We start from the raw sequence: 57383 nt of genomic DNA on the forward strand, positions 1-57383 counted from the left end.
AGAGGAGCAGTAAGCTTTTGCTAGCTGCTCTTTTATTTTTTCAAAAAGTCACATAAATATCTTTAATTCCAAACATTCAAAAGATAAAATGTGATAAGATTGTTATGAAGATATTTACCAACTAATAAATGCGCCCTAGACTTACGTACTAGGGCGCATTTATTTTTTAGTATGTAATTCCTTCACTCATCTATTATCCACAAAATAAGTATCATACGCTTTATCAAAAACATATCCTAACTTTTCTGCTAGGTTAGCAGATGTAGTATTCGCTGCGTCCCAGTTTGGATACTTTCCATTTTCTAAGCAATCCAATATAAGAGCTGCACTAACTACAGTTGCCAAACCTTTTCTTCTATGATTGTGATCAGTCGCAACTTCAATTTCAATTCCATCATTATAAATACTATACGAGGATGCACCGCATACAACTTCTCCGTTATATAAAATGCTATAACCTATACCACGGTTTATATAATCTTCTACCGACTGAAATTGACTTGTAAAATCTTCGGAGATCTTATGTAATGTAGGGCTATTTGCGATATGCTCATCTATTCTTTTTAACTCATATCCTTTTGGAAGTGTTGATATAAAAGATTGTAATTTTGAACGATTAAAAACTTCTGGATTTCGTTTGAATTTATAACGTAAAAACTTATCTATTTTTCTTTCATGGAATGTTTCTAGGCGTTGTTTCCACTCTTCACTATTTACGATAGCTAAAATTCTTTCTGGAATATTACGTAATAACTCTTCTGTTTCTTGCACATTTGGGTCTCCAGCGTAAAATGTGAAAATTCCTACCGTAACTTGTGCTACTGTTGGATTTTCAAGATCATTTACCCAAGCAGTACCCATATGTCCTTGTAAATAAGAAAGTAAAACAACGTTATTGAAATCATCAAACATAGAAACTAGTTTTTTTCTTGTACGTATATTCGCTTCATATATCATTTACATTCCCGCCTTCTTTAAAATCAATCGTATTCTAAATATTTAAGATTCAATATATATAATTTTTAAATAAACCACTTACCATATAAGCAAACACCTATTAAACTAAAATTTTATATAATTATAAATTATTCACAAATATAAAATTATTATAACATCTAATAAAAAAAGAGTATCTCACTTTTTAAACTTTAGAATATACATCGTGTATGTATAAACCCTCAACATAATGTATGAGGATTTATCAAAAAATGCGTTATAACTCCTTCTTAGAAATAAAAGATTCCGTCTCACCATTCTTATATACCTTAGTCAATTTAACAACCGATTTGTACGTGTTATCGTCATCCTTTATCATTTTTTTCAGCTCTTCTATTTCGATATTACCAGTTCCACTCTCTACTTTTAAACAATTTGAAATGTTTAAGTATCCACTAGATGCGAAAAGAATAATGAATGTAATATCAGGAAAATTAATGAATAGTATTCCAAACTTCAAAGGGTTCGCAGCAGTATCCGATAAAACTAATCGAAAATCTAACAGTTCAGGTACTTGAACAAAATCCTTAGAAACAATTGCTTCACCTACGATTGCAACTTGCTTTACTATATTCCCAAGTTCATCTGTAAATTCAGTACATATAGGTGCATCAATTGTTTTCGCTTGTAAAGATAAATTTAATTCTGGATCATGAAAATCGAAAAAGATTGTGCTCCCCTCTGTTAAACATTGCGGGCACACATTTCCTAGCAAGCTAAAGTCCTCTTCAATATATTTAACTTTCGATTTGCAACTACAAACTTTTCCTATTCGGATTGCATCAATTTTTGAGCAATCTACAAATATAACCTCACTGTCTTCTTGTACAAATGATACAATCCCTTTCATCACATTAAACGAAAGAAAATAGGATACAACGATTTCGTTTCCTGCTATTACAATACTTTCAACTTTAGTATACGGTTCTAGACTTTGTAAAAATTCACATATACTATTTTGGCAACATCCACAATCACGTTTCGGCTCACAATCCACTTACACTCCATCCCTTCTTTAGATAGAATAGCTAATACATATATATGAAAGGAAAACAAAAAAGCTTGGACAATATAACTTTAACGTAGGAATATCGTTACCTATTCATAATATTAGTAAGGGAATTACACCAATAATGAGTAATAACACATAATTTTTACTATAAATACATATAACAATTTCATCTTTCATGAAAAAAACGTTATAATGAAGTGTAGCCTCTACGATTACGTTATAAAGGAGATTAAAACAATGGCTAAAATTAAAGTATACCAAGTAAAAGAAGAAAATATGGAAGCAGTAAAAAACATCATTGATGTTGAGGAACAAAACCCAACTGCTGAAAACTTACAAAATCTATACGCATGTGTATTAGAAACTGAAGATATGGCATTGCCTGAATCATACATTGAAGAAGATATCTTAATTGATTCTATGGAAGTTATGGTTAACGCTTCTCAAAGCAAAGTAAGAGACTTAGGTGCATACGATGTAATCGAAGTTCAAAACAAAGGTAAGAAAACACAAATTTTATTACTTGCAGACGAAGAATACGAAATTATCGAAGGCTAATCTAACACCATACATATGAAAAAGCTCCTTTCCAATTGGAAAGGAGCTTTTTCATTACGCTTTTGATGTTTCGCTCTTTTTATTCTTTTGTTGTTTCTTAATTACCATGCGCTCATTTCCCATAAAGAAAATGAATATGAATGCTAATCCAGCTGGTACCAATGCCCACATGAATGTTTGAACAATTGAACTAGAAAGAGCATCAATAATCTTATCTAATATTTGCGGAGGGATTTGAGATCTTGCCGATTCTGATAAAATGGCTCTTGAATCCCCTAATGTGTTTGTATTCATTCCCCCACTCATACCTTTAAATGCTTCTTCTAATTGATCTTGGAAACCTGTTCTTTGAATCATTCCGAAGATTGTAATACCAAGTGTCATACCTAATGAACGAATGAAATTACTCGTCGAAGTCGCAGATCCGCGCTGTTCCATACCGAAGTTGTGAATAGCTGCCATACTTAGTACAGAGAATGAGAAACCGACTCCAAATCCGATAATGATCATATACACTGTTAATAATGCACGACTTGTTTCTGGCGTTAATGTGCTTAATAAAAATAGTCCAATTAGCATAATAACCGCAGAAATGATCATAATGTTTCGGTAGCTAAGCTTTGTCGTTAAAAAACCACCTAACTGCGCTGTTACGACTGAGCCTAACATCATTGGTAAAAGTAATAATCCTGAGTTTGTTGCAGTGCCACCGTATACACCTTGAATAAATAATGGAATGTATACAGTTGCTGACATAAATGCAGCTCCGTAACATAAAGCAATAATTGTACTCATTCCGAACAAACGTTGTTTAAACATCTCAAATGAAATGATCGGTTCTTCTACTTTACGTTCAATAAAAATGAATGCAATAATTAAAATAACGAATCCACCAAATAAACTTAAAATAAAGTTAGAATCCCAATCATACTTTTGTCCGCCAAGTTCAAGCGCAAACATTAAAGAAACTACTGCACCAACTAAAGTAATTGCGCCAAACCAATCAATTTTTTGCTTTCTATGAACTCGTGACTCTTTATAAAAGAATGTAATAAAAATAAGTGCTAAAACGCCAAGCGGTAAGTTAATATAAAATACCCAGTGCCAGCTTATGTAATCTGTAATATACGCACCAAGCAACGGACCAAAAATACTTGATAAACCAAATACTGCTCCGAATAAACCACCCATTTTCCCGCGCTTTTCAGGAGGGAAAATATCAAAAACGATAGTAAACGCGATCGGCACTAATGCCCCGCCGCCAATACCTTGAATGGCACGATAAATCCCTAACTGTGTAATATTTTCAGCAGTACCACAAAGCGCCGAACCAATCATAAAGACGATTAAACCGAAAATAAAGAACCTCTTTCTACCATACATATCTGATAGTTTTCCGAATATCGGCATACCTGCCATTTCTGCGACCATATAGGCAGAAACGACCCATACAAAGTTTTCAAGGCCTCCTAAATCACCAACGATTGTTCCCATCGCTGTTACGACAATGGTATTATCCATTGATGCCATTAAAATACCTAGCAATAAGCCCGCTACAACAAAGCCGAGCTTATTATTCTTTTCAACCATAACCTTGCTCTCCCTCGTACTACTTATATTTGTTTATGTTCCTTTACGACTGCATTACCTTTTTGATTAAAACTAGTATGATATTCTACAACACTAATTTCACATCCGGGACCAATTGTAACATTATTTCCTCTTACTACTTCAGCAATCGTATGCTCTAAATAAATCTCATCTCCTTCAATGATAGACGTTTGGAGGCTTCCAGCATGATTTGTAAATGGAATAAATCTCGCTTTTTTACGAACGGTAATCTTCTTACCGCCAATTTCTCTTACTTTGCTACCTTCATAACGAAGTGAAATTTCAATATTTTCAGCATTAAGTAATCCATCACTTTCAAGGCCACCAGTTAGTGACAGTTCTTCAACTTCAATATCTCCTTTTACATTTAAAGCGCCTTTCACATCTACGAAATCACCAGTTAATTTCCCCTTAACTTCTATCATACCTCTTACTTTTATTTTTTCAATATGAGCATCACTATGCATTTGTGTATTTCCGTATACTTTTACATATTCCGCATCTACATTTCCTTGTACTTCACTATCTCCATACACGACATAACTTTTGACTTTCATATTACCGCACACTTCACTCGTTCCGTACGTTTTAAATTCATTACAGCTCATGTCATTAGAAATCGTTCCTTCACCGCGAATCTTCACTTTATTATAATCTCCGCCTGCTGAACTACCAGAACCATTAACAGTAAGACTATGTTGATGTTCCATATCATTTTCTCCCTTCCATTAAATCTGCTTCATTTCTTTTACATTTGCGCTTTTATCAACAGTAAGAACACCCGTATATTCGATCAGTTCAATCTCACAGTTCGGTCCTACCGTAACATTATTTCCTCTTACCGTTCTTATGTGAGCATAATCAATATCGATATTGTCACCTTCTAATAGTTCAGCCTCTAATTGCATACCAAATACTGATTTAAACAGCCTACTAAAAGTACTTAGTCTATGTTTTACTTTAATCGTTTGACCACCAATTTCTTTCGCTCGACATGTACCGTGAATATTAATATTTATTTCATCAGCGCTTAGTAATCCACCAATTGTAAATTGTCCTTCTGAAGAAAACGTATCCACTTCACAATTACCATCAATTGTCGCTTGACCATTGACTTTAAATTCTTCACCAGTGACATTTCCACCTACCGTACCTTTTCCTGCAATTTTCAAACTGTTTGCCTTCACATCTTGCGTAATTGTTGCTTTTCCATCAATTCGCATCGTTTCAGCATGAACTGTACCGTCGATTTTACCTGATCCACTAATTCTTGCATTGCTACTTTTCAAATTTCCAGTAACGGCACCGTAACCGTTACATTCAAATTGGTCACATTCAACATTTCCATTCACAGTACCTTTTCCGTTTAGTTGCACTTTATGAAACTCGCCACCATTCGATGAACCGTAACCATTTATAATCAAATTATCTGTACGCATACTTTCTCCTCCACTACAACAATTTCGTTTTTAATGCTTCGGTATATTTCATAATCGCTTCGCGTAAAACGATTTTAGTGCCTTTTTCAAAAATTAAATCTTCCACGTTTGAAACTAATAAACATGTAGAAATCCCTAACTTTCGTACAATGATTAAATCACAATTTTTATGTTTAATTGCTTCATAATTTTCACGTAAAACTTGCAAGACCATTTTTCCTTCTTCTAAACTAATATCTCCCGATTGTAATAATTCTTCTAACATGTACACATAAAGAATATCTACAAATTGAAACTCTGCTGTTTTATTCGTTTGTTCTATGAAAAATTGTAAAACTGGTTCTGATGCAATCCCCTTACGTAAAATGTCTTCCTTTGTTAAAAGAATTTCTCTCACACTCGGTGAAAACATATTCGCTAGTTCATCAAGTGATAAATCCTCTTTCATCGTTTGGATTTTATCAATACGCTCTAATATCTTTTCTTTCGGAAAAAATGTCTCTTGACCCGTGAATGTTGACTTTCGTACAAACCAATCTTCCGGTATTAAATTTTTTCTTTTCCACCTATATAACTGTCCGTATGAAATGCCAGTTAGTTCTAATAAATCTTTTTTTGAAATCAAATCTGTACTCAACTGTATAACACTCCTTCCTGATAACAATGTAACATAACACTGTTACGCTGTAAATAGACTTTTATCACAAGTAGCGTAACAATGTGTAAAACAAACCTATTCTTACATACAAAAAAGACTCTTACACATCTTATGAAAATGCGCAAAAGCCCTTATATATCAAGATTTAAACCAAATATTATAAAAATCAATCCAACCTTGTGAATTAATCATTATATTTTGGACTTTTTCATGTGTACTTACCTCTTGTTTATTACGATACAAAGGAATAATATGAATTTGACGTAACAAAGTATCCTCAATATCGCGTAACAATGTAACTCTTTTCTCTAATTCTTCTTGTTTAAAATAAATAGACAACTTTTCATAAAAGTCCATGTTGCTTTGTCCATGAATAAAACTATTTTTTGTAAGAAACATATATAATAGACTATCTTCTATTCGTTCGCTTATTGTGGCACTATCATGCATCATATCAGCCTTTTGTATCGTACTTACTTCCAATAGCTCTTCTATATCAAGAAAATTATTTTCTACACGAATCCCGTACTTCGCACACTCTTTTTGTATCCATTGTGCATCTTCAACATGATCTCGTCCTGTAAATGTGTAGAGCTGTAGCACTTCATTATGATAAGTACTCCTTTTAATTAAACTTTCTACATCTTCCTCAATCTCTACAATGCTTTCACCTGCTAATATTAGTTTCTTTGCCACTTCTCCACGTTCTCCGCCGAGTTCTTGAACGATTGTATAACCATGAATGATTTTATATAACGCTTTCCGAAATAACTCATCTTGCATTGGTCCTTCTTTCGTAAGATTACATGTTATATATGTCACGTTCGACTCAAGCCGAGACAATTCTTTATTATGTTTTTCTTTATCTTTATACTGCGCCTTTACTAAAATATCGTATGTACTTACACCTTGTTCTACATTCCACAACTCAACACGATCTAAAAAAGGTCTTTCACGAAAATATAAAGGATGACCTTCTAAAATGAACAGATTTTCATTACTTTTATATAATTGAAAAGACCCTGTTCCAATTAGCTCTCCTGCTTCATCTTCACTCACGATAGAACACTGTTCTGCACTTATCATATGTAAAAACATTTTATTTTCCGTTTGTAATTGAATTTCGACAACGTAGTCATCCACTGAACGGATACTTTCAACGTGTTGTAACATCCATGCGTGTGCATTATTTTCCAGATTCATAAATCGATTCAATGAGTATATAACATCATGTGCAGTAAGTTGTTTTCCATTATGAAAGTGAACTCCTTTTCGTAAATAAAACGTCCATATTTTTTCAGCGTCATTATATTCCCAGTGAAATGCAAGTCTTGGCTCTATAATGTTTGTATTACCGTCTACATACACGAGTGTGTCGAATATATGTTTTACCATATGACATTCTGAACGCATTGTAGCGTATACAGGATCTAATGTGATATCTAAATTCATTTGTACTTGCAACCGGAGTACATCTCTTCTCCCTTCAGATGTCATTTCAATCTTATGACCAAATATTGAATCTACCCAGCAGTGATATTCTCCCTTTACTGACGGAAAATGTGAGCTATAGCGTTCCACAAATATGCTTCCGCTTTTCACATCCCCTTTTTTCGTTATTTCTTTTCCTCTATCTAAAATTAAAGACATCGGGTGCTTTTGAAATATTAACTTGGAACGATTTCCCCTGCCGCGACCTGGAAACCACTTGATCCAATTTAACTCATCTAATTTTTTTATAATTAATTTACTATTACGCTCTGTACAAAATAATGTTTCAGATATATTTTGCACTGTTACTTCCAATCGTTCTCCCTCTTTTTTCCCTTTTCCATAAGCAATCCATAGTTCAATATATTGATCTAAAATAAACATCATAATCCCCCTAAAAGGTGAAAAATACTCCCTATTGTTTCTACCCTTTTTCCAATTCTTCTTTCATCTTATCATTTCAATATAGAAAGGAGGAATTAATATTGAATTATCTCTTACTTCGTTACAATAAACCTATTTTTATTAGACTGTGTGGTGAATTATTAACCCGAACGACTGAATCTATGCTAGCTATCATTATGATTATTTACGTTAATAAAATGTTAAACGGCAATGTAATAATAACTATGCTGATTTTCGGATTACAGCCACTTTCAGACATTTTATTTACACTTATTGCTGGAGGAATTACTGATAAATATGGCCGGAAAAAGATTATGTTACTCGGCTTATTGCTACAAAGTGTTGCAATCGGTAGTTTCGTTTTCGCTCAATCCGTTTTTATATTTGCACTGTTATATGTCATTAATGGCATTGGCCGTTCCTTATATATTCCGGCTCAACGTGCACAAATTGCTGATTTAACAAAAAAAGAGCAGCAAGCAGAAATTTTTGCTCTCCTACAAACGATGGGAGCAATTGGATCCGTAATCGGCCCTTTAATCGGTGCAAGTTTTTATAATACTCACCCAGAATATTTATTTATCGTGCAAAGTGTAACCCTTACGATATATGCCGTTGTTGTTTGGACCCAGCTCCCAGAAACCGTTCCGACTATAAGTAAGACGAAACAAACAATTGAGGCAAGTTCACCAAAGCAATTTGTTTTTAAACATTACGCCATATTCGGTCTTATGTTTTCTACACTTCCTATTAGCTTTTTTTATGCACAAACTGAGACGAATTATCGTATTTTTGCAGAACATGTATTTCCTAATCTCGTATTCATACTCGCATTTATTTCAACATGCAAAGCCATTTTGGAAATCATTCTACAAATCTTCCTCGTAAAATGGTCTGAACGATTTTCTATGGCGAAAATCATCCTTATTTCTTACGCCTGCTATACGATAGCTGCAGTTGGCTTTAGTTATTCAACGACGATATTGTCGTTGTTCTTCACCTTACTCTTTTTAGTCATTGGAGAAAGTATTGCTTTAAACCATTTATTGCGATTCGTTTCAGAAATTGCACCTCATGATAAACGTGGTTTATATTTTTCAATTTACGGTATACACTGGGATATATCTCGAACGTGTGGACCTGTTATTGGTGCAGTTTTATTAAGTAAATTAAATGGAAGTATGCTGTTTTATATTTGTGCTAGTTTCTTATTAATTGGAGGTATTGTTCAAGCACTGTTTGTTCAAAATTTAGAACGTAAAAAAATCATGAACCAGCCTACACATAATTTATAGGTTACTACTTTTTCAGTAGATCAATATTTCTTATTGGATGAATATTAAAAAACAAAAGTGAAGTATTTCGCATATGAAAGTATGTTTTATATGGCAGGAGACGTTCCTTATTTACAACTAAAAACACCTCACTTCAATAAAGTGAGGTGTTTTTGAAATCACTTAATTTCTTATCCTGCCATTTTATTAATACTATCCTCTGGTGAAAATACAGAAATATGATCTACCTTACCATTCGATTTTGGAATGACAAATTTCAGCTCATACTGGTTATTTACTTTGTATACATATATTTTATCTTCACCATTCTCTTTAACTGAAGATGGTTTTCCTAATGCTTTTTCAATTTCTTGTAATGTAATCAATTTTAGTTCTGCATGATATGAGCGTACATCAAAAACTTGTGACCCTTTATTAAATCCGAAAACAACATTTTTATTTGTAAAAGTTGCGTACATTCCATTCCCTGCATATTCGGTTTTATTTGCTTGCCCCCACGCTTTTTCAATTTCTTCAATATCCCCTGTATGGGCTCCAAATGGCACATTAGGTACCTTTCCTTCTTTTGCTAGTTCAAACAAATCTTTAACGTGGTTAATTGATTTTTGATTAAGTGTTCTATTTTTCGAATCTGGCTCAGGTGATGGTTTTGTTGTTTTTTCATTACTTGGTTTTGCTTCAGGATTTTTCTGTTCTTCTGAAGAATTGCTTTGTTCATTTTTATTATTTTCCAAGGTTGGATTTGTTTCCTTTTTTTCGTCTGTCCCATTACATGCTGCTAGCGCAAACATACATGCTATAGCCAAAAACAACATAACTATTTTCAAATACCCTTTCATCATTTTACCCCCCTATTGCATCTTATTCATTTCGATAACCAACCCATTACACTACTTTTCAAATTATGTTTGTTCCAAAAAGTCAGTGCTTCATTCTCTCCAAAGGCTTGTACAAAATATGTTACAAAAGATGTTCCTAAAAAGTAACCAAGTCTGTTATATCCGAAGTAACTACCTCCTGATAAACGGAACCATTCTTTCTCTTTTTCATCTGTCCATCCTTCAACATAATCTTGTAAAAAACGTTTCTTTATTTTCTCTTCATTTTCTTTATAATATTGTAGCCATAGATCACCGTCACTATTATATGAGTAGTAAACAGACTCATTTAAATCTTTAACGATTTTTTTTGATAAATAAGTTGCAACACCTTCACGATACAAACTTACCGACGCATCGGTCCATTCAGCCCTAGTCCAATCCATTCCAGTATTTTGTAGCATAACATTATGATATATATGACCTATTTCGTGAGCAGCAATAACACGAAGATGATTCAAATCTGGAGATAATTTTTCTGCCGCAAAAAATATGTCTCCAATGATTTCCCTTTCTACAAATGCATTTGAACCAAATCCTCCAACGAATACATGGAATTTCATATTTACATCAAAGTTATATTTATTACGATATTCATTTGTTACCTCTTGAATAATGATTGGTAATGATTCTGCAATAATATGAATATCTTCTATTTTTGCGGGATATTGTTTAATGGCATTAGAAAGACGTTCTTTCGTTTTAGGACAATGATACTTAAAGTATTCTTCAAATATCTCTGAATGCGAAGTAAAGTAGCGATTAAGGAGTTCTAATTCTAAATCGTCACTTTCCCATAATTTCAAAAAACTTGGAATTATATTGTTAATCACTGTATTCATCTCCTTATTTAAACCTTCTCTTCTCAATGATAATATCCTCTATCTATAGCTGAAAATATGCCGTCACAACAGCTCCTTGAAACAGAAAAAAACCAGTAGGAAGTGATTACTCTTTTCCTACTGGTTGAAATGAAATTAAACGGTAAATCTTAGTTTCTTAAAAAATGTAGCGATAGTGCTTTTTACAGTTTCAAAATTATAAGCAAATGTATTATCTCCACTTAATGATGAAATACATGTTAAACCTGCAGCTTTAATAAAAGCTTTTACATCTACAAGCATAGAATTAGCCTCCATGAATTTAATTACAATCATTATAACAGGTGTTTTACGATACTAACATGAAAGTAATAAATAATCCTACTTAATAAATAAATTTCTATTATTAATTTATCCCGCTATTTGCCGGGCAGTAAGATCCCCACTTCGAAGCAAAGAAGTTAGATGGGGGTAAGGGCTGCCCGTAAAAGCCCGATTGGTAGGGCTAATAATCAGTGGGGACGAACCACCCACTGATTAAAGCTTCACTTTATTTAGCTCAAAGTACACCATTTCAATGTCATATAAAAAAGCTGCCCAAAAGGACAGCTTTAAATATGTATATTACACTTCGATTGACTTACCGTCTTCAACAATATGATAAAGTAAGTGAGCTAAATGATGAATTGGACCATATTCTTCCTCTTCCTCATCTGTTTCACCTTGGTATTCCAGATCATTTAAGTATAGTGCTAAAAATTGATAGTATAGTTTTAAATCAAATCCATAACACGCAGTTGGTTCTTCATGATCTCCTTCATATTGTAACATTAAGTATTGATCATTTCCTTCTGCATCTTCTGCATCAAAGAATACGAAGAAGCCAACGTTTGTATCTAAATCAAATAAATGACGAGTACCTTTTTCAGTTGCTTTATTGAAGTCCTCTTCACTTAATTTATGTACTGTTGTCGCTTTAGCATTATCTTCTTGATGGAAATTTACTGTGAATGTTTTCAATGCTGACACCTCCTGATTGTATAATACTAGCATAACATATAAAAAGGACTGCTTACAAATGTAAACAGTCCTTACATTCATTTTCGCATTGCTCGTAATAAGAAGCTTACGATGAAAATTAAAATGATCGCACCGATTAAAGCTGGAATAATTGCATATCCGCCAATGACTGGACCAAAACTACCAAGTAATTTCGAACCAACCCAAGAACCGATAATACCAGCAATAATATTACCAATTACACCACCTGGTACATCCCTTCCAGTAATTAAGCTTGCAAACCATCCTAATAAACCACCAACGATTAAAGACCAGATCATATAATAACCTCCTTTATATTTAACCAATCAAAATATAATTAGAAACAATTGCTTACCATTAGTTATGTGACATTTTTCATAAGTTATTCATGCTGCTCAACTATAAGATTTTTGAGAATAATACACACCGATAAACTATTTTTCGAACTAACGATTTATCCGACTTGTTATTACACACATTAAGGACAATCTGGCTTCAATATTGTTCGCATAAACTCTTCTTTAAAAGCAGGATAGTTAAAACCAACAGCAATTCTCTGAATCGGCCGATCATCAAACCTTGTTGGTTCAGCTATTTTTCTAAAGTCAGCTACACTTTGGCCCCTAGTCACATCATTTGTCGTACTAATCCACACTGCCGATTTTTTATATTCGAAAATACTATCGTTTATAAACGAGACAAACGGTAGTAAATCGTGTATGGGACTTCCACCAATACCTGGATATTCTTTTTTATAAAAATTCTCATAATAAAAATCAATCATTGGTTTAATGAGTTTCGCCTGTCCAGTTCCTTGTTTATCTATTATATTGGCCATTTCAGGCGTAATAAGCGCACCCTGTGTTACATTTAACGGGTATATAGTAGCGTTTTTCGCATATTTCATAACAATATTTGCTGCAATTGGATCACCATAAAAATTCGCTTCAGATACTGGTGTAACATTACCTGGAAATAGGAAAGCGCCGCCCATTATATAATACGAACAAATACGATCCATTATATTTGGATACAATAAAAATAACGTAGCAAGCGTCGTTAGTCTTCCTGTCGCCACAATTATAATATCTTCTGGACAAGGTTCGATTAATTTGATTAATTCACAAAAATTTTCTCGTTTACAAATTCTCATTTCAGGTGGAATAATAGGACCTAAACCATGATCCCCATGGATTTCAGGGAAAAACAAAGGTTCTTCAGCTGTCATCGGCCTACTCGCACCTTCAATAATTTTCACTTGTGTAGCATAGTACCTTTCTAAAAAATAAACATTTTCCGTAACGATATCTCGTGATACATTCCCGTACTCTGCAACAATACCTAGAATATCTAATTTACATGTTTTATTTGCATAAATTAACGCTACGGCGTCATCAATACCAAAGTCTCCAAAAAAGATGATTTTCTTATTAACTATTCTCACCCCTCTTCAGCATAATCTACTATTATTATTATGTGAAAAAGACAAGGCGGTGAAACAGTGCAAACTAAAAAAGCCGCCTATTTATTGGCGACTTCAATCTTTTTATAAAACAAATATGCTAGTACATTTTTACTTGAATCGTATTTCGGGTTATTTCCTTTTCTTGGCTCTCTCATATGTGTCTTTTCAAATCCAGGAATGTCTGGCATTTTCCCCATAAATTCAAGCATTTCTTCCTCAGTACCTTCAATGCGTACACGAATCATAATAACTATTCCTCAATTCACAGTTTCTCTGTACTAAGTATATCGTACTTCAGAAAGACTGCAACACATTTATCTTTTTAATGTTGTACTTTTTTTACATATAAACATAGCCATTTCAGTATAGAACGAATCTACTTTATTATTTTTAAGTTGAATATTAAAATATTCCTTCATTTCGTTTGGTGCTTTCATCATACATTCTGTTAATTTTTCACGCTTTTGTACAGGGACATCCATCATATTACACCACCAGTCAAAATCAAACTTCTTATCAAAAGTAAGACATGACTGCATTTGCAAACCGTTTTTTTCTAATAAAGTAACCCATTCTGTCTTTTTTAGAGCTCGTTCATGACTTGGGTCCCGCTTCTTTTCTATAAAATTATAAAATGTATCATATTCATTATTTTCTGGCGAAACATTATCTATTAAGATGAATAATCCATTATCCTCCAACGTACGATTTACTTCATAAATAAATTGAGCCGGATTCGTAAAATGATGGGCTGCAATCCGGCATGTAATTGTATCAAAAAAATGGTCTGCAAATGGTAAATTCTCTGCATTTCCTGCTACAAAAGATACATTTTCATGACCATTCTGCTTTATAAAAACTTTTGCTTTTTCTAACATCTGTTCTGTTAAATCAAGTGCAACTACTTCTTCAAACATAGGTGCTAACATATTTGCCACATGCCCGCCACCAGTAGCAACATCAAGAAGACGATTATTATGACGAGACTCAACTTGTTGAACTACATATTGTAAATCCAGTCCTTTAGCATGTATTTTACTATTTACATATTTATCTGCATTGCTGCCAAACTGTTTTTTCACAAGCTCTTCTTTACTCATATTATCATCTTCTTTCTATTGTTATTTACATATACGACTCATATAATTACTACAATTCTCTTAATGTATTTTCAAATCCTCTTTTCATCTCACTTCTTATCATATTTACCTTTCATTAAAATAATATAATTTTTCACTTTATTATTAAACAAAAAAAAGACTATGGGAACTTCCCCCCTAACCTGAATAAATATTTACTACATTTTTATTTATTCGTATATATATATATAATATAAATCCTCTTTCAACTTCATAATAACATCTACTTCGTTATAAGTAGCCTCACGAGCATGTAAACCAAATTGATCCATACCAATCCATATCCACCCAGGTGTAAGATATAAAACATCTATATTAAAATAATCTAACTTAGTAAGCTCCGCTATAATAAATTTATCTTTATTAGCGATTTGTTTATCTATTAAACCGTATTCTTTCCCATTTTCAAATAGCGATATAAATTTCCCTACAATCGGATGTTCACGAACAATAAAATGATATTCTTTTTCCTCTATATTTACCACAATCAAACGAGAAACAGATAAATCAGGCCCTGAATTCGACATATTTGTTTATTCACCTCCTTATATAGGCTTCTTAAATATGATAACAAATGAATATTCAAATTAAATTAATATAATGTAAAAAATAAAAAAGCTGATTTCCCTTTAGAAATCAGCCTTTATAATTTGATCAACTTTATTCTTTTACAAATTATTATAATGTTTCTTTTTCCTCATCATTTCCAGAAACTAAATTTCCTATAGCATCCGCTGTTACTTCCACTACAAATTCACAAATACCAGCTACAACTTCTCCAATTATTTCATCCATCTTTTTACCCCCTTATTTTATGTAACCTATTTGCATTATAGAAGAAACTGGTAAATACAAACTATCGAAAAAGGTGACATAAACCTTACAGAATTGTAAGCTCTTTCATCCCTTTACTTATCCCCTTTGAAACTCCAAGTATTTTTAGCAGACATATAGGCCATCATAATATGAAGCAAGTAATAATCTAGTGTCAGGAGGCGTTTAATATGTATTACGTAAAATTAATTAAAGGTCAATCTTTCTACGCTTTTGATCATCGTTTCTTAGTGTCTGAAGAAGAAGAGGTTTCAGAGAAAATTTATAATTACTTACGACGTAATGAATTTTTTGAAGTACGTAAAGAAGAATATTCTGCTTAATTACAAAAAGCATTAAGAAAAATATCATCTTATTGTGATATATTCTTAATGCTTTTATGTGAATTTCTTCTTTTCAATAATTATTGTTGACTCTATTAAATAATCTAGTATTTGTCCAAACTAATTATTCACTATTTTCATATTCTAGTATATGAGGAGGTGAAGAATATGACTCATATCATTGATTACCAAGCTACTCAGCCTATAAGTAAAACTGGTGAAACAACTTTTGCAATCCCAGCTTCTCCAAATAAAGCAATTTTAGCAAATTTGAAATTGCGAATTTCAAGTAGAGATTCACGTAATAATCGAGTAGAATTAATCGCTACAATTGGTGTAGAAGGTATAACTGAGACTTCACAAGTTTTATTCCGAATTTTCCGTGATAATATTGAAATTTTTAATGCACAAGTAGGTATTGAATCTACAGATTCTGAACAATTCTACGTACAAACATTTCAAGCTATAGATCAAAACGTTAGCAGTGGAACACACGAATATTCATTAACTGTAGAAAACCTTACTAGTGGTGCAAGCGCAGAAGTTGTTGGCCCACTATCTTTTAGCGCTTTAGCTATTGGACAAGAGCGTAAATGTTGCTAAGTGAATCTAATATTTAATTTTGTACTTGAGAAAAGCGAGGCGTAGTTATACGTTCTTGCTTTTTTATATGTACCCTTACTTTCTATTAGCTTTAATCATAAATTTTTTATGTTTTAATTCACTTATTTCATCAATTAACGCATCAAATTTTTGACAAATCAAAAAGATTGAAATCCAATTATGAAACACGTAATATAGACTCTGACTCTAAAAAAGTTCGTATAAAAATACTACATAAATAAGGAGGTTTTATATACGAGTTTTTCATTTTAAAAGACGGAGAGGTTTTATGTTATGTGGCGTAATAAAAACGTTTGGATTGTTTTAATTGGGGAGTTTATTGCAGGTCTAGGATTATGGCTTGGTATTCTTGGCAACCTTGAATTTATGCAAAAATATGTCCCTTCTGATTTCATGAAATCAGTTATATTATTTATCGGACTATTAGCCGGTGTTCTAGTTGGACCTATGGCTGGCCGTGTCATCGATCAGTATGAAAAGAAAAAAGTTCTTCTTTACGCTGGGTTTGGTCGAGTTTTAAGTGTTATTTTCATGTTTTTTGCTATTCAATTTGAAAGTATCGCATTTATGATTGCATTTATGGTTGCTCTTCAAATTTCAGCAGCATTTTATTTCCCTGCATTACAATCTGTAATTCCACTCATCGTACGTGAGCATGAGTTATTACAAATGAATGGTGTACATATGAATGTTGGTACAATCGCTCGTATTGCAGGTACTTCACTAGGTGGAATTCTTTTAGTTGTGATGAGTTTACAGTACATGTATGCCTTCTCAATGGCAGCATACGCCTTATTATTCCTCTCGACTTTCTTCCTACAATTCGAAGACAAGAAATCAACAACACCAAGTAAACAAGCTGCAAAAGATAATAGCTTTATGGAAGTATTTCGTATTTTAAAAGGAATTCCTATTGCTTTTACAGCACTTATATTAAGTATTATCCCTCTATTATTTATAGCTGGGTTTAATTTAATGGTTATTAACATTAGCGAAATGCAACATGATCCTACGATTAAAGGGTTCATATATACAATTGAAGGTGTCGCATTTATGTTAGGTGCCTTCGTAATTAAACGTCTATCTGATCATTTCAAACCTGAAAAATTACTATATTTCTTCGCAGTTTGTACTGCTTTTGCACACCTTTCATTGTTCTTTAGCGATATAAAATGGATGGCTCTTACATCATTTGGTTTGTTTGGGTTTAGCGTTGGCTGCTTCTTCCCTATTATGTCGACAATTTTCCAAACGAAAGTTGAAAAAAGTTATCACGGTCGCCTCTTCTCATTCCGTAATATGTTTGAGAGGGTTATGTTCCAAATCGTCTTACTTGGCACAGGGTTCTTCTTAGATACAATTGGGTTACAATATATGGTTCTCATCTTCGGAGTCGTTTCATTATTGATTATTTCTATTTCCCTTTCTAAGCAGAAACATTATGAAAAACAGCATTCGCAATCTGCGAATTTATAAAATAAACAAAGAAGTATGGATATAATATTGAATCCATACTTCTTTGTTTTATAATACGCCTATTTATTACGTTTATTGAAATTATCTAAAGGAGTAGCCCTCTTTTATTTCGAATAGATTATAAAGAGTACTCTTTATAAAAGGAGTGGTAACATGTCTGATGGCATCCAAGTATTTATTGTCCTGCTCTTTGCAATTGCTCTGTTTAGCATCCTAAACTTTTTAGCCATTTCCTTATCTGGACATAGTTTTAAAAAAAGAATCGTGGCAGGTTTCATATTTTTACTACTGACTCCCATTATCTTTTTGACTATCGCAACATTTGCTTCTATATTCGATAAAGCAGGATTTGGCGCAGGTACGTTAGCCTTTATGATCGCAAGCGTATATATAATAAATGGAATAGTGCTTCTGCTTTCCTCTTTATATATCCTCAAAAAAGACATAACATAGGCTATAGTACTAGCATGAATCTGACTTTACACTAGATTCATGCTTATTTAATTTCTCCTAAATTTTTATATGAAATTAAATAATTCTTTAAAAAAATTTAAACTTTATTTATTATAATATCCCTATCGTATTCGCACGTTTATTCAAATTTAAAAGAAAGGAGCACAAAATGAAAAAGGTTCTACTTACAATTCCTATACTAATCATCCTACTTAGTGGATGCAGCAATAACGATATATACGGTTCTTGGGAAGTCGTTGACAATAAAAATGGTGAATGCCCTGTATATTATAAATTTGAAACAGTTGTCAAAAAAGAAAATAAAGAGGAAATTGTGCAAAATTTAGTAGAAATGCAAACCACAAAGAATAAAGACGATTTATATAAAGGCTCATTTGTCAAAAATTCTAATGTATATCACATTGATTATGGTAATTCATTTACATCAGAGCAAACTTTAAAAGTTGCCGACGGTACATTAAATGTATACTTTTTGACAGCTGAAAAATTATGCACGTATAAAAAGAAATGATTACATTTCAGAGGAAACGCAGAAAATATTTTCTGCGTTATTTCACTTTAGAAATCTTCCACAAATACTTAATAAAAACTATAAAATAACTTAAGTTATATAAAATGAATCCTATAATAGACATTTCAATTAACACGTCTACGCTATTTACATCGATACTTTTCAAAATAGGCTAATCCTTCCTCTAAATTTGTCAATCGTTTTAATTTTCATAAAAAAATGATAAAATATAAACATGTGTTTTCAGAATAATTAAAAACGCAGAATGAAAGCACTGTTTTAGGAGGGGTTTTGATGACTTACACGTTAGCAACTAGAATGAAAGCATTCCAATCTTCTATATTTAGTGAATTAGGAGCCTATAAAAAAGAAAAAATTGCAGCAGGTCATAACATGATTGATTTGAGCATCGGAAATCCTGATATGCCGCCCGCTGATTTTGTAAGAGAAACAATGGTACATACAGCGAGTGAGAAAGAGAGCTACGGGTATACATTATCAGGTATTCAAGAATTTCACGAAGCTGTAACTGAATATTACAACAACACTCATAACGTTTTATTAAATGCGGATAAAGAAGTTTTATTATTAATGGGTTCACAAGACGGGCTCGTTCATTTACCTATGGTTTATGCAAATCCAGGTGATATTATATTAGTTCCTGATCCAGGATATACAGCTTATGAAACAGGTATTCAAATGGCTGGTGCAACATCTTACTACATGCCTTTAAAGAAAGAGAATGATTTCTTACCAGACTTAGGAGTCATCCCTGAAGAAATTGCCGATCAAGCGAAGATGATGATTTTAAACTTCCCAGGGAATCCCGTTCCAGCAATGGCTCATGAAGATTTCTTTAAAGAAGTAATCGCATTCGCGAAAAAGCATAATATTATCGTTGTCCATGATTTTGCTTATGCTGAATTTTATTTCGATGGTAATAAGCCAATTAGCTTCCTCTCTGTACATGGTGCTAAAGAAGTTGGTGTAGAAATCAATTCTTTGTCAAAAAGTTATAGTTTAGCAGGTAGCCGTATTGGATATATGATTGGAAACGAAGAAATTGTTCGTGCACTTACTCAATTTAAATCTAATACCGATTACGGTGTATTTTTACCAATTCAAAAAGCGGCATCTGCAGCACTAAGAAATGGCGCTGTATTTTGTGAGAAAAACCGCGATATTTATCAAGAACGGAGAGATACTTTAGTCGATGGATTCCGAACATTTGGCTGGAATGTCGATAAGCCAGCTGGTAGTATGTTTGTCTGGGCTGAAATTCCACAAGGATGGACTTCTCTAGACTTCGCTTATGCATTAATGGATCGTGCGAATGTCGTTGTTACACCTGGTCATGCATTTGGACCTCACGGAGAAGGCTTCGTACGTATTGCACTCGTTCAAGATAAAGAAGTGTTGCAACAAGTTGTTGAAAACATTAGAAATAGCGGCATTTTCACTCTTGAAAAAGTAAATGAATTAGTTAAAAATTAGTTCCCACTCCCCTGCTTAAATTTAGCAGGGGTATTATTAATTGGAGGTACTTTCATATGCATATTAAAGACACTCTTCCCCATCGTTATCCATTTTTAATGACTGATAAAGTAACAAATGTAAAACAAGGTGAATCCGTTACAGGATATAAACTCATTACAAATAACGAATGGTTTATAAATGATAATCAAAAACATATGCCTCATATGTTAATTGTAGAAGCACTTGCTCAGCTTAGTGCATTTGTACATACAAGTGATTCTGAAGGACTAGGATTCCTCTCCTCTTTAGATGGAGTTGAATTCCAAGGAAAAGCATATCCCGGTGATAAACTTGATTTACATTATGAACTAACGCGCAATCGCCGAGGTTTTGTTCTTGGTAAAGGTACTGCAACTGTAAACGACCAGCCTATTGTAACTATAGAAAAACTATTAATATATCAAGCAGATTAAATTGTTCCTTATATCAGTTGGGAATATCTATTCTCAACCAATTAAAAATAAATAGGAAAACATATTACGTAGTTAGGAGCAGGAAAATGGAACGTACTATCGGTATCGATGCTGGAGGCACATTAACGAAAATAGCTTATTTTAACGAAAAAAGGCTATTAACTTTTGAAAAATTTTATTCACATGAACAACATAAAATAATAGATTGGATTAAAAACAACAATGGCATAAAATAAATATGTATTACGGGTGGTAAATCGAAACTATTACAGCAACTGCTTACAGGTTCATATAAAATAATAGAGCTAAACGAATTTGAAGCTACTCTTGCAGGTGTCCAATACATATTAAAAGAAGAAAAACATGCTATACGCAATTTTATTTTAACCAATATCGGTACAGGTACTTCTATCCATTACGTTTATAATGAACAATATATTCGCGCTGGTGGAACCGGAGTTGGCGGTGGGACTATTATGGGACTTTCAAAATTGTTAACAAATATAGATCATTTTGAAGATGTAATCCCTCTAACAAAAGTAGGATCTAGAAAAGAACTAGATATTACGGTTGGAGATATTTATGGTGGTATTCTTTCCCCTATCGATAATAACTTAACTGCTAGTAACTTCGGAAAAGCAGCCATTACAGAATCAAATAATAGTAGCTCCGATATACTAGCTACTGTACAAGGACTTGTCGGTGAAGTCGTTACTGCATTAAGCCTTCAATTCGCTGAAACAAAAAACATTGAACATATTATTTATATTGGTTCGACTTTATGTAATAACGTACAACTTCAACATATTATTAGTAGCTACACCGAATATCAAAATAAAACACCAATCTTTTTACAAGATGGTGGTAATAGCGGTGCAATTGGTGCATTACTTCATGCTACGAAATAAAAAGCTGACTTTTGTCAGCTTTTTAGAAATGGCACTTCAAATTCAATAATTGATTCCCCGTTCTCTCCAATTCGCTCCACGCTTATTCTATCAATCACACAATTTAACTTCCCATGAAAACTAGGAATCTCCTTCACTACTTCAGCAGCTAACGCGACACTTTCTTTTCTTCCGACTGTTACATGCGGGATGTACGGAATGTCTTCTTTCAAAAATTGTAATAAAGGTCCTGTATATAGAATATTATTTAGTTCCTCTATTTGTTCTTTCCCCTTTTCAACTCGTAAAAACAAATATTCTCTTTCACTTGTAATTTGATTCTTAAATTCAATTTCTATATTCTGTATCGGTTTTGATACATTTATAATATGTAATTTCAGCTCATCATTTGAAATCGAACTTTCAAATGGGAATACAATTGTAATATGCGGTGGAATTAATCCAAATAAAGGATCATGTTTTTGCCTAATGTCCTCGATTTCGCTAATGAACATGTTGTTTAGAAAAAGTAAAATTGTACGCATTTTTATCCCCTCAACTTTTCCTCATTATAATATGTATCATATTCTATGACAGCCTGCCCTTCAACAACTTGTTTTGCTTACCTGTAAAAATAAAAAAACTTCTCAAATGAGAAGTTTTCATATAGCATGATTATTATTTTCCAGCCAAACTTTCCTAAACTTTATATAACAGGCAATTCTCCAAGGAAAAATATACGATACTGCAACAACGTAAAATAATAAACCAATCGTTTGTTGATCTAAATCAACGATAAATTGTCTTGAACCATATCTTAAAAAGACAAGTACAATAAAAGTAATTAAAAAAGCTGCACTTTTTTTCGTATAAATATTCCCATCATCTCTTCGTTCATAATTTGTTAATACTATAAGCGGTACAGCAAAAAGTACACCAATGAATACCGCTATAATTACTTGTAATATAGCTGGATGTACGGGACCTAAAAACCATACAATACCTGGTGTTAAAAATAGTAATGGCCATAAAATACGTTTTCCTGATCCCTTTATTGGCTTATGCATGGAGCGATAACGACGCCAAAATATTAGTAGTGCAATGCATAAAAAGACGGTTATTAGTGAGGACGTGTCTCCCATATATTTTCCTTCTCCCTAAAAGAATAATCTATCACTATTTTAAACTGTTCGTTCAAACGATACTTTACGAATAAATATACTACTAGTTATGATATAAAGAATTGTTAATCCAATTGAAATAACAATAAAATAAGGGATATCTATTAAAGATACATCATTTGTAAATAACAATCCTTTTATCCCTACTTCTCCATACAGCACACTATTTGTTGAAAGGAAAAGCGACCCACCAATCATGAGACCAATCCATTGAAATCTTTGCTTAAAAATTACTACTACTTGAAAGAAACATGCTATCGTAACATAAAATAAAAATTGTAAAATAAACTGTTGTATTAATTGCTCTCCAAAGTTAACATTTACTAAGTTATATTTTATATCTTGTAAAAACAGTATTTGAAGGAATGAAAACAATGCGGATTGCAACACGATATAGCAAATCGCTCCGATAAAATATTGTATTCTCGTTATACCAAATGAAACTGCTAAACGAAATACATCATCTTGAACAATGAAAACACTCCCTACTATAAAAATCATAATTGCAATTGAAGGATTATTGATAATTTCGGGTAAATAACCAACTTTCGCTTCATTTAAATGAGCAGCATATAAAGCTCCTTTTATTAATAAAGCTACAATCCAAAATATTAAAATTGCTTTATAATGAAAATTTATATGTAACCTCAATTGTTTCATTAACGTCGTCATTCCACTTCACCACCAGTCATGTGAATAAATAGTTTTTGTAATGTAATTCTATCAATTACTAAACCTTCTTTTTCAAGAGAGTAACAATCTTCATTAGAAAGCTCTTCCCATATAACAGCAATACCTTTATTCCCATAAATTTCTTTATTTATAACTTTTTTATTAATCAAGAACTCCTCCACTTTACCTTTTTGCCCTGAAATAATATGACCTTGTTGCAATAAATCTTCCACTGTTGATTGAACAACAAGTGCACCTTCTTTTATGATAATTACTTCTTCAATAACATGGGTTACTTCTTCTACCAGATGTGTTGATAATATAATTGTTCTGGGATACTCCCCGTAATCTTCTAGTAGTAAACTATAAAATAACTCACGATGTGCTGCGTCTAATCCTGTAGTTGGTTCATCAAAAATAGTAATTGTCGCTCTGCTTGCTAACCCTTTAATAATTCCTACAACTGTTTGCATGCCATGAGATAGTTTATGGTATTTCTCTGTTATATTAAGCTGAAATTTACCCGCCAGTTCTTCAGCAAACTTCTGATCCCAATTTTTATAAAACATGTTACATATCTTAAAAATTTCTTTTACGCTATAACTTAAATGAGACTCTTCTTTTACTCTAACGAAACAAATATTTTGCATCGCTTTACTATTTTCAAAAACATCTTCACCAAATATTGATACACTTCCACTACTTGAAGTAATTTGTCCTGCTAGTAAATTTAATAAAGTCGTTTTCCCTGCTCCGTTCCTTCCAAGCAAACCATATATTTTATTCTCTTCCAATGAAATCGTTACTTCATTTACAGCTATTTTCTTTTTATACTTTTTCGTTACATCTTTCGTTTCAAGTGCAATCATCCCTCTTTCCCCTCCTTCGTAATCTTTTGAATCATATCCATCAATTCATCTTTTGATATTTCTAGTACTTTCGCTTCTTCCCACACTTTAGGTAAATATTCAGTCATAAAAGTATTTTGTCTTTTTTTTAGTACAACTTCTTTTGCTCCTTTTGCAACAAACATCCCGATCCCTCTCTTTTTATATAAAATCCCCTCATCCACTAATACATTCACCCCTTTAGCTGCGGTAGCCGGATTTATTTGTAACATCTTCGCAAATTGATTTGTCGATGGAACTTGTTCTTCTTCAAGCAATATGTCTTTTAAAATATCAGATTCAATCGTTTCTGCAATTTGTATGTATATTAATTTATTTTGTTCTAGAGTCGGCTTCACATTTTCACCACCTTAGGTTCATAGGTTCATTACTTATGTAATTAACCATATCACATAGAATTATTTTTTTCCATAAATTTCTTTTACAAAAAAAGAGAGTCATTCAATTAAGAATGTCTCTCTTTCTAAAAATTCGAAGTTTCAACTCTTGTTCTCAAATTCTTTTCATTTATACCATTTTGACAAAAATTAAACTGTTGTCCCTCAATACATTTTGTACGATCTACTACTTGCCCTAAATGATAGCTTGTATGCTCAACCAAATGTAATAGACTTTGAAGATCAATATGCCTTTTTTCTTCCCAGACCTGTATATATGCTTTGCCCCACTCATCAAATATTTCTTCAACAGTTTTTAACAAAGCTTCAGATCTTATTTGTTTCACTGGAAAATATTCTTCAATTCCATTTTCAAAAACTATATTTGGATCCTTATAACGCCTTGTATTTCTCTGTAAATGTTCACAAATATGTAGTACGATTCCACCAATTGAATTAACAGAGGTCTCTTTTTTCCACAAATCTTCTTCACTAACGAGCCTAATTGCCTGTACTAATTTAGGTAAATAATGATCCTGCATTCTATGATAAGAAATTTTGTATACTAACTCCATCTTCTCCCCTCCATTATTTCAACTGGCTCACTGGATATTTAGCAAATAAAGATTTCCGAAAATCTTTATCTTCCACAAGCATTTTAATTTTTTCATTATTATCGTTAAGAAACTTTACTACTTTCTTTTTATCCCATATATCATCTTCTTTTGGAAAATCATCAAATTTTCCATGCAAGATTGATAGGATTTCCTCCCTTTTCATCATAAATTTTATATTCTCTACCTGAAACTCGTAACTGTTTGCATTTGGAACTAAAACTACAAGATAAATAATGTTAAAGAGAAAATTCTTCTTCATCGTATCTTTCTCATCAAACCAATACGTCTCAATCATTTCTTCTGTAAGAGCCCCACTCCCTTTTGCGCCATAGTTCACTTTTATATTTTCATTTTCTAAACTTATACTTTGAACTGTTCCACCACCGGGTAAATGATTAATAATTGCAACCACATCTGAATTATTACCAACGTATGTCCCAGTATATTTCTTAAAATCATCTGACCTAACATCATATATAGCTTTTATTCTTTCCCCGTTAGAACAAGCCGTAATAAATAAAAAAATTGTTAGCATAACGATTATGTTATGATGCATATATTTCATTTAGCATCCCCCATTTTTATCGATATTTCGTTAATTACAATATTTACTTTCAAACCCCTTTTTAAATATACGCATTTTAATCAAAATTAAAAATTTTCATTTTTTATGTTTACAATTATCCATTAATTGTATATACTTACTAACGTAAGAAAAAAATTCTAAAAGGAGGTCGAAGGAAATGATGAACTTACAATTACATGCATTAACTTTAGCGTTAACTGCACCTGTGTTTTCTGGACAATTAAATATGAATTCGACCACCCTAATGGAGAATTGAAAATCGTAATTTATTTCATTTAATTCATAAATTCGCCACAGGAGGTCGTATACTTTCCTGTGGCTTTTTCGCGCCCAGCCATAGGAGAACTGTATCTTCCTGTGGTTTTTTTGCGCGATTTTTTAGTCTCTTACATTATTTTTCTAAGAAAGGAGCAACATTCAATGACTATTAGCGTATTGTTTTTAAGTATTACGATTCAAAGAAATACAATTTCCAAAGGGGAAATTCTTCATAATGAGCAAATTGAAAAAGCTATGAATGATGTTAAGGAGCGCCAAGCACTTTACTGTGATCACCTGTAATTCCTTTTCGAAAGGAGGAATTCATTTATGACTTTTCATATTTTCTTTTTTACGACTGTGCTTCAAAAAAATACTTTATCTGAAACTGAAATCAATCGTAAACAACAGTTAAAACAACTGACTGATAAAATAACTGACATTAAAAGTTCATACTACACTCAAATGTATTAAAAATATATTTTAAAGGGGCAATATATTCATGAAATTTAAAGCATTCTTTTTAACAATCACCATTCAAAAACGTAAGCTTTCACAGAAAGAGATTTTACGTGAGCAACACATCCAAAGCATTATGGACGAAGTAAAAGAGCGCCAATCTTCTTATTACACTCGTCTTTTCTAAATCACTTATAAAGGGGTCATAAATCTAATGAAATTTAAAGCATTCTTTTTAACTATCACTATTCAAAAACGTAAACTTTCACAGAAAGAGATTTTACGTGAGCAATACATTCAAAACATTATGGACGAAGTAAAAGAGCGCCAATCTTCTTATTACACTCGTCTTTTCTAAATCACTTATAAAGGGGTCATTATCCAATGAAATTTAAAGTATTCTTTTTAACCATTATCATTCAAAAAAATACATTTTCCGAGTCTGAAATGTTTCATGAGCGACAAATTAATCAGGCTATGGATCATGTAAAAGAAAGACAAAGTCATTACTGTAGTCATCTGTAATTTCTTATTACACTCGTTTTTTCTAAATCACTTATAAAGGGGCAATCATCTAATGAAATTTAAAGTATTCTTTTTAACCATTACCATTCAAAAAAATAAATTTTCTGAGTCTGAAATGTTTCATGAACGACAAATTAATCAGGCTATAGATCATGTAAAAGAAAGACAAAGTCATTACTGTAGTCATCTGTAATTCCAATTCGAAAGGAGGAATTCACATATGAAGTTTCACCTTTTCTTTTTAACGATTACAATTCAAAAAGAAACAATATCTCAAAATGAATTAAAACAAGAAAGACAATATAAACAAGTTATTGATGAAATTCGAGATCGTAGGAGCAAATACTACACTCACCTTTAATCGTTTAACTATATAGAATTGAAAGGAGTCGATTATGATGTTGATAGCACGCTGTAAGGAAATGATTTGGATAGTTCAGAGGGATTCCACATAGTTTTATAGAGCTTATATCACACAAGTTTATCACTGAATTTGATGTATAAAAAATATATAATAAAATCAAATCAACCCGCTTTTAATTATTTATTTATAAACAAAAGATACACCACTTAAAAAGCGGTGTATCTTTCTCAGGTTTCACTATTTCCGATTACTTCTCTTTGTCTTAAACAATCTCACTAAGTTCGAAACAACAGTTTTTGTTACTGCATAAACTGGTACTGCTAAAATCATTCCGATGATTCCAGCAAAATTACCTACCCCTAAAATTAGGATAATAATTGTTAATGGGTGAATGTTTAATTTCGAGCTCATAATACGCGGTGAAATAATATTACTTTCAAACTGTTGTACAATTGTTACGATAATAATTACGTATAAGGCTTGCATCGGAGAAACGAACAGTCCTACAATAACAGCTGGTGCTGCCCCAATAAATGGCCCTAAGTTAGGAATGATGTTTGTAAATGCTGCAATAATTCCTAAAACAAAAGCGTACGGTAAATCGATAATTAAATAACCGATAAAAGTAAACGCACCTACAAATATACAAACGAGCGCTTGCCCTTGAATATATGCAGATAATGTTTCGTTCGTTTCCTTAATGATACGAAGCCCCTCTTCACGGTAAGACTCAGGTAATAAACTTACCGCTTTTCCTGGAAAGGCATGTCCATCTTTAAACATGTAAAATAAAATGAACGGTACTGTAAATACAACTAATGCAACGTTCGTGATAATACCAAATAAAGCCGTTGCACTCGACGTAATTGTATTTGGAATATCTTTTAAGTATTCAATCGCATTTTTTTCAATTGTTTCAATGGAAACGTAGTTTTGTGTAGATAACCATTCAAACAACCTATGATGTGATAATTCTTGTATGTATACTTTCCCCTCTTTTATGTAGCCTGGCATATTTTTTACTAAGTCCATTAGCTGTTGTGAAATCGTAGGAACAACTACTCCAACGCCAACCGCAGTTAATGTTATGATAAAAAGATATAACAGTAATATCGCTAAATTTCTAGGTACTTTTTTATTCTCCAAAAAGATTAATACAGGATTAAATATGAAGTATAAAAAAAGCGCGATTAAGATTGGGAAAAACAATGTTGATATGAAGATACCAATCGGTTGAAATAAAAATGATATTTTTGTGCAAATAAATATGATTCCTACAACCATTAGCACTTCTAATGTCCAAAAGTGCACTTTTGATTTCAAAAAAACGGCCTCCTTTAAACTAGCACTTCTCTTCATTGTACCAAAATAAGTATGAATTTCACATAATATTTTCCTTTACAATATTCCAAAATACCAATAAATACACTACAATGAGATTACATACAAATTTGCAGGTAAAGGTGATAAAAATGACACAATGCATCATTTGCAGAAAAGATACGAAAGAACTTAGTGAACAATATGTCATTCCAGAAATATTATGTGGATATTATTTCACAAACTCAATTTGTGATACTTGTCATGAACAAATGACAACAGATATTGATCGTCCTTTAATTAGGCATAAATTGAGTCAATTTAAGATTGAACAAATGAAAAGACAAATTGATTCCCCACTCTATACGAATGAGCACGGTGAGGAACTTGCGGCTGCTGAGACTGATGTTGTCGAAGTAAGCGACGAGATTCTTTATTCTAATGCATTAATTATGAAACTATGTAAAAAGCACGATATTTCCTTACATAATGAAATTTGGAAGGAGGAACGTGTAACGAAAGTAGCGAGTTCTATTCAACGTGAATTACTATTAGATAACCGTAAATATAAAATGAGTGTATTAAAAATGGCTTATACATTCGCTGTACAAACAGTTGATGGCTACTTTGAAGATCAAGATGCAATTGATATTTCTACCATTCTCTCAAATGCAGATTTCGTGGAACTAAAAGAAAAAAGCATTGTACGTGATTTAAGCAAAAGTTCTTTATGGAATACGCTAAATACAAGTAGTGAAAATCATTACTTTATTTTACTTAGCGATAAAGACGGCCTGTTTTGCTTCATTCGTTTGTTTGACATCTTTGATGTTGTCGTTCATTTATCAGAAAAAAGATTTGACCTTCCATCGCCGATTGTCGGTGTAAATAATGTGAATACGCAGAAATTTTATGTCCAAAGTTTAAAACAGTATATGGATGGGCTGTTTAAAGAAAAAGCACCTACTATATAACAGGAACCAGAACATACGGTCTCCTTTCTTGATGAAAAGACACTGTGTTATAATGAGTATGAAAAGAACAATACAATCACATAAACCAATTATAAATTGTATATAAATAAAAAAGACTAGTGTGCGGCTACACACTAGTCCACGTAACTTAGCAGATTGGATTGTTCATTTATCCTATTTGTTTCTTACAAACAAAACAACCCACATTCTATAAGCATAGGTGGGTTGTTATTTTTTGAGCTTGTCTATTAAAACGACGACGAACGTTAACAATGCAACGAGAAACAGTCCACCTTGCAGTAGCAACGCTATTTCACTCACGTATTATCACCCCCCTCCTACTCGGAGAAGTGATAATTGAACAACCAACCGCACCTTAAGTTACCCTTTAATTTTACCATATTTTCTAATAATTTACGATGAAAACCCGCAAGCGAATAACTTGCGGGTTTTTTATCCCGTATTAACAGGCAGTGAACAAAATAAAGCAATAAATATGTGAAACTTTATTTCTCACTATTTTTTTAATGCATATGCATCAGCAATCATTTCACCAACAATTTTATTTTCTTCTTTCTTCTCGTCTTTCAATAATGGGAATAACAATTCTGCGACCTCATACGCTTCTTCTAAATGCGGATATCCTGATAAAACAAACGTATCAATTCCTAACGATTCATATTCTTTTATCCTTTCTGCTACTGTATGCGGATCGCCTACAAGTGCAGTACCTGCCCCACCTCTTACAAGTCCGATTCCAGCCCATAAATTAGGGCTTATCTCTAACGACTCTCTCGTACCTTTATTTAAATGTGTCATCCTCTTTTGACCAACCGAATCATATCTTGCAAATGTCTTTTGAGCAAGCTCAATTGTTTCATTATCCACATATTGAATTAAACGTTCTGCCTCTTCCCATGCTTCTTCTTCTGTTTCTCTTACAATTACGTGTAATCTAATGCCAAATCGTACTGTACGCCCCTTCTCTTCTGCAAGTTTTCTTACTTCTTCTATTTTCTCTTTCACTTGCTCTGGTGGCTCTCCCCACGTTAAATATACATCACTATGTTCAGCTGCTACTTCTTTTCCAGCAGCTGATGATCCTCCGAAATATATAGGAGGATATGGTGTTTGAACTGGCGGGAATACAACTTTACTATCTGTAACTTGAATATGTTTTCCTTCTAAAGAGATCGTTTCACCTTGCAATGTCGATTTCCAAACTTTTAAAAATTCATCCGCTGCTTCGTATCTTTCATCATGCTCAAGATATAATCCATCTCCTTGTAGTTCAACTGGATCTCCTCCAGCTACTACATTAATAAGTAGTCTCCCATCTGAAATTCTATCAAATGTAGATGCCATCCTCGCTGCAACTGTAGGTGACATTAGTCCTGGTCTCACTGCTACTAAGAATTTTAGTTTTTCTGTTTCAGCAGCAAGAGCTGAAGCTAACACCCAAGGGTCTTCACATCCTTGACCAGTTGGAAGTAAAACACCCGTATATCCTAAATAATCAGCTGCCGCAGCAACTTGCTTATAATAACCATATTCAGCTGCTCTTCCTCGTTTTGTCGTTCCTAAATATCGACCATCTCCATAAGCCGGAATAAACCATAATAATTCCATACCTTTACACATCCCTTATTTATTTTGAAACGTATACTAACAAATTCTATATAAATTACCCCTAATAATTTATATGTTAATTCCCAGTCTCACCTTTAAAATTATCTCGCCATCTTAAAAACTTCACTTCTAGTAAACGTACTAGAGAGTCAGAAAACTTCCCAACAAATGCAAAGATAATTATGCCGACAAATACGATATCTGTATTTGAAAATTGCCTTGCATCCATAATCATATAACCAATACCTTCTGTAGATCCCATAAGTTCTGCTACTACTAAACTCACCCATGCAACACCTAACGATAACCTTGCTCCTAGTAAAAGGTTAGGCAATGCAGATGGTAAAATTAGTTTCGTAATTAGTTTTCTTTTGCTAAACTCTAACACTCTCGCAACATCAAATAACTTTGAATCCACACCTCTAATACCTAAAAATGCGTTTACGTATAAAGGAAAAAATGCACCATCTGCAATTAATAACACTTTCGATGTTTCACCAAAACCGAACCATAATACAAAAAGCGGCGCAACAGCTAAATGAGGTACAGTTCTTAACATTTGCACAGATGGGTCTAAATATTGCTCACTTCTCGTTGAAAATCCAACAATTGTTCCTAAAATGATTCCTAAGCCCCCACCAATAAAGAAACCAGCCGCAGCCCTGAATACACTAATACTTAAATGGCCGAATAACTCTCCTGTTTTAATAAGCTCTTGGAAAGCTAGAAAAATATCTAATGGTGTTGGTAAAACTGTTTTAGAAACAAGACCGAATACGCCAGCCAACTGCCAAATTATTAATATAATAACCGGTATAGTAATCGCCCTTACTAAAACTTTTACATTTAACTTTCGTACCTTCTTTATGCCATTTTTCTTAATCGTTATACTCGCTGGTTTCATAACAGCTTTCGTATTTTCCACTTTACAAAACCTCTTTTCACTTCGCTTTCAATGCTTTTTCTACGAAAGAATTATCTACAACTTTTTCCGTCTTAATTTCTTTCTTTATAGAACCGAGCTTATATTGAAAATCCGCTGTCTTTTGTTGTTCTGCTATTATTTCCTTCGTTACCGGAACTAAAATTGGTTTGTCGTGATTAAACACTTCTTTTACAATCTCTTCATCTATCTTTTTTACAGAAGTGTACACTTTTATTGCTTCATCTAAGTTAGCCTCTTGCCATACACGTGCTTTCTCATAAACTTTGAGGAATTTCTCAACTAATTCTGGATGTTCTTTCGCAAATTTTGTCCTCGTAATTAAAAATTCTGGTGAAGAGACATTTAATGTTTCACCGTCTGCAATCACCTTCGCACCTTTATTTAACGTATGTAATGATATGAAAGGGTCCCAAATCGCCCATGCATCTACTGATCCTGATTCGAATGCAGGCTGCGCTTCATCTGGTTGTAATTGAATGACATTTACATCTTTTGCATCAATACCTTCTTTATCAAGCGCTCTATATAATAAATTAAAGGCACTACTTCCTTTTGCTACTGCAATTTTTTTACCTTTTAAATCTTTTACACTCGCAATCTTGCTATCTTTTTGAACGAGAATTCCAGTTCCTTTTCTCGCATAACTTGTATTGGCGATTTCGGTAAATCCAATACCTGCTGCTTGCGCTGAAATGACTGGAGAATTCCCTACTTCACCAAAGTCTAACCGGTTTGATGCGATTGCTTCAAAATAAGGAGGTCCACTTTGGAACTCTGTCCATTTCACTTTAACTCCTTCTTTTTTAAACTCCTCTTCAAACCATCCCTTTTTCTTTGCTAGTAATAGCGGGCTTAATCCTTGCTGTATACCAATTTGTATTGTTACATCTTCTTTCTTACTACTTACTGTACTTTTTTCACATCCTAATAAAAATACTGATATAGCTAAAGCAAAAGAAAGAATTTTAAATTTTTTATACATATAAAATCACCCTTTTCCTATATACTTGTTTGAATCAACCCTCCATATTCAAACTGCTGTAATACTTTCGTTCGAAGTTGTTGGAACGATTGAGAAGTTTTATTTCGCGGATAAGGCAAATTATTTTCAATCACTTTATGTATTTTCCCTGGTTTTGCACTCATAATGATAATTCGGTTTGAAAGATATATCGCTTCGTCTATATCATGTGTAACGAATATCATTGTTGTTTTCTTCTGCTCCCAAATATTCAGCAATACTTCTTGTAAATGACTCCGAGTAAAAGCATCCAGCGCTCCAAAAGGTTCATCAAGTAATAATACATTCGGATCTCTTAATAACGCTCTCGCTATCGCAACACGTTGTGACATCCCGCCTGAAATTTCTTTCGGATACGATTTTTCAAAGCCATCTAACCGAACGATTTCAACCCATTCTCTCACCTTATCTTTCACATACTTATCTTTTAACGACAAATCTGCCGCTATATTTTCTTCAACTGTTAACCATGGAAAAAGCCTATGCTCTTGAAAAATAAAACCTTGTTTCTTGCTCGTTTTTAAGATAGGCTCCCCGTCAATAATAACTTCACCTTCAAAATCATTATCTAGACCTGCAACAATTTTTAGTAATGTACTTTTTCCGCACCCACTCGGACCAATTACTGTAACAAAATCCCCTTTCTCTAATTGAAAATTAATATTCTCTAATACTTGAACAGTACCAGTTTGTTTCAAAAAATATTTTGATACCCCATCAATTGAAACAGTCATTTCTTCTCCTCCTTAAAATGATTCATATAAATGAACAGATTCAGTATTTGTGCAATAAAAAAACCAAAGGCATTTTATCAACAGATAAAATGCCTTTGGTTTCTCCAATCAGCAATACGTTATGGAATTAAGTACATATTATACAAATATTTCCGATAAGTCAACTAGGTTTTAGCGAACATTATTTATTTTTAAAGATATCAGCAGTCCCTTTTATTATTTTTGGAAGGAACGTTTTAATTGTATCCGTTAATAAATGAAGAGCTTCGTTCACATAACCACCTTCGAAATTTCCTAATGGTTCTGGTAATTCATCCTCATCTAATAGGAAGTATTCTCCATTTGGAAGTACCATAATATCGATGATTAAATCTTCGAAGGAAACCACTTCTCCTTTTATTTGTGTGTTTTTTACGATATTAAAATAGGAACCTAAATACTTCCCTTTTATATCTCTCCATACGTATAAATTGTACGGACGATCTTTCCAATAATATGCGATTGTATAACTTCCTTTTGGGATTGTTAACTTAGTATCTTTTGCAGTCATTGTAAATGAATACTGCACCTCGTGAAATAAAACGATACTTTGTGATTGCTTTTCAAGTAATAAACAATTGTGATCTACTATTGTTGAGTTATACCGGATTTTTCTTTCTATAATTTCACTTTTCGATGTAAGTAACTTATTCATTATTTTGTTTCCCCTCATACTAGTTCTATCCTCAATTATATACTTCTTTATCTAACGATAAAGAAGTATATGGTTTTTTATATAATGATTTATACAAGTACACAAGAAAAACTCCTTCTTATTTAGAAAGAGTTTTTCACTATCCATGTTTCATATTTTTTCACTTCTAACGGAAACGCATTTGTTTTTATGTAACTAACAGCACTATTACTCATGTTTTAACTTTTCCTTAACCGCATCATAAAATTTTCGTTCTTCATCAACATTTAAGTGCACACGACTTACTGTTTTAGAAAATCCATATAACAACTGTGCTTTCACTGGCTCTTTTAATGTTATTTCAAAAGTAGCAGGTTCTTTTATGAACTCCATAACAGTTGCATCCAATACCTGTTTCCCTTCTTTTGCCGTTAGCAATTCATCCTTGTAAAACGCAATATTATCAATTTGTGTAAATGGTATAACAATTTTCTTTCCTAATCCAATTTGAATAATTACTTGTTCTTCTGTTACGATAAGTGGATTTTTACGCATCGCTTGTATTTCAGCTATAAAATAAATCATCGCGTATACATTTAAAATAAGTAAAATCCATGCTATTACTGGATTCCACTGGTGTAGCAAATAATGAAAACCAATACTTTCTATTAAGGTCGCATGGATGATCATGATATATACACCTATTGCACCAGTCTTTTTGTGATATGAGTATACGTATTCACCTTCTGGTACTTTTTCACGCCACGATAAAAATGCATAATAGATTAACTTACACTCCGTTACAATGATATCTATTAATTTATTTCTTTTCATAGTAGCGTCAAACGCAGCATCAATTGCATAAGAAAATGAAGAGTACTCACTTTTATATTCTTTATATTTTTTTATTATGGTAGGAAGCTTTCTAACAATTTTATATAGAAGGAATAACTCTAAACATACAAAAGCAATTTCTCCTGCAACTATAATATAAGAAACGTATGGAAAATCTTGTAAATAGTCACTTGGAATAATAAATCTTGCAAAAATATAACCAGCTATTACAACAGGAACTATATACGTTAACGAGTACCTTTTTCGAATAATGAAGAAATACGTGATGATTGGAATGACAAACATGCAATCTAATAATGACCCAAGTACAACTTCTTTCGGCGCAGCTGGTACTATTGGAAGAGCATACAATAAATAGTTTGATAGCATAATTAAAGAGACGAGTCCAATCCAAATACCTTTTCGCCTTCGCGATAGTGTAACATTCATACGTTCACTCCTTTATTTAAAAACCTCATTTAAGTGGTCTTTATAAAATGAAATGGCACGTTCAAATTCTTTTACTTCCTCTACTTTCACGACAGTTTCAAGTAATAATTTCATCGCTGACTCGTGATCGTTTACGTTATATTTTGCTAATGATAAAAATACTTTCATCGGATCGTTCTCTGGGAATTTTTTCACCCCAGCTTCTAATACTGTAATTGCCTTTTCATATTCCCCTATACAACGATATGTACTTCCTAGACCAATATAAGCACCGCAAAGGGATTCGCCATCAAGTCCATTTGCGATTGCCTGCTCATAATACGGAACTGCTTCTGTTTCTAGCCCCATTACATCATGTATCCACGCACACTGATACAGTACTTCTGCATCCTTTGTAAAGTTTGTTAATCCTATAAGCATCTCTTTAGACTGCGCATATTTCTTTTCGTTTCTAAGTTTAATAGCTTGCTTTAATAAATGTTCCATAGAATCCACTCCTCACCAATTATTCTGTGTATAGCTCTTGATTGATATACGCTTCACATTCGTGTAAAAGTAAAATTCCCACCAATTAAAGTTTCGCTTACTTATTACTATGCGGATTCATTCTTATCTAAAAACTTAATTTTAAAAAGCAGTGACACGATTACATAATACCTCTAAGCTTTTGACAATTTCTTTCGCTGTTTCATCTTTCCCATTACACAACTTCCCTTTACCATCTTGTCCAATTACATAATGCACAGCTCCGCGCGAATATAAAGAATGTGGTGAATTCGCAATCATTACATTCGCCCTTGCTTCTTTCATTCTATTTTTCGCTCTTTCAAACAGTTCTTCTTCATTTAAATCACTTTCAAGTTTAAAACCAATAAGTACTGTTTCTGGGTCCCATTCTTTTATTTGTTTTAATACTTTTGGAGCCTTTTGAAAGTGAATAATCGGTGCAATATCACTTGAAATTTTTCCGTTCATATTAAGAACATTACCATCTTGATCACAGATCTTCTCCACAATCCAATCTGATCCAGCCGCTGCCATAATAACCGCATCAACCTTTTCATGTGTGATGATACTTTTCATTTTATCTTGTAAATCAACAATCCCTTCAAATGGATGTAATTCTAACCCTCTATGTACATCGCTCGGTTTCTCCGCAAAATAACCGTGTAAATATATAACATGTGCCCCTTTAGCTAGAAGTTCTTCTGCGATTATCCTTCCGATTGTACCTTTAGCCATATTCGTATGCCCGCGTACTTGATCCCATTTTTCTAGACAACCACCGCTCGTAATTAATACCTTTTTCCCTTTCATTGTAACCATCCCTTACTAATTTTTCTTACGAAACCATTCTGTTCCAAAGTCAACTATATCACGCTGTTTCATTAGACGACACGTTGCATTCCCTATCTTCCCATTTTTTACAGTTCCTTTTCGCTCAAACTCAACACCAATTTCTACAAACTTCTCAGATTCGTAATCCATTTCAACAAACTCTTTCCACACTCTTTCACCGTTTTCTATAATAGGTGCTCCTACTTGTATTAACTCACATGCACCAGTACGCACCTCGGATAAATGAACAGACGTATTTGAATCATATCCAACACCAATTAATAATACGTACCCGTCTAAATCGTATATTTTTCTTAATGGAGATTCTTCTCCAAAGCTCATTGATAATGAATGGTTCATTGTTATTTCTACTGCATGTTTTCCCCATGCAGCAAAACTTCCTAACGGATGATTACTACGTACTACATTCGGATATGTACGAAAACATTCAACTATTTCACCCATTCCCCTTGTTGGGGTTATACGTGAATCAAATGCAGGGACGTTATCTCGGATAATTTGCCACCAGTCTTCCGGTACAGGTGGTCTTGACCAATGTTTCGGATCAGACAAATCCGAAGATTGCGTTGGCATTATTATCGTTCCTTCTTCCGTAACAACTTTCATTAATGCTTCTACTACAGCAACCGCACCACCAGATATCCATCCGATAGAACTTAGTGATGAATGAACGATAATTGTCATTCCTTTTTCGATTCCTAATGCTTTTAAATCTTTTGTTATTGTTTCGATTGTATTTGGAAATTGTGTGCTTGCTACTATTTCATTCATTTTCATATTGGTTCCCTCACTAGCCACGTAAATTTAAACTTTTATATAAATATATTATCATATTTTTCTTAATTTTTAACTTAATCATATTCATTACTACAAAAATATATATATGGGTGTACTGAAGCCTCAAAACTCTATTAAAATCGTAGATAATGATGAGCGAGAGTTTTTTCAAATGAAGAAAAATGTAAATCTTATTTTTTCAAGCTATACTCCATATGCATATTTTTATACTATTTTTCCAAATAACAATGAAATCTTTCGATTCCCGTATATTTTTCTCCTAAACTTTTAACTTGAAAACCAATTCTTTTATAAAATTCTACCGCCCCATCATCTGTCTCTGCTTCTATATAAGTCAATTGATATATCCTTACCACTTCTTTAATCATTTGCAGTGCAATTCCTTTTTGACGATAATCTGAAGCCACTGCTATATGACATACTCGTGCTTTAGTTGCTCCGATTACTTCAATACCTATACAAGCTTTTTCTTCATATTTGTACAAAGTCCCTTTATTACTTTGATAAAATATTACTGCCTTCTTTAAGCTTATTTCATTTGGACCGACGGCATATTGTAGCACATTTAATATTGAATCTTTTTCAATTTGTTCAACACGCTGTAAATTCATATTTTCATCCCTTTCTATGAAAAAAGACTAACTCTTAATAAAAAGAGCTAATCTCATTACGACGTTATTTTTTCTTCTTTTTTTACAACGACAGCCACATAACTATGAAGTATCATTCCAATAATAACGAGACTCATACCAACCCAAGATAAAGATGACGGAATTGGTGCAGATAACCATATCAGCTCTCCTACTAGCGCAAATAAAACTTCACCAGACTGCGTCGCTTCCACTGTTGCTAGTTTTTGTGGATCATCTTTCACAAGATCTGTTGCAAAGAAAAATAATATTGTCGCGATTAACCCAGAACTAACTGCTACAATAAAACATTGAAAAACTTGGTTACTTGACGGTAATCCGCCAGTTGATACTTCGTAACCAGATAATAAAAACCAAAATGGTAAACTTGCTAATGTCATACCGAGTACTCGCTGAAATACATCTAATTCCCCTTTACAAACTTGCATCATTTTTCGATTTCCAAGAGGATACGCAAATGCTGCAATAAGTACAGGAACTACACATAAAACGGTTTCACGAATACCTAATGAAGAAGCATGTTCTACTTGCATGAGAACAACACCGAATAAAATAATACCCGACATAACTAATTCCTTCATCGGAAGTTTTTTATGTAGTGGATCCACCGCAAAAAATGGTGTTAACAAAATCCCTGCAACGATTGTAATTTGCCATGTTGATGCAACGAGCCAACCTGGTCCGAACGCTCCAGCAAAACTAAGCGGTGCATAAAAGAGACCAAATCCAACGATACTCCATACTAACCATTCTTTCGGATTGTTTTTCATATATTGAAAGAGTTGCTTTAAGTTTCCTCTATACATAACAATAAGTAATAGCATTGGAACCATAAAATAATACCGTAATGATGCACTCCAAATCCAGCTTCCACCTTCTAAGTCCATTGCCCGGTTTAAAACAAAGGTAAAGGCAAAGAAAAATGATGCCAGTATCCCTATAACAATTGCTTTCATTGTAAAACCCCTTGTATTTAATTTTTAATCTCTATAACATATATTTTAGTATACGCGATGAAAAATCTACATACAAACTTACATTTCACTTTCCATTCACTTGCAATGAAAAGGATAATAATACATTCATTTATTATACTTAATATAAAAACATTAAACAGAAATAATTTTAAAAATAAGTTACTTCTATGGATGTGATAACACTGAAAATATACAGAGCCTCTATACAATCTATTTTATTTGTACTTTCTTTCGGAGTTGTTTTCCTTCTAATAAGTGTTTTTATCTTTAATGGAAGAATTTGATTTACTAGGAATTATTTCAATATTTTTCTCCTTATGGCTACTAAAGTATGCCCTAACCTTATGGAAAACACGTGCAAACGATATAGGTTCCTATTGGGATGATGAAGGAATTGTAGTAGATTTGCATGGGAATAAAGTGTATTGGTATGAAATCAAGGATATTACATACCAAAATTTTCAAGGGTCAAAATCTACCTTAATCTCGACCCACTATACTCACCATGAAAATATACGAATCCGCCATAAAAGATGGCTACCAACTATTGCACATTCAATTTACTGGTTTTCTATTGAAAAACCAAAAGATTATCATAAAAATTTAATGATAGCTTGGGAAGAAAAACAAACGAATAAAAATAAACGCCTCCTTTAATTATTATTTAGGGGCGTTTGTTTATTCAAAAATTAAAGAATATGTAGTTTATATTCTCTATATAATTTCCTCAATCGACTTATATGTGCTTGATGATACCGATTATGATCTGCTATATGCCAAATTCCCCATCTTATAGTCGCATTTTCCCCTTTTTCATACAAAACTTCATCTCTTAAAAGAACAACACCATATGTTCATCATCACTATACACACCATTCATTTTTATAGCCCTTTTTTCAATTCCGTACGTTTTAAATCCCATTGATTCATATAATCGTTTGGCTGGTTCGTTCGTTGACACAACCCCTAAGTTCAATTGCTCTAGCTTCATCTCTTTTGCCCTTTCAATTGCTTTACGTATTAAATCACGTGCAAGACCACTTCTTCGATTTTCAGTATCTACATACATTGCAACGATATGCCCTTTATGCTTATATGCGTCCTTTTCTTCTGTTAATAAAGTAACAACCCCAACTAAACGATTTTCATTATTAAAAGCACCAAATGTAAAACTACTGTTGGATGAAAGATTACTAGCAACGCGTTCAAGAGGGTTTTCTTGACGTACTGCTTCTTCATAAGTCGTTACAAATGCTTCTGGATTTACTTGTAGTGCTTGTAAACGTAACTCCCAATATTGTTTTGCATCCGCTTTTGTAAGTAATCGAATCATTTTATCTTCCCCTTTTTAATTGACATAATATTTTTATAGGTGATTATTTTTTGATTCATACTCTTCTTTTAATATACTGTAACGATAGCGATGAATGAACTTCCCCTGTCTCAATCGATCATTTCTCATTAACCCTTCGCATACAAATCCGGCATTTTCATAACTCTTTTTAGCTTGTGTATTATCTTCATCTACACGTAACCAAATTTTCTCCAATTCAAACTGGGAAAAACCTATTTGTAACATGCTGTTTAGAGCTGCCATTCCAAATCCTTTCCCCCAATAGTCTTTATTTCCAATCGCAATTCCTAGTTCTGCATTTTTATTTGTTTTATCAAAATTTTTAAGATCTACCCATCCAATATGTATACCTTTCTCAGTAACGATCGCCCTTTGTTCATAACCATTTTTTCGGCTTATACAAGCTTCAATCCAGATTCTCGTATCTCCACGAGTGAACGGAGGATATTGGTCTGGTACGACTAAATGCTTTGTTACATCTCTATCTAACGACCATTGATAGCGATCTTCTACATCATCTAATGTCAATTCTCTTAATTGAACATATGGTACATTCATTTTTCTCTCCCCTTTTTATTTACCAATAGAAAATCCTTCGAACACTCTTCCACCATACTGTTCTAACGTCATTTCTATAAAATGAATTAATTCATTTTTCTCTCCCGTTTTATAAAAATGATCAAAAGCCGCTACAAATTTGTTTGCATATTGCCCATCATATCTTCTTAGCACTCTAATAAACCATTTTGAACTCCCAAGCCACCTACCATTTACTCTTAATACATATTCATGTACTAAATCCGCTAATAAATTAGCGATAAACAATTCTTCTTCTCTTTTTGTTGCACCAATAAAGTCATCTAAAATATCCGTAATAAAATATCGCTTCTGCTTAATCGTATCTTCGGTCCATTTAGCTGGTCCTTTATGTAGTAAATCATTCGCTTCTTTTTTTAATTTCTCAACAATTTCCTTTTCCCCTTTTAATGCAACCCCTTCTGAAACTAATTGTGGTAACGACGGTCTCCCTCGATCACAATCCATTTTGAAAAAGGCTTTATATGTTGTAAAATTATGAACAAACACCTCAACAGGCCATCCATTACTATAGAAAGATTCTCTATAACAAGAAGTTAAACTTTGGTCAACTATTACAATATCAAGATCAGATGTTTTTGTCGCTTCTCCTCGTGCAACGCTTCCACCGAGTAAAGCTACATCACAATTCGGAAATTGTGATGTAATTATGCTTTGTGCTGCTTCAATTGGTTTCATAGCCGTTCCTCTTTTCTTATTTCATTTTCTTTTTTTCAGCTCTTTCTCTCGCTTTTTTTATATAGCTTTCTGCATCTGGTGTTTTACATGATGTTGTACCGTGATCAACCTCTACTTTTCCAATTTCACGTGCAATTTCAATCGCTTGTCGCTCTAAGTCTTCATTACGAATTCCTATTGCGATTAAAGCACTATTCATCGCTTCTTTTTTTCTATTTTTTTCATTATGTATATTTTCTTTAATCTCTTCTAAGTATGGAGAGAAGAAATCATCATGTAACGCTTTATTTTTAATCGATATATTTGCTAATAAAGACCAGCCAGCTCTTCCAATCCATTCATCATTAGACTTTGTCCACTCTTTCATTCTTTCTATTGCAATTGGCGAAGTACATATAGATGTCATAAAAACATCCATTAAACAGTAATAATCAACATCCTGAACCCAACTATTAAGCTGTTCTGCTGTTATATTCTTCGGGTCTAAAATATAAGTTGCTAATGTCATCGCGTCCATATTTTTTGTTTCCCACAATTCAACTGCTAAATCGTGATCTTTTTTTATTTTCTTTTTTAACAATTTTAGATTCGCAAAACTAACTCCGAATAATGGCTCTTTCGCTCCGTGGTTTTTATACGTTTTTCGATTTTGTTCTGTTCCATATTCCTCTAGTTGCTGCATTACTTCCTCAAGTAACATATACCCACCTCTTTATCTTTTATGTTGACTGTATATATGTATGTACGATATATTCTACATTACTTTTTATTTTTCCTATATTTATTTTTAAAATACGGTATGTGAAATTTCTGAATATTGCACAGCTATACCATTAAAAAACTGTACATGTTAAACATACAGTTTTTTGATGGTATCAATTTTGCGTAGAATAAGATATAAACTACGAAAGAACTTTTAATGGTCCTCTCAATCACCTATTTTTTCAACTAAATTTTTTACATCTGACCACTCTTCTATTGACCCTGCGTCCGGAAAAACTGTAACTACATTAAAATTCGCACCTTTTTCTTTCCCAATTTTTTTAGCTGCTAATAAATTCGCTGCCGCAGAAGTTCCTATTTTTATACCAGTATCTTTGTAAAAACGTGCTATTTCATACAGGGTATCTTCATATGAATAAGTCCATTGTTTTTCTATCAAATTTTCTTCCTGTTCTATGAAATGTTGTTTCCTTCCTAAGCCGAACCCACCTGATCCAGCATATTTCTTTAAATCATTTGGTGGTTGTTCCGAACCATAAGGCAATTCAGCAGGCATTACTAAATGTAGTTCAACATTTTTTGTATAATTCTTTATTGCTGTATAGACTCCCATTAGAGTTCCACCAGTACCAGCAGATGCTACCCATGCATGTATTGGTTTTCCAATCATTTGTGCAATAATTTCTCGCCCTGTACCTTCTATATGACTTACTAGATTTGCATTATTATAATGTTGGAATAAAAAGTATAATTCTGGATTTTGTTTACTAATCTCTACTGTTTTCTCAATTACTGCGTAGAACCCTTTACATTTATCAACTAAGATTACGTTAGCACCATAACGATCAAGTTCATTTAATAGAGATTTACCGGTTCCAGAACTTAAAACTAACGTGCATTGAATCCCTAAATAATTACAAATACACCCAATTGACCTCGCTAAGCTTCCACCACTATACTCTAAAATATTTTGTTTTTTGTCCGCTTCTTGTAAATATTTATTAATCATTCCAAGTGCTGCCCTATCCTTAATCGATCCTGTAGGATTGTGCCATTCACATTTAGCATAGATAGAAAGGTCCTTCGTTTCTTCGCATTTTAATTTCATGAGAGGTGTATTTCCAACATGTTTAGAAAACGCTTCAAAATGGTTTACTATCATACTTTTATACCTCCTTCATAAATTATGTTTATTACATTTGTTCTCAGCCAAAATACTTTCTACATTTTAATAACTCTCTCAATAAGATCTTCTTATATAAAAATCCCTACAAACACTGTAGGGATTTATGTCTAAATCATTTTGTTACACTCTATTTCATATGAAAATAGTTTCTTTATTCAGATGCATTCATAAGCACAATTCTCCAACCATCTGGATCCTCTATTGTGGTTCCTTTCTCTATCCAATACGGGTTCTCTGGCTCCACCTCATGATAGCCCATATTACTTAATCGATTCACTATCTTTTCAATTTCATCTTTATTAGGCATATAAAAAACTAGTAAATTATCTTTTGTCGGTGCCGGACATGGACTTCCATTAACATGTGTAGTAAACTCCAAATGATACTCTTCATCTGGTAAGCCAAACATAACCCCATCATATCCTTCATGATTGTGAAATTCCCCTATACGTTTTAAACCTAATCCTGTTTCATAAAAATTTATCACTTCTTCAAATTTATCTGTTGGTCTTGCAATTCTAAATTGAACCCAATTCTTCATGTAAATCTCCTCCTTTTCATTTTCCAAAGCTTTATAGTAATTAGTATAGGTTACATATATTCCCTTTAACATCCCTCATTAGTGTGAACTTCCTAAGTTGAAAGACCTATTAGTTAATAAACAATAGGACTTTAGTATAAAATTCATATAAAATTAGTTATATAAATGTAGAGATGAATTACAAGCTATTACGTATGAAATAGTTCTCCTTGCAGGGCCTTTATATACCGATCAGCAGATCTTTGTACAGCTTTATTCGCATCTTCCACCACACCATGAAATGCATTATATAGTCGACTAAATTGGATATCTTTTACCTTCTCTGCCATATCTCTAACTTTATTCGCTGGTAATGGAATGAGATTGGGATAACTATACATAAAACTTACCCATTTTCGATCCGAAACTACTTGTATAATATCACCTGATAACAAAATGCCTTTCCCTTCATTACCGTCTTTCCAATGTATAACAGTTCCCCCCTTAAAATGGCCTCCTAAGCGATGCAATGTAAGTTCTTCCGATAATATCAGATGCTCCCCAGACCAAAATTTAATTTGCTTACTCGGACGAACCACCCACTCTTTATCATCTTCATGAATATAAATAGGTACATTGAATGTTTCCGCCCATTTAACTTGTGTAGAGTAATAATGTGGATGAGAAAGTGCTATTGCTTGAATACCACCTAAATCATATATACGTTGTATCGTTTTATCATCTAAATAACTAATGCAATCCCACATAACATTTAGAGTTTTACTTTGTATTAAAAATGCTGTTTGTCCAATCGCAAATTTAGGTTTAGTAGTAATGCTATACAAACCGCTTTCTTCTTTTATTATTTCGTTTTTGTATAAATTGCTATTTTGCATCGTTTCTAATGTTGTCCATGACTGCCCAATTGGATTAACATATTGTCTTTCCTCATTACAAATTTTACAGCGAGAAGGTGCTTCTTCATTTTCGGGATACTGTACTCCACATGTAGTGCAAATATAATTATCCATATTCCCACTCCTTTTTTCATGTAATTGTTTCTTTACCAATATTTTAATAAAAAACAAAAATATTCGAATCAATAATTGGAACGAAAATGAAATGATACGAAAGTATGATTAGTCTCCTTTCGTTTTAAGACTTTAGCCTAAGTACTATATTTTTCATTTCTTCTTTCTGTGAAAGTTGCATATCGTTTTTAATAGAAATTTCAAGTAAATTAAACTTTTACCCATTAAATAAGTGAATACATCTTTTCAAAATAAATGAACCTATTCATAGATTTCGTCACACCTTTGACACAGTTGCACTAAGCGATACACATTAGGGGTATAGTATATTTAAAGTAACGATAAAAGAATATTCAATAATTTTATCTTCCTTATCGTTACTAGATTCAATTCGTAACAAATAAAGGAGAGGTTTTAATGGAAATCGTTATTATGCTCTATGATGGAATTACTGCATTAGATGCTATTGGTCCATACGAAGTATTTGCTGCAGAAAGCAACAACAACATAAAATTTGTTGCTAAAACGAAGGGATTAATAAAATTAGATTCGAAAATGGGCTATTTACATGCTGATTACAATTTTAATGAAATTACTTCAGCAGATATTCTTATTATTCCCGGATGTCGTCCACCAAACTTTACACAACTTATGAAGGATGAAGAAACTCTTAATTGGATTCTCCAAATACATAAAACGACAAAGTGGACTACAACTGTATGTACGGGCTCCTTAATCTTAGGTGCTACTGGTCTACTAAATGGTGTTAATGCTACTAGTCATTGGAGCTGTTTTAACTTACTTCGTTCTCTCGGAGCTATTCCAACTGAAGAGAGATTCGTGCGCCATGAAAAAATTATAACAGCTGCTGGTGTATCTGCAGGTATTGATATGGCCCTTCAGTTAATAGCTTGGGAATTTGGAGATGAAAAAAGCAAAGCAGTTCAACTCATGTTAGAATACGACCCTCAGCCTCCCTTTGATACAGGTTCTCCTAAAAAAGCGCATGCATCCTTATTAGAAGATTTAAATTTGATGATTGAAAGTTTAAATAATAAAGTTTAAATTCATCCTATTTTTCAAAACTGCAATTGATATAAAATCTTGCATACTTTTGAATAAACTTTTTTACACTTGTAAAAAAGTTTTTTTGCATTTCCCTACCTATAATTGCTAATATAGTAGAGTAGAACTTTTATAGAGAGAAGGAAAATTATGCACAATGGAATTCGAATGACAACTTTAGTAAAAAGGGCTATGTTAGTTTGTGCGGGGGTATTATTCACATACGAAGCGGCTTTGGGATCAATACATACTGCTCTAGCTAGTACAGAGGATGAAGCAAAATCTGTTCAACTTGTAAGTGAGATTCAAACATCTCTTGCTCCGAAAGAAGCTCCTAAACATTATAACGGGCAAGTTAGAAAAGTCGCTTATTTAACATTTGATGATGGTCCTGGAAAATACACAGCTGAGCTTTTAGATATGTTAAAGAAAGAAAATGCAAAAGCAACATTCTTCCTAATTGGTTCAAACGTAAAAGCTTTCCCTGATCTTGTAAAACGCGAAGATGCTGAAGGCCACTACGTTGGGATGCACAGTATGACTCATAACTACAAGAAACTTTACACAGAAGGTCATTACGTAGATGAAATGAAGGAAGACCAAGGCTTAATCGCTGGTGTTTTAGGTAAATCACCAGTATTAACTCGTCCATCTTACGGCTCTATGCCAGGATTAAACGAAGCTCTTCGCAACAAAGTTGTAGAAAATGGCTTAAAAGTTTGGGATTGGACAATTGATTCTTTAGACTGGAAATACAACAAAATGCAAGTTGATGCTGCATCTGCTAAAATTGTAGAGAACGTGTTACATGGTGCTACAAATCCAACAGAAGTTATCCTTATGCATGATATTCATCCACAATCAGTAAAAGCAGTACCTGGAATTATTAAAGGACTGAAAGAAAAAGGATATGAATTAGAAGCATATAATGAGAACGAACATTTCCCATTAAACTTCTGGCATGATAATCGTATGTAATGAAAAGACTTGATTCCCTTTAGCTGGGAATCAAGTCTTTTTGTCGTTTTTGGAATTACTCCTCGTATATTCGACTCAAATTCCCCCTTCTCTAATATCAATAAAAATTCAAAATCACATGTTATACTAAAATTTAGTTTAAATAAGTAGGTGCCATATGATCGTATATACAGTACAAACTGAAGAAGCTTGGAAACAATTTAAGAAACTTGGTTATTTAGAAAGTAATAAAGAATTCATCGATCCAGACGATTTATATTCATATGACTGGATGGTGCGCGTTGCTAAAACAAGATTGCTTCATTACGAAGGTAACTATCCTATTTGGGTCTGGGAAGCAAATAATTACCCAAATCGAAATCATAAAGCTTGGGGTAGAACAAATTCAAAAATGGTAATTTTAACACTAGATGTACCGAAAGAATGGGTACTATGGAGCTATTTTGACTATTGGTGCTGCGCTATGACTGATGGATCAATATATTTACATACAAAAAATAAGTGTACTTTAGATGAATGGTATACATATATGGATAAAAAATACGAGATAATATTTGATTTCGATTATTTATTATCTCATCCTGATTGGTGTCTAGGTAAAGAGGATTCGTTAGAAAAACAAGGTGTTATCGGCAACATCCCCCTTTCCTTCGTAAAAAAAGTAAGGCGTTTTCGCGCTAAGGAAGATACATCTATTAATGAAATCAGAAGTGATAACTGGGATAGTAGAAAAGAAAACCGTATTAAAAAGATGAATCGAAAATTAAGAAAAAGAATCGAAAAACAAAAAAGATTGCAAAAGCGACTTATACGAAATTAAAACAGATTTATCAAAATATAGTAAGAAATTATGGATTGAATATAAAATTTCAACCCTTTTTATATTATCAACACTTTAGCACATATTAACCATAAGGAGTGATATGTATATGGAGTTTCTCTCATCTGAATATTTGTCTGCCTTGCTTGCCATCATTGTAATCGATTTAGTGTTAGCCGGAGATAATGCCATCGTAATTGGATTAGCAGCAAGAAGATTACCGAAAGACCAACAAAAAAAAGTTATTATATGGGGTACTGTCGGGGCAATCGCTATTAGAGCCCTCGCTACCTTAGTTGTCGTTTGGTTATTAAAAATACCTGGTTTACTCCTAATTGGCGGTATACTTCTTATATGGATCGCTTACAAGTTGATTGCTGAGGGCAAAAATCATGATATTAAAGCCGAAGAAGGATTTTGGTCTGCTATTAAAACCATTATTATCGCTGATGCGTTAATGGGCATTGATAATGTACTCGCTGTTGCAGGAGCTGCCCATGGTAACTTTTCTTTAGTAATCATTGGTCTATTAGTTTCTATTCCTGTAGTCGTATGGGGCAGTACATTGATTTTAAAATGGGTGGATCGTTTTCCTGTCATCATTACGATTGGAGCAGCCGTTTTAGCTTATACTGCTGCAAAAATGATTGTAGATGAGAAATGGTTTGCTGGATTTTTCGAAAGTAACCCTTTCATTAAATGGGCATTTATCATTATTATCATCGTCGGTGTAGTTTTCTTCGGAAAGGCAAAACAAAAAGCAACAGCTAGTTCTGTCTAATAATGATGGTATATTTACAAATAAAAAGCGCTATTCATATGAATAACGCTTTTTATTATTTATTTAGCTTCCCCTTCCGGAGTCGTTTTTACCTTCGTTTTGTTTTTATCACGATTGTTATAGTTATACTTCGAACGATCTACTGGAGTGAATCCTTCCGGTGTGTAGAATCGTAATAAGTCACCATTTACGACTTGGTCAGAGTATTTTAGTGAGTTTTGAACCATTTGTTCATTTTTCTTTATTTCATCTGTAAATTCTACAGGTTTTCCAGTTGTTGTATCATAGTATTTGCCGTTCAGTGCAGTAACAGTTGGGCTTACATAGTTACCGTTACGGAACGCAACGACTTGTTTATGCTCTGGTGATAATAAATCTGAACCGAATTGAACATAGTTTTTCGTATCTGTACCTAGTAAGTGTAATAACGTAGGAAGAACGTCAATTTCACCGCCATATTGATGTTGTACGCCACCTTTCACTCCTGGTACACGAACGATTAAAGGCACACGTTGTAACTGTGCATTTTCAAATGAGTTCATTTCTTTACCCATTACTTTTGACATTGCTGCGTTATGATTATCTGAAATACCGTAATGGTCTCCGTACATAACGATAATTGAGTTATCATATAAACCAGATTGTTTCAAGTAATCGATGAAACCTTTTACAGATTCATCTAAATAGCGTGCTGTTTGGAAGTACGTATCTACTGATGAATCGCCTGTTGTCGCTGGTTCAATCGTTGCTTCTGCCTTATCGATTGGATAAGGGAAATGGTTCGATAACGTAATAAACTTCGTATAGAACGGTTGTTTCAACGTTTGTAATAACGGAATAGATTCATTAAAGAACGGTTTATCTTTTAATCCGTAGTTTACTACATCTTTTTCATTCATATCATAGTATGACGCATCAAAGAATTTATTAAAACCAAATGATTTATAAATATCGTCACGGTTCCAGAATGTTTTGTAGTTACCGTGGAATACTGCTGATGTGTATCCTTGTTGTCCTAAAATAGCTGGTGCTGATTGATACGTATTATGAGATTTCGTTGTAAAGACAGAACCTTGCGGTAAACCAAACATTGAATTCTCTAACATAAACTCCGCATCAGATGTTTTCCCTTGTCCTGTTTGATGGAAGAAGTTATCAAAGTATAGTGTATTCGCATCTTTTGTAAATGAGTTTAAGAACGGTGTAACTTCTTGACCATTTAATTTGTAATCGATTAAGAAGTTTTGGAATGACTCTAAATGAATATAAATTACGTTCATTCCCTTTCCTTTACCGAAATACTCAGGATTTGGACTTGCATAAGTTGATGTTAAATAATTTCTTACTTCTGTCATATTATCCCCATCAGCTAATGCTCGTTCTGTTGATGCTTTCGCACTTTGAATACCATCGTAAATTGTATAGTTGTATGCCCCTAAATATTTCACAATATAATTTCTATCGAATGTTCTTGTTAATAATTCAGGACGGTCGGATTCTGCAAGACCTAAGTTAACACTGAATAATAAAATACCTGCTACAAATACTAGAGATAATTTATGCTTCGCAACACGAATTGGTTTTGGATTTACGAATTTTGTTGCGACTAACACAATTAATATAATCGTGTCTAAGAAGTATAGTGGATCATAAAGATGTAGCAACGCAAGAATACTACCACCTAAATCTCCAAAGTTATTCGTTTGTGTTAATGTCGGGAACGTAATAAAGTCACTGAAAAAGCGATAGTAAACTACGTTTGCGTATAAAAGAATCGACAATAACAAGTTGATAACGATTAACCAAATATAAGATCGTTTCCCTTTTGCAAATAATGCAAGTCCTAAAAATAGAACTGCTGAACTAAGCGGGTTGAAAAACAGCAAGAATTTTTGGATTGTGTTTGAAATTCCTAAATTAAATTCCGTTACATAGGCTGCATACGTTTTGAGCCACAATAAAATAACGGCAAACAGAAAGAATCCAAAATGATTGCTTAACACACTTTTGCTCTTTAATAAGAACTGTTTCATTTCTCCACCTCTTTTAATCATCCAAGGCTTATTTTTTATAAGTCTGTCTCTCTATTCAAATTTTCTTCTTCAAATAGATTATCTTTATTTAACTATATGAAGAATATTAGTAATTATAATTTGAAGCTAGTATTTATTCAACTATTTCTTTTTAAACATTTTGACCTTGGTTTCTATTTAACAAAATAAATTTGTAACATTTCCTGTTTTCTCCCAAGATTCATCCACTAATTATGACATCCCATACTATATACCTTTATAAACTCATTCGCAAACTATTCTATCTCCAATTTTGGTACATATTTCACATGATAAAATAATGTTATTTAATTATATTGCTCACCTTACATTCCCCTGCTTCAACTAAATCTTAAAGTCATTACATCTCTTCCGTACATGAAAAATCCTCATGTTCATTAATATTATATTTGAATAATTATTCATTTGCCCCACCAGTGGTGTTATGTTTTCTCGACAAAAAAACTCGCTCTAAAAAGAGCGAGTTTTTTCATGATATATTATTGACCTTTGTACATTGCATCTACTTGTTTTTGAAGCTCTTCATTTTCTAAGTACTCATCGTAAGTTGCCTCTTTATCGATTACACCGTTTGGTGTTACTTCGATAATGCGGTTTGCAATTGTTTGTACGAACTGATGGTCATGAGATGTGAATAACATTGTACCTTTGAAAGCAATTAAACCGTTGTTTAATGCAGTGATAGACTCAAGGTCTAAGTGGTTCGTTGGATCGTCAAGTGTGATTACGTTCGCACCACTTAACATCATTTTAGATAACATACAACGAACTTTTTCGCCTCCAGATAATACAGAAACGTTCTTCTTAACTTCTTCACCTGAGAATAACATACGGCCTAAGAAACCACGTAAGAAGCTTTCTGACTCATCTTGTGGAGAGAATTGGCGTAACCAATCAACTAAGTTATAGTCACTGTTCTCAAAGTATTTAGAGTTATCTCTTGGGAAGTAAGATTGAGATGTTGTAACACCCCATTTGAATGAACCGCTATCTGGCTCCATTTCACCCATAAGGATTTTAAATAATGTTGTCATCGCGATATCGTTACGACCGATAAATGCAACTTTATCACCTTTATTTAAAGTGAAGTACACATTATCTAACACTTTTTCGCCATCAATTGTTTTAGAAAGGCCTTCAACAGTTAATAAGTCATTTCCTATTTCACGCTCAGGTGTGAAGCCAACGAATGGGTAACGACGTGATGATGGTCTAATATCATCTAATGTAATTTTATCTAATAATTTTTTACGAGAAGTTGCTTGTTTCGCTTTAGATGCGTTTGAGCTAAAGCGTGCAATGAAGTTTTGTAACTCTTTTACTTTCTCTTCTTTTTTCTTATTAGCATCTTGTGTTAATTTTAAAGCTAATTGGCTTGACTCATACCAGAAGTCATAGTTACCAACATAAAGTTGAATTTTACCGAAATCAAGATCAGCCATGTGCGTACATACTTTATTTAAGAAGTGACGGTCATGGGATACAACGATTACTGTATTTTCAAAGTTCATTAAGAAGTTTTCTAACCATTGAATCGCTTTTAAGTCCAAGTGGTTGGTAGGCTCATCTAGTAATAGAATATCAGGTTTACCGAATAATGCTTGAGCAAGTAATACTTTTACTTTCTCTGCACCAGTCAATTCTGATAATTTTTTGTCATGAAGATCTTCACCAATACCAAGACCTTTTAGAAGGATTGCAGCTTCTGACTCAGCTTCCCAACCGTTAAGCTCAGCGAACTCACCTTCAAGTTCTGCAGCACGCATTCCATCTTCATCACTAAAGTCTTCTTTCATGTAAATAGCATTTTTCTCTTGCATTACTTTGTAAAGTTGCGTGTGACCCATAATTACTGTTTCTAATACTGGGAACTCTTCATATTCGAAGTGGTTCTGTTTTAATACTGCTAGACGCTCACCTGGCGTAATATGTATATCACCTGTTGATGGTTCAATTTCTCCAGATAAAATCTTTAGAAATGTTGATTTACCAGCACCGTTTGCTCCGATTAAACCGTAGCAGTTACCTGGCGTGAATTTTATGTTAACATCTTCAAATAATTTGCGATCCGCGAAACGCAAACTAACGTTACTTACTGTAATCATTTGTGTCCTCCTACTAATACCGCTTATTTCAGCGTTTTCTCACCGATTGTCTTAAAAAATCGCATATTACGACTCAATTATTGTAGACTATAGCTATTATATAGTAGAAGCTGGATGAATAGCAACGGTTGATTACTATTCATCCCTTTTCTATCTTGAATAAAATGTACGTTTTTAACGAAATAATATTATATAGAAGCATCTTTCATAATGAACAGAGATATGAAAGATGAAAAATTCGCAAAATATAAAGATGTGATGGACAAATTTATTAAATAAGAAGAATCCCCTTTTAAAAGGGGATTCTTTTACTTTCTTTTACTTAATTTTTTCGTATAATTCTTCATTTTATTCGTTAACCCTATTAACGCAGGTATCAATATTGGCATCACAATAATAGCTAATAATAACAGTGCAACACCAACAACAGATGCTACTTGTATAAGCGTCAATACACCTGAAGGGATTAATGCAGCAAATGTACCACCTAAAATAAGTGCCGCTGATAATACGACTCCTCCTATGTGACGAGATGCATTTACAATTTTCGTTGCTGGGTCCCCCTCTAGCTCATTGTATCTCATCATTACGAAAATGCTATAATCCACACCTAAAGCGACTATCATTATAAAACTAAAGAATGGTACATTCCAGCTCAATGACTCTACGTTTAGTATGTGTGTACTAATTTGTTCACTTATACCAAGTGATGCAAAATAAGCTAATATTAAAGATCCAATAATGAAGATTGTATTTAAAAATGACCGTGTAATAACGAGTAATACAACCGCAATTCCAATTAACATAATTGTAGCTGTACGTAAGAAATCTTGGCCCGTTACTTCTTTTAAATCAACGTTTCTTGCTGTTGTACCGCCGATCGCTTTTTTTGTTGATTTTAATTCTGTACCATTTAATGTACCGTCTATCGTTTTATTAATTTCTTCAATGATTGGCATCGCTTCTTTTGAATACGGATTTACGTCTAAAATGATTGTCATTTTAGCAGTCTTTCTATCATGTGACATGTACGTATTCAATGCTTTTTGGAAATCTTCTCCCTCTAAAACTTCTTTTGGAATATAAAATTTCTCAGAGCTTTTTGATTCATTCAATTCTCCTAAATATTTCTGAGCATCCCCTAGTCCGTTACTTACCTTTTCGAGCCCTTCTGTACTTTTAGATAATCCTGATTGTAATTGCCCCATCTGTTCTTGCAAGTCTTTCAGCCCGGTTAATAACTGGCCTTGCCCATCATTTATTTTTGTTAATCCGGTTTGTAACTCAGATGACTTGTTCGCAATTTGTTTAGAACCTGAAGCACCTTCATCTAATCCATTTTTAAGATCAGCTGCTCCTTTTTGTAATTTAGTAACTCCATTGTTCATTTCTTTTAAACCGTTATCCACTTTCAATAACGATTGATTCGCTTCTTTAAATGAGCCCATCGCCGCTTTATGATGCGTTGCTAATTGATTTAATTCATTTGAAAGCACACCTAATTGCTTCTGAGCCTCTTTAGCAATTCCTATCGTTTGTAGTATGTTCGGATCATTTGCTAATTCTGGTTTCGTTTGAATAAAATTGGTCATTAACACTTCAATTTGTTCATAACCTTTTTTCGCACCATCAATTGCTTGAGAAATACTTCCGAAGTATTGATCGTAAGAGCTTAAACCTTTTTCTAACTGTGCATAACCAGCATGAAGTTGTGAAGTTGCATTAGATAAAACATTTATATTTTCATTTACTGAAGTTAATCCACCCTCAATTTGTTGCGCACCTTGTGCTCCGTCATTTATACCACTTGATAGTTGATGTAAAGCTGTTCCTAATGCCGTTACACCGTTTTTCGCTTCGTTTGTTCCATCAATTAACTTTTGAACGTTTGCAAGACTATTTGAGTCTTTACTACCCATTTTATCTTTCGCAGCAGTTAACCCATCATTAATGTCCTTTATACCACCATTGGCATCTCCTAACCCCGTATTTAGTTCTCCAGCTTGTTTATTTATATATAGTTCTTTTATCCTTTCCCCAGTTGGACGCGTCGGTGAATATACTTCTGACACACCTTTCACTTTCAAAATCTTATCAGTTAGTTCATCTAAAGTTTGAAGAGAACTCGCCTCGTCTAACTTGTTATCCGATTGAATGACTAACGTACTTGGTGAAGAAAAACCAGGTGGAAAATGTTCTTCTATTACGTTAATCCCCTTTTTCGATTCATATTTATTATCTACTTCAAATAAATCATTGTAATTTAGTGTGTTAGAATATTTCATTAGGAAAGGAATCGATATCACAAATACAATGATTAAAGCTGCGAATGGTCTTACTACTGAGTTTTTCGCAAGAAATCCCCATAAACGACTATCCTCATGACCTTTAAATGTTTTTACTGGATAAAACATTCCTTTTCCTAAAAGCACCATAAAAAATGGATTTAACGTAGTTAATACGAGTAATAATACTGCGACACCAATTGCTACGGCTGAAGTAGACTGATATAATTTAAAACTCGCTAAAGCAAGAGATGCAAAACCAATTAGTACTGCTATCCCACTATATAAAACGGTTTTCCCTGCCGATTTAAACGTTTCTTTCGTAGCTAAAAATGCATTTTCTTGTTTACTTAATTCTTCCTTAAACCTTGTATATAATAAAATGTTATAGTCTGTTCCAACCCCAAACAGGACAACAACTACAAACACTTGTGTAAAGTTAGAAAACGGAAAATTAAATTGATCTACTAGATGGGCAATAATCCCCATTGAAACTAAATATGATACACCCACTGTAAGCAGAGAAACGATTGGAACAATTGGTGAACGAAATACAATGATTAATACAACTAAAATGAAAATGATAGAAATAACTTCTGTCTTTTTCACTCCCTCTTGAGAGGATGTAAGAAAATCACCCGCTATTAAATCACTTCCTGTTAAGTACGTTTTAACTCCCTTCGGTTTAATTTTATTATGAAGCCCATTCGCAATTTTTGATATTTCACCATGTTTTTTATCTACAGAAATTTGCGTTAAAATGGTCGTATTGTCTTTAGATATCAATTGTTTTTCCAAGTCTTTATTATCTAAATGTGAAACAACTTCCTTAATTCCTAATTGCTCTTTTTCATTTTGTAAAGCGTTGATTGTTTTTATTATTTCATCTTTTTGCTCAGTTGTTAAAGCTGCTTTACTTCCACTATTAAAAACAGCTATAACATCATATTTTTCTGTCCCGTCTTTATCCATCTCTCTTATCATTTTGT

Annotated in this window: 68 protein-coding genes and 2 pseudogenes (1 of these 70 running past the window's edge); 23 read left to right on the top strand and 47 right to left on the bottom strand. The window is 33.1% G+C overall.

Going from position 1 to position 57383, the window contains the following annotated elements; translation table 11 throughout:
- Window positions 1-186: 186 nt before the first annotated feature.
- The gene (locus BUA87_RS05920) at window positions 187-957 is read right to left on the bottom strand and encodes a GNAT family N-acetyltransferase (RefSeq protein ID WP_072938753.1); all 771 of its coding nucleotides are present in this window, start codon (window positions 955-957) and stop codon (window positions 187-189) included.
- Window positions 958-1213: 256 nt separating this feature from the next.
- Window positions 1214-1993: a BC_2878 family exosporium-associated protein gene (locus BUA87_RS05925; RefSeq protein ID WP_071714224.1), complete on the bottom strand. Its 780-nt coding sequence runs from the start codon at window positions 1991-1993 to the stop codon at window positions 1214-1216.
- Between the two features lie 252 nt (window positions 1994-2245).
- Between BUA87_RS05925 and BUA87_RS05930 the strand changes: the two genes are divergently transcribed.
- Window positions 2246-2566: a hypothetical protein gene (locus BUA87_RS05930; protein WP_001062742.1), complete on the top strand. Its 321-nt coding sequence runs from the start codon at window positions 2246-2248 to the stop codon at window positions 2564-2566.
- Between the two features lie 54 nt (window positions 2567-2620).
- Here the strand turns inward: BUA87_RS05930 and BUA87_RS05935 are convergent, their stop codons facing one another.
- The 5 genes from BUA87_RS05935 to BUA87_RS05955 all read right to left on the bottom strand — a co-directional run bounded on the left by BUA87_RS05935 (window position 2621) and on the right by BUA87_RS05955 (window position 8149).
- Window positions 2621-4156 carry an MDR family MFS transporter gene (locus BUA87_RS05935; RefSeq protein ID WP_000229635.1) on the bottom strand — a complete coding sequence of 512 codons (1536 nt, stop codon included), beginning with the start codon at window positions 4154-4156 and terminating at the stop codon, window positions 2621-2623.
- A 23-nt stretch (window positions 4157-4179) separates the two neighbouring features.
- The gene (locus tag BUA87_RS05940) at window positions 4180-4887 is read right to left on the bottom strand and encodes a polymer-forming cytoskeletal protein (RefSeq protein ID WP_000401031.1); all 708 of its coding nucleotides are present in this window, start codon (window positions 4885-4887) and stop codon (window positions 4180-4182) included.
- Between the two features lie 18 nt (window positions 4888-4905).
- Complete coding sequence (locus BUA87_RS05945; RefSeq protein WP_001258371.1) at window positions 4906-5616, bottom strand: bactofilin family protein; 711 nt, start codon at window positions 5614-5616, stop codon at window positions 4906-4908.
- Between the two features lie 13 nt (window positions 5617-5629).
- On the bottom strand, window positions 5630-6253 hold the full coding sequence (locus BUA87_RS05950) for a YhbD family protein (RefSeq protein WP_000102245.1): 624 nt from the start codon (window positions 6251-6253) through the stop codon (window positions 5630-5632).
- Between the two features lie 159 nt (window positions 6254-6412).
- Window positions 6413-8149, bottom strand: a complete 1737-nt coding sequence (locus tag BUA87_RS05955; protein WP_000470196.1) for an ABC transporter substrate-binding protein — start codon at window positions 8147-8149, stop codon at window positions 6413-6415.
- A gap of 101 nt (window positions 8150-8250) precedes the next feature.
- Here BUA87_RS05955 and BUA87_RS05960 point away from each other — a divergent pair, with 101 nt between their 5' ends.
- On the top strand, window positions 8251-9465 hold the full coding sequence (locus tag BUA87_RS05960; RefSeq protein WP_061660911.1) for an MDR family MFS transporter: 1215 nt from the start codon (window positions 8251-8253) through the stop codon (window positions 9463-9465).
- Window positions 9466-9635: 170 nt separating this feature from the next.
- Here BUA87_RS05960 and BUA87_RS05965 read toward each other — a convergent pair whose 3' ends face one another.
- The 9 genes from BUA87_RS05965 to BUA87_RS06005 form a co-directional block, all read right to left on the bottom strand.
- Entirely contained in the window at window positions 9636-10307 is a 672-nt protein-coding gene (locus tag BUA87_RS05965) for a YjgB family protein (protein ID WP_072938755.1), read from the bottom strand.
- A gap of 23 nt (window positions 10308-10330) precedes the next feature.
- The gene (locus tag BUA87_RS05970; RefSeq protein ID WP_072939494.1) at window positions 10331-11185 is read right to left on the bottom strand and encodes an aminopeptidase; all 855 of its coding nucleotides are present in this window, start codon (window positions 11183-11185) and stop codon (window positions 10331-10333) included.
- Window positions 11186-11320: 135 nt separating this feature from the next.
- Complete coding sequence (locus BUA87_RS05975) at window positions 11321-11467, bottom strand: hypothetical protein (RefSeq protein ID WP_000959551.1); 147 nt, start codon at window positions 11465-11467, stop codon at window positions 11321-11323.
- A gap of 321 nt (window positions 11468-11788) precedes the next feature.
- Entirely contained in the window at window positions 11789-12184 is a 396-nt protein-coding gene (locus BUA87_RS05980) for a hypothetical protein (RefSeq protein ID WP_025118014.1), read from the bottom strand.
- Window positions 12185-12261: 77 nt separating this feature from the next.
- The gene (locus tag BUA87_RS05985) at window positions 12262-12504 is read right to left on the bottom strand and encodes a GlsB/YeaQ/YmgE family stress response membrane protein (protein ID WP_025118015.1); all 243 of its coding nucleotides are present in this window, start codon (window positions 12502-12504) and stop codon (window positions 12262-12264) included.
- A gap of 179 nt (window positions 12505-12683) precedes the next feature.
- Entirely contained in the window at window positions 12684-13649 is a 966-nt protein-coding gene (locus BUA87_RS05990) for a nucleoside hydrolase (RefSeq protein ID WP_001223685.1), read from the bottom strand.
- Between the two features lie 77 nt (window positions 13650-13726).
- A complete protein-coding gene (locus BUA87_RS05995; RefSeq protein ID WP_072938758.1) occupies window positions 13727-13915 on the bottom strand; it encodes a DUF3970 family protein in 189 nt (62 codons plus the stop codon).
- A 69-nt stretch (window positions 13916-13984) separates the two neighbouring features.
- The gene (locus tag BUA87_RS06000; RefSeq protein WP_072938760.1) at window positions 13985-14770 is read right to left on the bottom strand and encodes a class I SAM-dependent methyltransferase; all 786 of its coding nucleotides are present in this window, start codon (window positions 14768-14770) and stop codon (window positions 13985-13987) included.
- A 209-nt stretch (window positions 14771-14979) separates the two neighbouring features.
- Complete coding sequence (locus BUA87_RS06005; RefSeq protein WP_072938762.1) at window positions 14980-15336, bottom strand: hypothetical protein; 357 nt, start codon at window positions 15334-15336, stop codon at window positions 14980-14982.
- 477 nt (window positions 15337-15813) lie between these two features.
- Here BUA87_RS06005 and BUA87_RS06010 point away from each other — a divergent pair, with 477 nt between their 5' ends.
- The 8 genes and pseudogenes from BUA87_RS06010 to coaW all read left to right on the top strand — a co-directional run bounded on the left by BUA87_RS06010 (window position 15814) and on the right by coaW (window position 21908).
- The gene (locus BUA87_RS06010; RefSeq protein ID WP_000291905.1) at window positions 15814-15966 is read left to right on the top strand and encodes a YqbF domain-containing protein; all 153 of its coding nucleotides are present in this window, start codon (window positions 15814-15816) and stop codon (window positions 15964-15966) included.
- A gap of 168 nt (window positions 15967-16134) precedes the next feature.
- Window positions 16135-16569, top strand: a complete 435-nt coding sequence (exsC, locus tag BUA87_RS06015) for an exosporium protein ExsC (protein ID WP_000148797.1) — start codon at window positions 16135-16137, stop codon at window positions 16567-16569.
- A gap of 294 nt (window positions 16570-16863) precedes the next feature.
- Entirely contained in the window at window positions 16864-18066 is a 1203-nt protein-coding gene (locus BUA87_RS06020) for an MFS transporter (protein ID WP_000269261.1), read from the top strand.
- Window positions 18067-18219: 153 nt separating this feature from the next.
- Window positions 18220-18519, top strand: coding sequence for a hypothetical protein (locus BUA87_RS06025; RefSeq protein ID WP_001279472.1), 300 nt, complete (start codon window positions 18220-18222; stop codon window positions 18517-18519).
- Between the two features lie 169 nt (window positions 18520-18688).
- Window positions 18689-19051 carry a hypothetical protein gene (locus tag BUA87_RS06030; protein WP_000757024.1) on the top strand — a complete coding sequence of 121 codons (363 nt, stop codon included), beginning with the start codon at window positions 18689-18691 and terminating at the stop codon, window positions 19049-19051.
- A 294-nt stretch (window positions 19052-19345) separates the two neighbouring features.
- Window positions 19346-20545, top strand: a complete 1200-nt coding sequence (locus BUA87_RS06035; RefSeq protein ID WP_000222704.1) for an LL-diaminopimelate aminotransferase — start codon at window positions 19346-19348, stop codon at window positions 20543-20545.
- A 56-nt stretch (window positions 20546-20601) separates the two neighbouring features.
- Entirely contained in the window at window positions 20602-21000 is a 399-nt protein-coding gene (locus BUA87_RS06040; protein WP_072938764.1) for a 3-hydroxyacyl-ACP dehydratase FabZ family protein, read from the top strand.
- 86 nt (window positions 21001-21086) lie between these two features.
- Window positions 21087-21908, top strand: a pseudogene (coaW, locus tag BUA87_RS06045) (type II pantothenate kinase).
- A 14-nt stretch (window positions 21909-21922) separates the two neighbouring features.
- On the opposite strand, the gene BUA87_RS06050 reads toward coaW, so the two are convergent.
- The 7 genes from BUA87_RS06050 to BUA87_RS06080 form a co-directional block, all read right to left on the bottom strand.
- On the bottom strand, window positions 21923-22432 hold the full coding sequence (locus BUA87_RS06050; RefSeq protein ID WP_071714214.1) for a 2'-5' RNA ligase family protein: 510 nt from the start codon (window positions 22430-22432) through the stop codon (window positions 21923-21925).
- A 117-nt stretch (window positions 22433-22549) separates the two neighbouring features.
- Window positions 22550-23029 (bottom strand): CcdC family protein, encoded by a 480-nt coding sequence (locus tag BUA87_RS06055; RefSeq protein ID WP_000502966.1) that lies wholly within the window; start codon window positions 23027-23029, stop codon window positions 22550-22552.
- Window positions 23030-23068: 39 nt separating this feature from the next.
- A complete protein-coding gene (locus tag BUA87_RS06060) occupies window positions 23069-23740 on the bottom strand; it encodes a DUF4052 domain-containing protein (protein ID WP_000209601.1) in 672 nt (223 codons plus the stop codon).
- Entirely contained in the window at window positions 23737-24609 is an 873-nt protein-coding gene (locus BUA87_RS06065; protein WP_000560921.1) for an ABC transporter ATP-binding protein, read from the bottom strand. Before BUA87_RS06065 ends, BUA87_RS06060 begins: the two co-directional genes overlap by 4 nt.
- A complete protein-coding gene (locus tag BUA87_RS06070) occupies window positions 24606-24986 on the bottom strand; it encodes a GntR family transcriptional regulator (protein WP_000805185.1) in 381 nt (126 codons plus the stop codon). The genes BUA87_RS06065 and BUA87_RS06070 overlap by 4 nt, the downstream gene beginning before the upstream one ends.
- A 125-nt stretch (window positions 24987-25111) precedes the next feature.
- Window positions 25112-25600: a DinB family protein gene (locus tag BUA87_RS06075; RefSeq protein WP_000424636.1), complete on the bottom strand. Its 489-nt coding sequence runs from the start codon at window positions 25598-25600 to the stop codon at window positions 25112-25114.
- Window positions 25601-25613: 13 nt separating this feature from the next.
- A complete protein-coding gene (locus BUA87_RS06080; RefSeq protein ID WP_000876527.1) occupies window positions 25614-26207 on the bottom strand; it encodes a DUF4825 domain-containing protein in 594 nt (197 codons plus the stop codon).
- Window positions 26208-26648: 441 nt separating this feature from the next.
- Here BUA87_RS06080 and BUA87_RS06085 point away from each other — a divergent pair, with 441 nt between their 5' ends.
- From BUA87_RS06085 to BUA87_RS06115, 7 genes are read left to right on the top strand one after another with little or no spacing between them, the layout of a single operon-like run.
- The gene (locus BUA87_RS06085) at window positions 26649-26789 is read left to right on the top strand and encodes a YrzI family small protein (protein WP_000156197.1); all 141 of its coding nucleotides are present in this window, start codon (window positions 26649-26651) and stop codon (window positions 26787-26789) included.
- A gap of 27 nt (window positions 26790-26816) precedes the next feature.
- Window positions 26817-26960, top strand: a complete 144-nt coding sequence (locus BUA87_RS06090; protein ID WP_000142729.1) for a YrzI family small protein — start codon at window positions 26817-26819, stop codon at window positions 26958-26960.
- Between the two features lie 28 nt (window positions 26961-26988).
- On the top strand, window positions 26989-27132 hold the full coding sequence (locus BUA87_RS06095) for a YrzI family small protein (protein ID WP_000668965.1): 144 nt from the start codon (window positions 26989-26991) through the stop codon (window positions 27130-27132).
- 27 nt (window positions 27133-27159) lie between these two features.
- Window positions 27160-27303 (top strand): YrzI family small protein, encoded by a 144-nt coding sequence (locus BUA87_RS06100; protein ID WP_000668968.1) that lies wholly within the window; start codon window positions 27160-27162, stop codon window positions 27301-27303.
- A gap of 26 nt (window positions 27304-27329) precedes the next feature.
- Window positions 27330-27470, top strand: coding sequence for a YrzI family small protein (locus BUA87_RS06105; protein ID WP_000669797.1), 141 nt, complete (start codon window positions 27330-27332; stop codon window positions 27468-27470).
- Between the two features lie 52 nt (window positions 27471-27522).
- A complete protein-coding gene (locus BUA87_RS06110; RefSeq protein ID WP_000669802.1) occupies window positions 27523-27663 on the top strand; it encodes a YrzI family small protein in 141 nt (46 codons plus the stop codon).
- A gap of 27 nt (window positions 27664-27690) precedes the next feature.
- Entirely contained in the window at window positions 27691-27831 is a 141-nt protein-coding gene (locus BUA87_RS06115) for a YrzI family small protein (RefSeq protein ID WP_000668497.1), read from the top strand.
- 240 nt (window positions 27832-28071) lie between these two features.
- Here BUA87_RS06115 and BUA87_RS06120 read toward each other — a convergent pair whose 3' ends face one another.
- Window positions 28072-29157 (bottom strand): AI-2E family transporter, encoded by a 1086-nt coding sequence (locus tag BUA87_RS06120; RefSeq protein ID WP_000837892.1) that lies wholly within the window; start codon window positions 29155-29157, stop codon window positions 28072-28074.
- A 149-nt stretch (window positions 29158-29306) separates the two neighbouring features.
- Between BUA87_RS06120 and BUA87_RS06125 the strand changes: the two genes are divergently transcribed.
- The gene (locus BUA87_RS06125) at window positions 29307-30128 is read left to right on the top strand and encodes an HNH endonuclease (RefSeq protein ID WP_000189684.1); all 822 of its coding nucleotides are present in this window, start codon (window positions 29307-29309) and stop codon (window positions 30126-30128) included.
- Between the two features lie 228 nt (window positions 30129-30356).
- Here BUA87_RS06125 and BUA87_RS31665 read toward each other — a convergent pair whose 3' ends face one another.
- The 12 genes from BUA87_RS31665 to BUA87_RS06180 form a co-directional block, all read right to left on the bottom strand.
- Window positions 30357-30449 carry a putative holin-like toxin gene (locus BUA87_RS31665; RefSeq protein ID WP_001289320.1) on the bottom strand — a complete coding sequence of 31 codons (93 nt, stop codon included), beginning with the start codon at window positions 30447-30449 and terminating at the stop codon, window positions 30357-30359.
- Window positions 30450-30644: 195 nt separating this feature from the next.
- Window positions 30645-31757 carry an FMNH2-dependent alkanesulfonate monooxygenase gene (gene ssuD, locus BUA87_RS06130; RefSeq protein ID WP_000422252.1) on the bottom strand — a complete coding sequence of 371 codons (1113 nt, stop codon included), beginning with the start codon at window positions 31755-31757 and terminating at the stop codon, window positions 30645-30647.
- A gap of 76 nt (window positions 31758-31833) precedes the next feature.
- On the bottom strand, window positions 31834-32682 hold the full coding sequence (locus BUA87_RS06135) for an ABC transporter permease (protein WP_000432135.1): 849 nt from the start codon (window positions 32680-32682) through the stop codon (window positions 31834-31836).
- 16 nt (window positions 32683-32698) lie between these two features.
- A complete protein-coding gene (locus BUA87_RS06140) occupies window positions 32699-33685 on the bottom strand; it encodes an aliphatic sulfonate ABC transporter substrate-binding protein (RefSeq protein ID WP_000276915.1) in 987 nt (328 codons plus the stop codon).
- 17 nt (window positions 33686-33702) lie between these two features.
- Entirely contained in the window at window positions 33703-34458 is a 756-nt protein-coding gene (locus tag BUA87_RS06145; RefSeq protein ID WP_000218578.1) for an ABC transporter ATP-binding protein, read from the bottom strand.
- Window positions 34459-34639: 181 nt separating this feature from the next.
- Window positions 34640-35152 (bottom strand): ribonuclease FAU-1 family protein, encoded by a 513-nt coding sequence (locus BUA87_RS06150; protein WP_001037890.1) that lies wholly within the window; start codon window positions 35150-35152, stop codon window positions 34640-34642.
- Window positions 35153-35359: 207 nt separating this feature from the next.
- Complete coding sequence (locus tag BUA87_RS06155; RefSeq protein ID WP_072938766.1) at window positions 35360-36415, bottom strand: hypothetical protein; 1056 nt, start codon at window positions 36413-36415, stop codon at window positions 35360-35362.
- 12 nt (window positions 36416-36427) lie between these two features.
- The gene (locus BUA87_RS06160; RefSeq protein ID WP_000400637.1) at window positions 36428-36901 is read right to left on the bottom strand and encodes a tetratricopeptide repeat protein; all 474 of its coding nucleotides are present in this window, start codon (window positions 36899-36901) and stop codon (window positions 36428-36430) included.
- 141 nt (window positions 36902-37042) lie between these two features.
- Complete coding sequence (locus BUA87_RS06165; protein ID WP_000676727.1) at window positions 37043-37732, bottom strand: phosphopantothenoylcysteine decarboxylase domain-containing protein; 690 nt, start codon at window positions 37730-37732, stop codon at window positions 37043-37045.
- 15 nt (window positions 37733-37747) lie between these two features.
- Window positions 37748-38551 carry an AAC(3) family N-acetyltransferase gene (locus tag BUA87_RS06170; RefSeq protein WP_000783341.1) on the bottom strand — a complete coding sequence of 268 codons (804 nt, stop codon included), beginning with the start codon at window positions 38549-38551 and terminating at the stop codon, window positions 37748-37750.
- A gap of 230 nt (window positions 38552-38781) precedes the next feature.
- Complete coding sequence (locus BUA87_RS06175) at window positions 38782-39183, bottom strand: GNAT family N-acetyltransferase (protein ID WP_001053320.1); 402 nt, start codon at window positions 39181-39183, stop codon at window positions 38782-38784.
- A 56-nt stretch (window positions 39184-39239) separates the two neighbouring features.
- A complete protein-coding gene (locus tag BUA87_RS06180) occupies window positions 39240-40178 on the bottom strand; it encodes a DMT family transporter (protein ID WP_072938768.1) in 939 nt (312 codons plus the stop codon).
- A 291-nt stretch (window positions 40179-40469) separates the two neighbouring features.
- Here BUA87_RS06180 and BUA87_RS31670 point away from each other — a divergent pair, with 291 nt between their 5' ends.
- Window positions 40470-40856, top strand: coding sequence for a hypothetical protein (locus tag BUA87_RS31670; RefSeq protein WP_000390805.1), 387 nt, complete (start codon window positions 40470-40472; stop codon window positions 40854-40856).
- A 32-nt stretch (window positions 40857-40888) separates the two neighbouring features.
- Here the strand turns inward: BUA87_RS31670 and BUA87_RS06190 are convergent.
- The 8 genes and pseudogenes from BUA87_RS06190 to BUA87_RS06225 all read right to left on the bottom strand — a co-directional run.
- A pseudogene (locus BUA87_RS06190) lies at window positions 40889-41026 on the bottom strand (DinB family protein); the annotation flags it as partial.
- 5 nt (window positions 41027-41031) lie between these two features.
- The gene (locus tag BUA87_RS06195; protein ID WP_000620322.1) at window positions 41032-41532 is read right to left on the bottom strand and encodes a GNAT family N-acetyltransferase; all 501 of its coding nucleotides are present in this window, start codon (window positions 41530-41532) and stop codon (window positions 41032-41034) included.
- 33 nt (window positions 41533-41565) lie between these two features.
- A complete protein-coding gene (locus tag BUA87_RS06200; protein ID WP_001102494.1) occupies window positions 41566-42111 on the bottom strand; it encodes a GNAT family N-acetyltransferase in 546 nt (181 codons plus the stop codon).
- Between the two features lie 15 nt (window positions 42112-42126).
- Complete coding sequence (locus tag BUA87_RS06205; protein WP_016512664.1) at window positions 42127-42828, bottom strand: nucleotidyltransferase domain-containing protein; 702 nt, start codon at window positions 42826-42828, stop codon at window positions 42127-42129.
- 16 nt (window positions 42829-42844) lie between these two features.
- Window positions 42845-43528, bottom strand: a complete 684-nt coding sequence (locus BUA87_RS06210) for a DNA alkylation repair protein (protein ID WP_000923452.1) — start codon at window positions 43526-43528, stop codon at window positions 42845-42847.
- 228 nt (window positions 43529-43756) lie between these two features.
- Window positions 43757-44713, bottom strand: coding sequence for a pyridoxal-phosphate dependent enzyme (locus BUA87_RS06215; protein ID WP_000636765.1), 957 nt, complete (start codon window positions 44711-44713; stop codon window positions 43757-43759).
- A 175-nt stretch (window positions 44714-44888) separates the two neighbouring features.
- On the bottom strand, window positions 44889-45278 hold the full coding sequence (locus tag BUA87_RS06220; protein ID WP_000800663.1) for a VOC family protein: 390 nt from the start codon (window positions 45276-45278) through the stop codon (window positions 44889-44891).
- A gap of 188 nt (window positions 45279-45466) precedes the next feature.
- Entirely contained in the window at window positions 45467-46288 is an 822-nt protein-coding gene (locus BUA87_RS06225) for an MBL fold metallo-hydrolase (protein ID WP_000371021.1), read from the bottom strand.
- 417 nt (window positions 46289-46705) lie between these two features.
- Between BUA87_RS06225 and BUA87_RS06230 the strand changes: the two genes are divergently transcribed.
- The 4 genes from BUA87_RS06230 (at window position 46706) to BUA87_RS06245 (ending at window position 49932) form a co-directional block, all read left to right on the top strand.
- Window positions 46706-47353: a DJ-1/PfpI family protein gene (locus tag BUA87_RS06230; RefSeq protein WP_000407025.1), complete on the top strand. Its 648-nt coding sequence runs from the start codon at window positions 46706-46708 to the stop codon at window positions 47351-47353.
- A gap of 150 nt (window positions 47354-47503) precedes the next feature.
- Entirely contained in the window at window positions 47504-48331 is an 828-nt protein-coding gene (locus BUA87_RS06235; RefSeq protein ID WP_000551446.1) for a peptidoglycan-N-acetylglucosamine deacetylase, read from the top strand.
- A 157-nt stretch (window positions 48332-48488) separates the two neighbouring features.
- The gene (locus BUA87_RS06240; RefSeq protein WP_016512662.1) at window positions 48489-49151 is read left to right on the top strand and encodes a DUF3841 domain-containing protein; all 663 of its coding nucleotides are present in this window, start codon (window positions 48489-48491) and stop codon (window positions 49149-49151) included.
- 109 nt (window positions 49152-49260) lie between these two features.
- Entirely contained in the window at window positions 49261-49932 is a 672-nt protein-coding gene (locus tag BUA87_RS06245) for a TerC family protein (protein WP_000395169.1), read from the top strand.
- A 59-nt stretch (window positions 49933-49991) separates the two neighbouring features.
- Here the strand turns inward: BUA87_RS06245 and BUA87_RS06250 are convergent, their stop codons facing one another.
- The 3 genes from BUA87_RS06250 to BUA87_RS06260 form a co-directional block, all read right to left on the bottom strand.
- Complete coding sequence (locus BUA87_RS06250) at window positions 49992-51965, bottom strand: lipoteichoic acid synthase (RefSeq protein ID WP_000808777.1); 1974 nt, start codon at window positions 51963-51965, stop codon at window positions 49992-49994.
- 518 nt (window positions 51966-52483) lie between these two features.
- The gene (locus BUA87_RS06255; RefSeq protein ID WP_000633860.1) at window positions 52484-54109 is read right to left on the bottom strand and encodes an ABC-F family ATP-binding cassette domain-containing protein; all 1626 of its coding nucleotides are present in this window, start codon (window positions 54107-54109) and stop codon (window positions 52484-52486) included.
- 308 nt (window positions 54110-54417) lie between these two features.
- A protein-coding gene (locus BUA87_RS06260; protein WP_000040248.1) for an MMPL family transporter crosses the window boundary here: on the bottom strand, window positions 54418-57383 show its 3' portion. 151 nt of this gene lie beyond the right edge of the window; 2966 of the gene's 3117 nt are visible here — the last part of the coding sequence; its start codon lies off the right edge, out of view; the stop codon is at window positions 54418-54420.

Origin of the sequence: Bacillus sp. bc15, from assembly GCF_900142585.1 — a bacterium.
Lineage (GTDB): Bacteria > Bacillota > Bacilli > Bacillales > Bacillaceae_G > Bacillus_A > Bacillus_A cereus.

Coding starts and splice junctions, on each gene's coding strand:
- BUA87_RS05920 (WP_072938753.1), bottom strand. CDS start 957: ATGATATATGAAGCGAATATACGTACAAGAAAAAAACTAGTTTCTATG.
- BUA87_RS05930 (WP_001062742.1), top strand. CDS start 2,246: ATGGCTAAAATTAAAGTATACCAAGTAAAAGAAGAAAATATGGAAGCA.
- BUA87_RS05935 (WP_000229635.1), bottom strand. CDS start 4,156: ATGGTTGAAAAGAATAATAAGCTCGGCTTTGTTGTAGCGGGCTTATTG.
- BUA87_RS05940 (WP_000401031.1), bottom strand. CDS start 4,887: ATGGAACATCAACATAGTCTTACTGTTAATGGTTCTGGTAGTTCAGCA.
- BUA87_RS05945 (WP_001258371.1), bottom strand. CDS start 5,616: ATGCGTACAGATAATTTGATTATAAATGGTTACGGTTCATCGAATGGT.
- BUA87_RS05955 (WP_000470196.1), bottom strand. CDS start 8,149: ATGTTTATTTTAGATCAATATATTGAACTATGGATTGCTTATGGAAAA.
- BUA87_RS05965 (WP_072938755.1), bottom strand. CDS start 10,307: ATGATGAAAGGGTATTTGAAAATAGTTATGTTGTTTTTGGCTATAGCA.
- BUA87_RS05970 (WP_072939494.1), bottom strand. CDS start 11,185: ATGAATACAGTGATTAACAATATAATTCCAAGTTTTTTGAAATTATGG.
- BUA87_RS05975 (WP_000959551.1), bottom strand. CDS start 11,467: ATGCTTGTAGATGTAAAAGCTTTTATTAAAGCTGCAGGTTTAACATGT.
- BUA87_RS05985 (WP_025118015.1), bottom strand. CDS start 12,504: ATGATCTGGTCTTTAATCGTTGGTGGTTTATTAGGATGGTTTGCAAGC.
- BUA87_RS05995 (WP_072938758.1), bottom strand. CDS start 13,915: ATGATTCGTGTACGCATTGAAGGTACTGAGGAAGAAATGCTTGAATTT.
- BUA87_RS06000 (WP_072938760.1), bottom strand. CDS start 14,770: ATGAGTAAAGAAGAGCTTGTGAAAAAACAGTTTGGCAGCAATGCAGAT.
- BUA87_RS06005 (WP_072938762.1), bottom strand. CDS start 15,336: ATGTCGAATTCAGGGCCTGATTTATCTGTTTCTCGTTTGATTGTGGTA.
- BUA87_RS06010 (WP_000291905.1), top strand. CDS start 15,814: ATGTATTACGTAAAATTAATTAAAGGTCAATCTTTCTACGCTTTTGAT.
- exsC (WP_000148797.1), top strand. CDS start 16,135: ATGACTCATATCATTGATTACCAAGCTACTCAGCCTATAAGTAAAACT.
- BUA87_RS06020 (WP_000269261.1), top strand. CDS start 16,864: ATGTGGCGTAATAAAAACGTTTGGATTGTTTTAATTGGGGAGTTTATT.
- BUA87_RS06025 (WP_001279472.1), top strand. CDS start 18,220: ATGTCTGATGGCATCCAAGTATTTATTGTCCTGCTCTTTGCAATTGCT.
- BUA87_RS06030 (WP_000757024.1), top strand. CDS start 18,689: ATGAAAAAGGTTCTACTTACAATTCCTATACTAATCATCCTACTTAGT.
- BUA87_RS06035 (WP_000222704.1), top strand. CDS start 19,346: ATGACTTACACGTTAGCAACTAGAATGAAAGCATTCCAATCTTCTATA.
- BUA87_RS06040 (WP_072938764.1), top strand. CDS start 20,602: ATGCATATTAAAGACACTCTTCCCCATCGTTATCCATTTTTAATGACT.
- BUA87_RS06050 (WP_071714214.1), bottom strand. CDS start 22,432: ATGCGTACAATTTTACTTTTTCTAAACAACATGTTCATTAGCGAAATC.
- BUA87_RS06055 (WP_000502966.1), bottom strand. CDS start 23,029: ATGGGAGACACGTCCTCACTAATAACCGTCTTTTTATGCATTGCACTA.
- BUA87_RS06060 (WP_000209601.1), bottom strand. CDS start 23,740: ATGACGACGTTAATGAAACAATTGAGGTTACATATAAATTTTCATTAT.
- BUA87_RS06065 (WP_000560921.1), bottom strand. CDS start 24,609: ATGATTGCACTTGAAACGAAAGATGTAACGAAAAAGTATAAAAAGAAA.
- BUA87_RS06075 (WP_000424636.1), bottom strand. CDS start 25,600: ATGGAGTTAGTATACAAAATTTCTTATCATAGAATGCAGGATCATTAT.
- BUA87_RS06080 (WP_000876527.1), bottom strand. CDS start 26,207: ATGAAATATATGCATCATAACATAATCGTTATGCTAACAATTTTTTTA.
- BUA87_RS06085 (WP_000156197.1), top strand. CDS start 26,649: ATGACTATTAGCGTATTGTTTTTAAGTATTACGATTCAAAGAAATACA.
- BUA87_RS06090 (WP_000142729.1), top strand. CDS start 26,817: ATGACTTTTCATATTTTCTTTTTTACGACTGTGCTTCAAAAAAATACT.
- BUA87_RS06095 (WP_000668965.1), top strand. CDS start 26,989: ATGAAATTTAAAGCATTCTTTTTAACAATCACCATTCAAAAACGTAAG.
- BUA87_RS06100 (WP_000668968.1), top strand. CDS start 27,160: ATGAAATTTAAAGCATTCTTTTTAACTATCACTATTCAAAAACGTAAA.
- BUA87_RS06105 (WP_000669797.1), top strand. CDS start 27,330: ATGAAATTTAAAGTATTCTTTTTAACCATTATCATTCAAAAAAATACA.
- BUA87_RS06110 (WP_000669802.1), top strand. CDS start 27,523: ATGAAATTTAAAGTATTCTTTTTAACCATTACCATTCAAAAAAATAAA.
- BUA87_RS06115 (WP_000668497.1), top strand. CDS start 27,691: ATGAAGTTTCACCTTTTCTTTTTAACGATTACAATTCAAAAAGAAACA.
- BUA87_RS06125 (WP_000189684.1), top strand. CDS start 29,307: ATGACACAATGCATCATTTGCAGAAAAGATACGAAAGAACTTAGTGAA.
- ssuD (WP_000422252.1), bottom strand. CDS start 31,757: ATGGAATTATTATGGTTTATTCCGGCTTATGGAGATGGTCGATATTTA.
- BUA87_RS06140 (WP_000276915.1), bottom strand. CDS start 33,685: ATGTATAAAAAATTTAAAATTCTTTCTTTTGCTTTAGCTATATCAGTA.
- BUA87_RS06145 (WP_000218578.1), bottom strand. CDS start 34,458: ATGACTGTTTCAATTGATGGGGTATCAAAATATTTTTTGAAACAAACT.
- BUA87_RS06150 (WP_001037890.1), bottom strand. CDS start 35,152: ATGAATAAGTTACTTACATCGAAAAGTGAAATTATAGAAAGAAAAATC.
- BUA87_RS06155 (WP_072938766.1), bottom strand. CDS start 36,415: ATGAATGTTACACTATCGCGAAGGCGAAAAGGTATTTGGATTGGACTC.
- BUA87_RS06160 (WP_000400637.1), bottom strand. CDS start 36,901: ATGGAACATTTATTAAAGCAAGCTATTAAACTTAGAAACGAAAAGAAA.
- BUA87_RS06165 (WP_000676727.1), bottom strand. CDS start 37,732: ATGAAAGGGAAAAAGGTATTAATTACGAGCGGTGGTTGTCTAGAAAAA.
- BUA87_RS06170 (WP_000783341.1), bottom strand. CDS start 38,551: ATGAAAATGAATGAAATAGTAGCAAGCACACAATTTCCAAATACAATC.
- BUA87_RS06175 (WP_001053320.1), bottom strand. CDS start 39,183: ATGAATTTACAGCGTGTTGAACAAATTGAAAAAGATTCAATATTAAAT.
- BUA87_RS06180 (WP_072938768.1), bottom strand. CDS start 40,178: ATGAAAGCAATTGTTATAGGGATACTGGCATCATTTTTCTTTGCCTTT.
- BUA87_RS31670 (WP_000390805.1), top strand. CDS start 40,470: ATGGAAGAATTTGATTTACTAGGAATTATTTCAATATTTTTCTCCTTA.
- BUA87_RS06195 (WP_000620322.1), bottom strand. CDS start 41,532: ATGATTCGATTACTTACAAAAGCGGATGCAAAACAATATTGGGAGTTA.
- BUA87_RS06200 (WP_001102494.1), bottom strand. CDS start 42,111: ATGAATGTACCATATGTTCAATTAAGAGAATTGACATTAGATGATGTA.
- BUA87_RS06205 (WP_016512664.1), bottom strand. CDS start 42,828: ATGAAACCAATTGAAGCAGCACAAAGCATAATTACATCACAATTTCCG.
- BUA87_RS06210 (WP_000923452.1), bottom strand. CDS start 43,528: ATGTTACTTGAGGAAGTAATGCAGCAACTAGAGGAATATGGAACAGAA.
- BUA87_RS06215 (WP_000636765.1), bottom strand. CDS start 44,713: ATGATAGTAAACCATTTTGAAGCGTTTTCTAAACATGTTGGAAATACA.
- BUA87_RS06220 (WP_000800663.1), bottom strand. CDS start 45,278: ATGAAGAATTGGGTTCAATTTAGAATTGCAAGACCAACAGATAAATTT.
- BUA87_RS06225 (WP_000371021.1), bottom strand. CDS start 46,288: ATGGATAATTATATTTGCACTACATGTGGAGTACAGTATCCCGAAAAT.
- BUA87_RS06230 (WP_000407025.1), top strand. CDS start 46,706: ATGGAAATCGTTATTATGCTCTATGATGGAATTACTGCATTAGATGCT.
- BUA87_RS06235 (WP_000551446.1), top strand. CDS start 47,504: ATGCACAATGGAATTCGAATGACAACTTTAGTAAAAAGGGCTATGTTA.
- BUA87_RS06240 (WP_016512662.1), top strand. CDS start 48,489: ATGATCGTATATACAGTACAAACTGAAGAAGCTTGGAAACAATTTAAG.
- BUA87_RS06245 (WP_000395169.1), top strand. CDS start 49,261: ATGGAGTTTCTCTCATCTGAATATTTGTCTGCCTTGCTTGCCATCATT.
- BUA87_RS06250 (WP_000808777.1), bottom strand. CDS start 51,965: ATGAAACAGTTCTTATTAAAGAGCAAAAGTGTGTTAAGCAATCATTTT.
- BUA87_RS06255 (WP_000633860.1), bottom strand. CDS start 54,109: ATGATTACAGTAAGTAACGTTAGTTTGCGTTTCGCGGATCGCAAATTA.